Genomic DNA, 53460 nt, shown 5'->3' on the forward strand with positions numbered 1-53460 from the left:
GCCGGATCGCTCAGCCCATGCCATACGCCCAACAAAAGGCAGCGCATCAGCACTGGCGCCGGATAGCTGGCCGTGCCCGGCCCGGCTCCGCTGCGTGCGCCCAAAAGCGCGTCGATCGGACCCCAGTCGATCTCCTTTGCAACAAGATCGAAGATTGTCTCGTCCGACGAGGCCAGGCCGACCGCCAAGCTCAATTGACCAAGCACACGATCAACCATCCGCGAATCTCCCGTAGCGACCAACACTACAGAATCACCAATCAGATTCTGTGCAAAGGCCTCCAGCGGGGAGAAGGGAAGTGTCGCGCTACCGCCAAGGCCGCAAACTCTCGTCCCGTACGTAGGCGATGATGGTATCGCAGACGGCGTTCAGATCCCGCAGCACGTCGTCGTTCCAGAAGCGCAGCACACGAAAGCCCCTCGCCTTCAATTCGCTATCCCGCTCCCGGTCATAGTCAGAATCCGCATGCTGGCTGCCGTCGATTTCGACAATCAGCCTGCCCTCGGCGCAAACGAAATCGGCGATGAACCGGCCGACCGGGACCTGACGCCGGAATTTGATGCTGTCGAGCTTGCGTCCGCGCAGCTCATGCCACAGGCGGTCTTCCGCGGCGGTCGGCTCGCGTCGCATAGAGCGGGCGAAACGACGTTTGGTCGGCGCGACGGGCTGGTGCGGCATGGGACGACGGTATCCAATCTGGGCATGACGTCCAAGGAATTCGAAACCAAGTGTGGAAAACCGAGCGCTATCCCTTCTCCCCTTGTGGGAGAAGGTGGCCTCGCGAAGCGAGGTCGGATGAGGGGTGCTCCAGCTTGGCACGGCGGCACTCCGTCCAACACCCCTCAACCGTCTCGGCGCTGCGCGCCGATCAACCTTCTCCCACAAGGGAGAAGGCAAGAGCTGCCGCTACTCCGCCTCCGCTACCATCTGCCGGCCGTCAGCCCACGCCCGCCAAGCCTTCTCATCGCCGTGGAACACGTTGAGGTCGATGCGCCCCCTTACCCCGTGCGACAGGCCGGAGCCTGAATATTGCCAGAACAGCCATTTGCGGTCGGGATAGACTTTTGACGGGTGCGCGGCCACGGCGCGCAGCCAGAATGGATAATCCGGGAAGGCGCCCCTGAGATTGTCGCGGTAGAAGTCGGGCGCGGTGTAGATGATCGGCCGCTGGCCGTAGTGGCGCTCGAGCTTGTCCATGAACACCTGCATCTTCTCCAGCACCTTTTGCCGCGACGGGCGGCGCTTGCAGCTGGATTCGCCGTTCCACTCGACGTCGATCACCGGCGGCAGCGCGCCCTCGACCCTCGGCACGTTGCGGATGAACCAGTCGGCCTGCTCGCCGGCGGTGCGGCACCAGTAGAAGAAATGATAGGCGCCGCGCTTCAGGCCGGCGGCGTCGGCATTGCGCCAGTTCCTGGTAAACATCGGGTCGAGATGATCGCCGCCGTCGGTCGCCTTGATGTAGGCGAAATTGGCGCCCTGGGCGCGCAGCTTTTGCCAGTTCACATTGCCCTGCCAGCGCGAAACGTCGACGCCGTGGACGGCGAGGCGCCTTGGCGAGGAGGCCTTGCCGAAATTGATCGGCTTGGCATCGCGAAAACCATAGCGCGTGACCGGCTCGGCAAGCATCGCCGGTGCTGCGCGTGTCAGCCGCTTCGGCGGCGATATCAGCGCGATCACCTCGGCGGGCGGTTCGACGTCCTGATCGGGAACGTCCATCGCGACCGGCTGTTCGTCCTGCTCCTGGTCGGCGAAGGCTGGCGCGGCGTCGGCAATCGCCGGCGATGCAATCGGCGCTGGCGGCCGCACAACCGAGCTGGTGGTCTCGCTGGACGGCACTTGCAGCGCATCGACGCCGGAGGTCGACGTGCAGCCGGCAAGGCACAGCGCTGCGATCGAAAAGATGACGACGCCTGATATCCGCATCTGGACCTGTACGCAAAACACAACAGACCGAAGGCAGGACAACGCCGCCGGACAAACCAAGCTGGATTCCTAACAAGAAACTACCAACAAAGTTTGAATCGAATTGTTAGGGCTTTGCATCGGGACGCTGCCCCGGACGGAGGTGCGCTATCCCCAAACGTTCGGCCACGTCGCTGCCTCGCAATGCCGCTTGACAACTCACGGCATGAGATTAGTATTCACTAATCTTACAGTGTAAGGCCATACTTGGGAGGAAGTCATGCAGCCCGCCGCCCTGTCAGAATTGCAGTCCGTAGCCCCGCCGGAGCCACACTCGCCCGCCATCGGGATCGACGAGATATCTGGCGATCTCAGCCGCGTTATCGAACGCGCCGAGGTCGATGCCTGGCTCGATCTCTATCGCGCCGCCCCGGCAGACTTTGCCGCAAGGCAAGGCTTGGCCATCGCCGAAGATGGCGGTCTCGTCTGGACCACCTGCACGACGATCCCGTTCATCCACTTCAACTGTGTCAAGAATTTCGGCGTCGAGAGCGCGGCCAGCGAGAGCCGGCTCGACGCGCTTCTGACGCATTATCGCGACGCCGGCATTCTGAGGCCCTGGTTCTACACCAATCCACATACCGAGCCGGCGACGCTCCGTTGCTGGCTCGAGGCGCGCGGCCTGCAGCGTCAGGGCGGCTGGGAACGCATCTTTCGCGACGCCACGCCATTGCCAGCGGAGCCGCTTTTCCCGACGGAGACTGTCTCGGTCGAGCGGGTGACGCCGGCAACGGCAAGGGAATGGGCTGGGTTCATCGACAGCCAATATCGGTTGCCGACCTCACCGTGGTTGCTCGCGCTGGCCGGCCGGCGCGGCTGGCATCATTACGTGCTGCGGCGGGACGGCGCGGTGGCGGCGGTGCGCTCGATGTTCATCGGTGCCGACGGCATGGCCTGGAGCGGCATCGACGCGCCGGTTCCCGGCATCATGGCGCCGAGCTTCGACCTCGATGCAATGCTCGGCGAAGCGATGGTGCGCGACGGACTTGCGGCCGGTGCAAAACTGTTCGTGGCCGACATCGAGGCGCCGCACGCCGAACGAAACGGGCCGGCGTATCGCAACTATGCGCGCCTCGGCTTCAAGCTCGCTTATTTCCGCAGCCATTACAGCTATTTGCCGGCAAATTCCGGCTGACCGCTTCAAGACCCTAGCCGCACAGCCACAGCTTGTGGCAGGTCGTGGCCATCAGGTGGGCCGGCGGTACAAAACGATCGTTGACCGCCACATCATCGTCGGCCCGGCGGACCTTTTCCTCAAGCAGCGTGCGAAGTTCCGCCGGCTGCACGCGGTCGCGCTCCATCACCAGCTTGATCATCGGATCGCTCAAGAGTTCGTCCAGGGTGTTGATGCTGTCGTTCATTCCGTCGCCTCCTCGACTGCCGCCCGCACGCAATAGATAGGCAGCAATGATGGCCCGCCAATGACGCTTTGCCGGCTATCTCGTGTCGCTTCGGATTAAATTTTGTCCAGATTTCACCTCAAGCCGGAGGTGGCGCGCCTTCAAATTGCGGCAGGCCGTCGTCGATCTGCACCCAGGGCTGCTTCGAGGCGGTCCAGATATGCATCTCAGGCCTGAACACCGAGGGATCATCGAGCGAACCGGTGGTGACGCCGATGATGCCGGCGGAATCGCGCCGGGAAAACATCGTCGTGCCGCAGCGGGGACAAAAGCCGCGCTTGAGATCGGGCGAGGAATTCACCGTCGCCAGCGGTCCGTCGACCGTCACATCGTCGATGCGGAACAGCACGCGCGCGTTGAAGGCGGCACCCAGCGCTTTCTGGCAGAGCCGGCAATGGCAGACGCGCTCATTGATCGGTGCCGCCTCGGCGCGGTAGCGCACCGCACCGCACAAACATCCACCCTGATATATTGCCATCGCCCGTGTCCCTTCCCTGGAGGATAGGCGATACCTATCGATAGGTGGCACCGTCAATTGAAAAGCTTTGATGGCGCCATCTAAAGCTGTGATCCGGCCGATGGGCGAAATGCCGGCCATCTCGCGGGAGACGGCCGGCAGACAATTGACTGGGCGTCAGTTCGTTTCGTTGACGACCTCATCCCAGGTCTTGACCTTGGTCTCGCCATTGAGGAACGGCAGGGCGGCAGCTGTCAGTTCCGGCGCGAAGAACACATCGTAATGGGTGCGGTTCGGCAGGATCGCCAGGCGGTTTTGCGACAGGTTCTCGCGCATCCAGCCGGCGTCCTTCAACCCGCCGCCAAGCATCTGATAGAACTTGATCTCGTGCTCGGGCCGGTACATGTCGCTGTCGCCGAACACCAGCATCACCGGCATTGTCAGCTTCGGCACGTCGGCCGAATAGTCGTAGTCCTTGCGCATATAGGCGCCGAGCTGGTCGAGCAGTTTCGGAAAATCCTGCGGATGCGGCGCAACCGCGACGTAGGATTTATACATCGGCGTGTCCTTCATCATGTCGGCCATCGCCGCGCCGACCTGTGCCTGCTGGCCACGCATCTCGGCATAGAAGCCGTCCGCGGCGTAGCCGGTCGAGACCAGCACCAGCCGGCGCACCGTTTCGGGATGCTGCACGGCCATGCGGAACGCGACGCCGCCACCCAGCGAATAACCCATGACGTCGATCTTGTCGTAGCCGAGCGCCTTGACGATTGCCGCCATGTCGTCGCCCATCGCCTCTAGGCTGAGCGGCCGGTCGCCGAGCGCCGTGCGGCCATGGCCCTGCAGGTCGACCCCGATGACGGTGCGGTTTTCGGTAAGTTTTGGCAGGATCGGCGCGAACATGTCGGTCGTGCCGAGACCGCCATGCAGCAGAAGCAGCGGCTCGCCCTTGCCATAGACGGCGTAGTAATAGTTCAGGCCGTTGATCGGCAGCAGGCCGGATTTTGCCGGCGTCGGCAGTGTTGCGGTTGCGGTCGTCATGGCGGGCTTGGCCTCCTCAGCGTTGATGGTGCCCGGCGCGGCAAAGAGCGCGGCGGCCGAGGCGAAAATGGCGAAAAATATCGATCTGGACATATCAGTCTCCCTCTCCCGTTTGCATCAAAGTCGCTTTGCGACCTCCTCGAGCTGTTCTGCGCACTGGCCCCAGCCCTCGTGAAAACCCATTTTCTCGTGCTGTTCGCGGTCGGCGACCGACCAATGCGCAACCCGGGCGATGTAGCGGGTCTTGCCCTCGCCCTCGTCCTCGTCCTCGAGTGTCACAATGCCGGTCATGAACGGTTTGGCGGAAGGCTCCCACGCCTTTGTATAGGCATCGGTGAACACGAGCTTCCTGCCCGGCACGACTTCGAGGAAGACGCCGGGGTTCGCAAACTCGTTGCCATCGGGATCGGCCATGACGACAAGGGTGGAGCCACCGGTCCGCACATCCATTTCGGCGCGCGGCGTCGTCCACGGCTTCGGCGAGAACCATTGCGTCAACAGCTTTGGCTCGGTCCAGCAGCGATAGACGTTCTCGCGCGGCGCATCGATGATGCGGGCGAGAACCAACTCGCGGTCGGAGTTGGGGGCGATGTCGAGCTTGGTGGTCATAGTGTTTCCTCACATGTCGGTTTTGGCTTCCGTGCCTAGGACGAACCGACAAGACGCGAGCCGACACGGTCCGCGAAGAAATCCGCGGGACCGGAGATTCGAACAGAGAACTGAGTGGCTTCAGTGGCGCTTGGCTTGCACCAGATAGGCGTCGATCTCGGTCTCGCCGAGCCACTTGGCCGCTTCCAGCCGATGCAGGCCTTCGACCAGGATATGGCGCTTGCCGTCATGGCGCACCTGGATCGGCATCTTCATGCCGTTTTCCAGAATGTCCTCCGCCAGATGGCGGACGGTTTCGGGATGCAGCGTCTTCTTGCGCGCGGTCGGCACGTAGATGTCGTCGACCCTGACCTTTTGCACTCTCAGCATATCGGCTCCCGTGGCGGACAACGCCGCCCTCTGTGAGATAGTCTGTTTGTCAGGCAAGGCCAAGTGAGCAGCCCGGCAAGGGCTGGCCCGATCGTTTCCAATTGACGCTTGGCCGGCGGATAGCCGAAATGGCGGCCTTCGACCTTAGCGGTGTCCATGAATCATCTGCGGACCGAGTTTCCCGATTTCGGACTGACGCCGGAGCAGCGACGCCAGGCGGTGCGCAGCCATTACTGGGAATGGCCCGGTATGGATGGCGGGCGCGGCGAAATCTGGTGCTACAGCCACCGTTTTTCCTATCGCCCCGGCGAGATGGTGGCGCTGCATGTCAGTTCGACGGCCATCAGTTTCGGCATCGCGATCATCCGCGACTGCGGCGCGGAAACGACAATGTTCGAAAGGACCGGAATCGCGGCGCGCTGGCAGGATACGCCGGACCAATGTTCGGTCGAGGGCTGCGGCTGGCAAGCGTCGTTCGAATTTCGCATAGGCGACGACTGGCCGTCCGGCGCCTATCGCGTCACGCTTGACGCGGACGGTCGCGACGGCAAGCCAATTCGCTGCCATCATCTTTTCATCGTCGCGCCGCAGCCCGGCAAAAAGCCTGGCCGTGTGCTGCAGGTCGCGGCCACCGGCACCTGGCTCGCCTACAATACATGGGGCGGTTCCAACCACTACGAGGGCATTACCGGGCCAGGCCGCGACCAGTATGCACGAGCGGTGTCGACGCAGCGGCCGTGGTGTCGCGGCTTCGTCGTGCTGCCCAGGGACGCGCCGCGCGTGCCGCTCGAAGTCGCCATGCCGCCAAAATCCGTGCCGCGCTATCCGCATATGGAATGGGCCTTTGCCACCGGCCATTCCAAGAAATACGCCTCGTCCGGCTGGGCAAGCTACGACAGCCATTTCTTCCGCTTCGCCGAGCGTGCCGGCTACGCCGTCGATCTCGCCAGCCAGCACGATCTGCATTTTTCGCCCGACATCCTCGACGGCTATGACTGCGTCGTCTTCGTCGGCCACGACGAATACTGGACCTGGGAAATGCGCGATGCGGTCGACGCCTATGTCGAGCGCGGCGGCCATGCGGCGCGCTTTGCCGGCAATTTCATGTGGCAGACCAGGCTGGAGGACGAAGGCCGCCGGCAGGTCTGCTACAAATACCGCGCTCGCGCCGAGGACCCGGCCTATCGCGGCGGCGATATAAGGCGCGCCACCAATTCCTGGGAAGCGCCGGAAATCGGCCGGCCGGGCGCGGCGACCTTCGGCCTCAACGCAACACGAGGCGTCTATGCCGGCTGGGGCGGCTGCGCACCGCGCGGCGTGCGCGGCTTTCCGGTCTACCGGCCGGAGCATTGGGCCTTTGCCGGTACCGGCATCTACTATGGCGACCTGCTCGGCGCCGACAGCCATGTCTATGGCTACGAGGTCGATGGGCTCGATTTCGAGATCCGCGGCGGCCTGCCCTACCCCACGCCCGACAGCGGCGCACCGGACGGCCTGCAGGTGCTCGCGGTCGGCATGGCTGCCCAGGTCGAGGAAAGCGCCGACATTCCGTTCGAGGACCAGTTCCTTGGCGACGAGGACGGTCGCTTCACCGCCGAAACGCTGTTCGGCGAGGCAAGCGACGCCAATCTCGACAAGGTCAAACGCGGCAACGGCATGATCGTCAATTTCCCGCGCGGCAAGGGCGAGGTGTTTCACGCCGGAAGCTGCGAATGGGTCGCCGGCCTGCTAAGGCAGGACCCGATGGTCGAGCGTGTTACCAGAAATGTCCTCGACCGCTATCTCGGAAAGTCATGACATGCTGAAGTCCCCTGCCCCCGAAGACCGCGAAGCCTCGCAGCTGTTTTATCTGTCCAGCCTGCGTCGGCCGTTGATCGACCGCGCTGAAGGCATCTACATGTGGACGCAGGACGGCCGCCGCTTCATCGATGGATCGAGCGGCCCGATGGTCGCCAATATCGGCCATTCCAACCGCAACGTGCTCGACGCGATGAAACGGCAGATGGACCGCGCCACCTTCGCCTACCGCCTGCACTTCGAGAACGAGCCGGCAGAGGAGCTCGCGCGGCAACTGTCCGCCAAGCTCCCCGACGGTCTGGACCGCATCTTTTTCGTCTCCGGCGGCTCGGAAGCGACGGAATCCTGCATCAAGCTGGCGCGGCAATGGGCGGTTGCCACCGGCCAGGCCAGCCGCTGGAAGGTGATCACGCGTTTTCCCTCCTATCATGGCGGCACGCTGGGTGCGCTCGCCGTCACCGGCGACGATGCGCTGGCCGAAAATTTTATGCCGATGATGCAGGTCATGCCGACGGTGCCGGCGCCCATCGCCTGGCGCGACCGCGACAATCTTTCCATGGAACAGCGCGGCATCCGCTACGCCGACATGCTGGAGGAAAAGATCCTCGCCGAGGGACCGCAGAGCGTGCTCGCCTTCATCATGGAGCCGGTCGGCGGCGCTGCCACGGCAGCACTGGTGGCGCCGGACAGCTATTATCCGCGCATCCGCGAGATCTGCGATCGCTACGGCATCCTGCTCATCCATGACGAAGTGATGAGCGGTGCCGGCCGCACCGGAAAATTCCTTGGCGGCGATCACTGGAACTGCAAGCCCGACATCGTCGCGCTGTCGAAAGGGCTGGGCTCGGGCTACGCGCCGCTGGGCGCACTTGCTGCACCGATGCGGCTGGTGCAGCCTTTGCTCGCATCGGGCGGCTTTCAGCACGGCCATACCTATGCCGGCAACCCGCTCGCCTGCGCCGCCGGGCTCGCCGTACTCGGCGAAATGGACCGCCTTGGCCTGATCGCCAACGCGGCTGTCATGGGCGACCTTTTGATGGACGAACTGAAGGGATTGGCTAAACGGTTTCCATTCATCGCCGACGTCCGCGGCAAGGGCCTGCTCACTGGTGCCGAAATGGTCGCGGATCCCGACACTCTGAGGCCGATCGAGCCGGCAAAGAAGGCCACCCAGCGGCTGCTCGACCTCGCCTATGAGCGCGGCCTGATCATCTACGGACGCAAGGTCAAGGGCGGTGTCGACGGCGACAATTTCATGGTCGCGCCGCCGATGATCGTCACCGCCGCACAGATCGGCGAGATCGTATCCATCATCGGCGACTCTCTCGACGTGCTGGCCGGCGAGCTCGACCTGCCGGTCGAAGGCTGAGGGGCGAACCATGGCGCCGCGAAAAGTCATTATCACCTGCGCCGTCACCGGGTCGGTGCACACACCATCGATGTCGCCGCATCTGCCAGTGACGCCGGACCAGATCGCCGCAGACGCAATCGCCGCCGCAGAAGCCGGTGCTTCGATCCTGCATCTTCACGCCCGCGACCCTAAGGACGGGCGGCCGACCGCCGATCCCGAAGTGTTCATGCAGTTCCTGCCGCGCATCAAGCAGGCGACCGATGCGGTGATCAACATCACCACCGGCGGATCGTCGCTAATGACGCTCGACCAGCGGCTGGCCGCGCCGCTCAGGTCCGAGCCGGAAATGTGCTCGCTCAATATGGGCTCGATGAATTTCGCGCTGTTCCCGATGCTCGACCGCCCGCGCGAATGGCAGCACGAATGGGAACCGAAGCTGCTTGAGGCCACCCGCGATACGATCTTCAAGAACACCTTTGCCGACATGGAGACGGTGCTCGAGAAGCTTGGGCGTGGTTGCGGCACGCGCTTCGAATTCGAGTGCTACGATGTCGGCCATCTCTATTCGCTTGCGCATTTCCGCGATCGCGGGCTGGTGTCGGGACCGATGTTCATCCAGTTTGTTTTGGGCATCCTCGGCGGCATCGGCGCCGACCCCGAAAACCTGATCCACATGAAGCGCATCGCCGACAAATTGTTCGGCGACAGCTACCAGTTTTCGGTGTTGGCCGCCGGACGTCACCAGATGCCGATGATCTCGATTGCGGCGGCAATGGGCGGCAACGTCCGCGTCGGGCTGGAGGACAGCCTCTACGACGGGCGCCAGCTCGCCAAGTCCAATGCCGACCAGGTGCGCCGCATCCGCAGCGTGCTCGACGGATTGTCGCTGGACGTCGCAACGCCGGCCGAGGCACGGCAGATGTTGGCGCTCAAGGGCGGCGACCGCGTGGCGTTCTGAGGTGCGGCCGTGACCAATACAGCCACCAACGACATTGTCATCCGGCCCGGCACCGTCGAGGACGTCGAAACCATCCACGCCGCACTCCTACGGCTCGGCGCGCATATCGGCGCACATCAGGAGATCACCTCGACAGCTCAGGATCTCCGCACCTATGGCTTTGGCGAAAAGCCTGCCTTCTCGACCTTGATCGCCGAAGTCGGTGGCGAATTTGCCGGGCTTTGCCTGTATTTTCCGATCTTCTCGACATGGATGGGACGGCCCGGCGTCTATGTGCAGGACCTCTATGTCGAGGACCATTTTCGCGGCCGCAGGATCGGCGAGCGCCTGCTGCGCCGGGTGGCGGCGCAGTGCCGGAAGGCAGGCGGCGTCTATCTCAGGCTGTCCGTCGACACCGACAACGAGACCGCCAAGGCTTTTTACGAACGGTTGGGCATTGCCTGGTCGAGCTACGAGCAGGTGCAGAAGATCGTCGGCGAGGCCTTTTTCGCCTTTGCCGATGCACCGGAGGAGCCAACATGAAAGCCTTCTATGCCGAAGAACAGAAGCGCCATGACCCGAAGGCGTTCCTCTCAAGCGGCGCGCCGCAGCCCAATCCGGAAAAGCCGGAACGGGTCGAGCGATTGTTAGCCGGCGCAAAGGCTGCCGGCTGCACGATCGAACGGCCGCGGGATCACGGGCTCGGCCCGATTGCGGCGGTGCATACGCCGGAATATCTCGATTTCCTCCAGCATATCTTCGCGCGCTGGCAGCGCATCGAGGGCGCCTCGGCCGAGGTCATCCCCAACATCCATCCGATCGCGCGGAACGGCTCCTATCCGGCCTCGGCGGTCGGCCAGGCCGGCTACCACATGGCCGACACCGCCTGCCCGATCTCCGGCGAGACGTGGCAGAGCGCGCTTTGGAGCGCCTGGAGCGCGGTTGAAACCGCCGAGGCGGTGATGTCGGGAGCGCCGGCCGCCTATGCGCTGTGCCGGCCGCCTGGCCATCACGCCTTTGCCGATGTCGCCGGCGGCTTCTGCTTCATCAACAATTCGGCGGTCGCCGCACAGGTTCTGCGCAAGCAGGCGGCGCGGGTGGCGATCCTCGATGTCGACCTGCACCACGGCAACGGCACGCAAGGCATCTTCTATGCCCGGCCGGACGTGCTCACCGTGTCGCTGCATGCCGACCCGGTGCGGTTCTATCCGTTTTTCTGGGGCCATGCCGACGAGCGCGGCGAAGGCGCCGGTCTCGGCTACAATCTCAACCTGCCGCTGCCGCGCAAATCCGGCGATGCTGCGTTCCTCGAAGCACTGGCGGCAGCGTTCCAGCGCATCGACGCCTTCTCGCCCGATGCGCTTGTGGTGGCGCTGGGGGTAGATGCCTTCGAAGGCGATCCGTTCGGCGGACTGTCGGTGAGCACGCCTGGTTTTTCGCGCATTGGCGAGGCGATCGCCGGTCTCGGCCTGCCGACGGTCATAGTCCAGGAAGGCGGCTATCTCTGCGACGAGCTCGGCGACAATCTCACCGCCTTCCTCACCGGTTTTGGCGGCGCCCACAAGCGATGATCCGCACGAGGCCCGCTCAGGATCGTTCCTGCCTCAGCATGGCGACAACGCGGTGCACGCTTTCCAGCGTCTCGTCGATCTCGGCTGAAGTGTTGTAATGAGCGATGCCGATGCGCACCACGCCCTGCTCGGCCGGAATGCCGAGCTGGTGGACGATCTCCCAGGCGTAGTTGTGGCCGGACCACAGGAAGATGTTTTCGGCATTCATCTGCCGCACGATCGTCTCCGGCACGATGCCTTCGACGGTGAACGACACCGTCGGCACACGCTCATTGATCCGCTTCGGATCGGTGATGCCGTGGATGGTCAGGCCGGCAATATCCGACAGACCGTCGATCAGCTGTTGCGCCAGCGGGTTCTCGTAAGCGATTGAAACTTCGAAAGCCTTGGCGATTTTCCGCCGACGCGACCCTTGCACGCCAGCCGTCGCGCCCAACTCGGCAAAATAATCGACAGCCGCCGACAGGCCGGCCATCAGTTCGATTTGCGGCGTGCCGAGCTCGAAGCGCTCCGGCAAGGCATTGGACGAGCAACGGCATTTATACGGCTTCAGCGCATCGATGACGTCCAGTCTGCCCCACAAGATTCCCATATGCGGGCCGAAGAACTTGTAAGCCGAGCAGATCAGGAAATCGGAGCCGAGGTTTTGGACGTCGATCAGGCCATGCGGCGCGAACTGGACGGCATCGACGTAGACCAGCGCACCAGCCTGCCTGGCGATGCCGGTCAAAGCCTTCACCCGGTTGATCGACCCGGTGAGATTGCTGGCGTAGTTGAGCGCGACGAGCCGCGTCCTCTCGGAAAGCAGCGCGGCGAGTGCTGCCTCCTCGACCTGCCAGCTCTGCTGGTCGAAAGGCAGCCAGCGCACGACAAGGCCAAGGTCTTCAGCCAGTTGCAGCCAGGGCGAGATGTTGCCCTCATGGTCCATCCGGGTGAGGATGATCTCGTCGCCGGATTTCATCGTACGGCCGAGCGTTCGCGACATGTGGTAGGTCAACGTCGTCATGTTGGCACCGATGATGATTTCCCGCGGACTTGCCGCGCCAAGGAAATCCGCCATCGCCAGATGGGCCTCGTCCACGATGTCCTGTGCCGCAATGGTGGTCTCGAAGAAGCCGCCGAGGTTGGCATTGGTGGTCAGCAGGCAGCGTGACACCGCGTCCGCCACCGCCTGCGGCACCTGCGTGCCGGCAGGATTGTCGAGATAAATGCGCCTGCGGCCCTTGTCGGTCAGCGACAAGGCCGGAAATTTCGCCCGCACTGCGTCGATCCGGAAGTCCATGGCTGTTCCCCTCCCCTTATGATTATCGGACGATCACGTCTCGACGCCTCACGGGCACGGATTGCCGACGCGCTGGTGGATCGCATCGACGGCTTTCTGCATGCCCTCGGTCCAGACCACGTCGGCGGAAGAGAGCGCCATTTCGAGTTGCGAAATGGTGGTGGCACCGATGATGTTCGAGGTGACCAAGGGCCGGTTCGAGACATAGGCATTGGCAAACAGCGCCGGCTCCATGCCGAAGGTGCGCGCCAACCGGTTGTATTCGAGCTGCACTTCGGCAGCATTCGGCGTCTCGTAGCGCTGGCCGCGGTTGAACAATTGCGAGCGCGAGCCCTGCGGCCGCGCGCCATGATCGTATTTGCCGGTCAAATAGCCTTGCGCCAGCGGCGAATAGGCAAGCAGCGACACCTGCTCGCGCTCGCAGACTTCGGCAAGGTTCACCTCGAAGGTGCGGTTGACGAAATTATAGGCGTTCTGCAGCGAGGCGACGCGCGGGCCGAGGCCCTTGTCGGCTTCGGCAATGAAACGCATGACGCCCCAGGAATTCTCATTCGACAGGCCGAAATGGCGGATCTTGCCGGCCTTCACCAGTTCATCGAATACGGCAAGCGTCTCGGCGATCGGCGTCTCACCCTCCGGCACGCCGGCGGTATCGGAGCGTCGCGGCACGGCGCCGATGCGGTTCGGATTGGCGCCCCACGGCACGTCGCGTTCCGGCCAATGGATCTGATAGAGGTCGATGTAATCGGTGTTGAGCCTGGCGAGTGACTTATCAACAGCGTCGACGATATCGGCGCGCACCAGCTTAGACGGGCGGTCGCCGCGAAACCAGGTGTTGGCGGTGCGACCAACCACCTTCGAGGCGATGATCACCTGGCCGCGATTGCGCTTCTCCTTCATCCAATTGCCGATGATTGTCTCGGTACGGCCTTGTGTCTCCGCCTTGGGCGGGATCGGATAGAGTTCCGCGGTGTCGATGAAATTGACGCCGCGCGCAAACGCCAGATCCAGCTGGGCGTGACCGTCCGCCTCGGTGTTCTGCTGGCCCCAGGTCATCGATCCGAGGCAGATTTGCGACACGAAAAGATCGGTCTGGCCGAGACGGCGTTTGTGCATGGAGTTTCTCCGGCGGGATTTTTTTCGCGGCTGCGCGAGGAGGAAGCAATAGCATACAGGAAAGCGCCGCCCGCTTCCAAGCCCACGGACGGCAGGCCAGGCGACTTTCCCAGGATGCCAGCGGACGGGGTTTATCCCTGCGGCCAATAAAAAGCCGGACTGCATGTGAATGCAGTCCGGAAGTTCGCCAGGAATGGCGAGGAACAACCGGCCAAGTGCCGGCACTGAGGCCTACGGTCGAAGCACCGCAGAAGTTTCGCCGGAACAGCCGAATTAAGTCAAAAAAGATCAGGCAGCATGGCTGCCATGCGAATGCTGCACTGCACAATTGTCATGATCTGCCTATACTGATGGCCGTGGAGGTTCAATAAAGGGGCTTAAATCATGGGATTCTTCACTGAAATGTTCGCCCGCCCGCGTCCGGGGGAACAGCTGCGCTATCGTGCGGCACTGGCGCTGCTCCATTCGATGAGCAATGCCGATCGCGCCGACATCGGCGTCAAGCCGGCCGATTTCCCGCGCATCGCCCGGGAAATGTCCCTACGCTAACAGCGCGCCGTGAGATTTCCCGCCGCAGCGGGATATCTCACGAGCGGATCTCAACGCAATCCGAGGAAGATCGACTTGCCCAATGGCACGCCGTTGTGGCGCAGGATGTCGTAGGCGGTGGTCAGGTGGAAGTAGAAATTGGGCATGGCGGCATGCAGCAGATACTGCATTCCCGGCATCGAAACCTCGCGTCCCGCAAGCCTCAGTTCGATCATCCTGTCATCTGAACCATCGAGTTCGGCCGCCGAAAATGTCGCGAGATAAGCCAGTGTCTTGGTGAGGCGGGCCTGCAGATCAGCGAAGCTCGCCTCATTGTCCTCGTATTTTGGCACCTCACGCCCGGCAAGCCGCGACGGCGCGCCCTTGGCGTGATCGGTGGCAATCTGTACCTGCCTGGTCAGCGCAAACATATCCGGCGCCAGCCTCGCCGTCAGATACACCTGCGGATCGATCTTGCGATCAGCCGCATTTTGCTCGGCAATGTTCAGCACATTGGCCAGTGCCTTCAGCCTCGCCGAAAATACCGGCACGGATGCTTCATACATTGATATGGTCACAAGAAATCTCCACGCGGCCCGACTGCCGACGGCGAGAGGTAGCGCTTTCGCAGGCGATTGTTCAAGCGTCACCACGTCGCCGCAATCGATATGATAGAATTTTTCATCGAGTGGAGGTTCCCGATGAGACGCGCCCTTTTTGCAGCGACCGCTTTTATCTCGCTTGCCGTTGCCGGCCAATCGGCGCTCGCCGCAGACGCGCCTTATATCGACGACAGGTCGAATGCCGACGCGGTCATCCGGTCACTTTATAGTGCCATCAGCCGGCACGAATTCGCGCGCGCCTGGGACTATTTCGGCGACACCAAGCCGGCCAAGGATTTCAATTCCTTCGTCAAAGGCTATGACGGCACGGACACGGTCGAAGTCAAAACCGGTGGCGTATCCGAAGACGGGGCTGCCGGCAGCATCTACTACAGCGTTCCGGTCGCCATCCTGGCGACGGCCAAGGACGGCAGCGAAAATGTCTTTGCCGGCTGCTATACGCTGCGCCAGATCAACGCCTCGATCCAGGAACCGCCATTTCGCTCGATCTTCATCGACAAGGGTGCGCTGAAACCCTCAAAGGCCGATTTCGAGGATGCCGTGCCGGCAAGCTGCGGCGATGGACCGCCGCCGCCGAAGAAGGACGCGGCGCTTGAGCAGGCCAACAAGGCGTTTGCCGCGACTTATGGCGACCAGTGCGACAAGGATCTTTTGGCGCAGGAGCCGGAGATTTTCTCGATCCACTATAAGGGCAAGGATGCGGCTGCCAGCGATCCCGAAAGCGAAACGCGGCTTATCCATTTCGCCTGCTCGGCCGCGGCCTACAACGAAAACTCGATCTATTACATGAGCGACGACGTGCTTGGCGTGAGACAATTGCAGTTTGCCGAACCTGAAATGGACATCCGCTACGAGAACAATGACAGCGACGGCAAATTGCTGGGCATGACCATAGTTGGCTTCCAGACCTCCGGCTGGGCAACCAATTCCGATTACGACGAAGAGACCAAGACGATCACTACCTTCAACAAGTGGCGTGGCATCGGCGATGCCTCTTCATCGGGGACCTATCTGTTTCGCAACGGCGATTTTTCCCTGGTCCAGTACGATGTCGACGCGTCTTATGACGGCGAGGAAAATCCGCAGACGGTCGTCGACTACAATACCGCGCCTTAAGGAGCCTTCGACAACATCCAGTTGAGCGTGCCGCGCCAGTCGGTCATGCGGATCGGCGTGCCGTGCGTGCCGGTCTCGAAGCGGACGAAGCGGGTCGGATAGGTTTTCGACTTGGCCAGAATCGATCGGAAGAAGGCTTCCTGTTTCTCGATTGGAAACACCGGGTCCTTGCTGCCTTGGCCGAAGAAGACCGGGACACGACGCTTGAATGCGGGGCTTGAGAAGAAACTCTCATCCCATAGCGAGCCGAGCAGCAGCAGCCCGTCGATGCGCCCGCCGGTGTCATTGCGGGCGGCCAGCTTCCAGCATAATGAGCCGCCCATCGAGCCGCAGGCGACGAAGATTTTTGCGCTCGGCGATTGTTCGGCATAGTGGTCGATCAGCGCGGCGACCTGGGTGGCACCGGCGTCGCCGAAATCGGAAAAATCCGGCGACAGATAGAGGCCGCCATTGCCGGCCATCAGGTTCTTGATGCGGTTGAAATTGCCGCCGAAGGTGAAGTCGTCGGTGCCCTGCTTACGGCTGCCGCCCTGCCCGTGCAGATAAAGCACGATGATGCTGGCGCCCCCGGTCTTGCCGACGGCAATGTGGCGGACATCGCCGGCGTCGGTCTTCAGCAAGAGATCCTGCTGCACCTTGCGCACGCCGGTTTCGGTGTATTGCGCATGCACACGACGCTCAGGCACTTCGTCACGAGCGTTGATGTCGCGCAGCTCACGATAATCGACAACCGTGTAGGCGCCGTTGCTCTCGGACGAGAGTGTGACCGGATAGGCGAACAGATCGTCCTTGAAGGGTTTGAGTTCGAGAGCGTTGGCGTGGGCGGCACAAGAGAGCGACAAAAGAATCGCCATCAGCAGGGCCGGGAGGCCAGAGGGAGGCAAGCGGAACCGGAAGCAGAAACGAAAGGCCATCCCTCAGCCATGCGTTTTTCGGCTTCGGTTTGTCAATCCTGCAGCACGCCGCCGGCGCTTTCCAGCGCCTCGCGCGTGTCGACATCGACGGCTGCCCCTTCGCCGATCTCGACATCGATGACGTCGAGCCCTTCGGCCTCGACCAGATGGCGGGCCCCGGTATCGCCTTCGAGGTGAGCGATCGCGGCAAACAGCGGACGCGGCAGCAGCACGGGATTGCCGCGCCGCCCATCGTGCGAGGCCCGCACCACCGATCGGCCTTCGGACCTGCGGAACGCCTCGATCAGCCTGTCGAAGTCGGCCGAGGCGACGCCGGGCATATCGCCGAGGACAATCATGGCGCCGGCGGCGTCGCCGGAAATCTTGGCGATGCCGGCCTTCAGCGACGAAGACAGACCCTCGGCGAAATCCGGATTGTCGGCGAAGGTCACATCGAGGCCAGACAGTGCATCGCGCACGCGCTCGCGCTGGTGGCCAGTGACGACTATGGTGGCCGCGGCTTTCGAACCGACCGCGCGTTCGGCAGTGCGACGGACCAGCGGCTTGCCGTCGAAGAGCGCCAAGAGCTTGTTCGGCCCGCCCATGCGGCTGGAGCGGCCGGCGGCCAGAAGCACGATCTCGACCTTTGGTTCGGCTTTGGCCGGCAATGGCTCGCGCGGCTGCGGCCGCGTCGGAATTTCCATCAACAGCCCGCCGACGCCCATGCCGGCAATATCCCTGGCGGTCACGTCGAGGCCGGCAATCAGCCGGTCGAGCACCCAGTCGAAGCCGTTCTCCTTGGGACTGCGGGCGCAGCCCGGCGCACCGATGATGCGCTTGCCGCCTAGAGTGCCGAGCACCAACAGATTGCCGGGATCGACCGGCATGCCGGCGCGGATGACAGTGCCGCCCGCCTTTTCGATCGCAGCGGGAACGACGTCGCCGAAATCGGCCATCGCCGAGGCGCCGAAGATAACCACCATATCGTTGTCGCGTATCAGCGAGGCCGCAGCCTCGGCGACGGGGGTAATTTCATGCGGCGTTCGACGCTCCGCCGTCAGCCTGCCGCCCGAACGCGCCAGGCGTGCTTCGGTGACGCGCAGCGTCTTGTCGAGCATGCTGGGTTTGATGCCGGGCAGCACCGTCTGGATGACGCCGACGCGCACCGGCTGATAGGCGTTGACAGCAAATATCTCACCGCCGGCGCAGATCCTTGCCACGGCATCGACCAAAGCGGAGGCGACCGCAAATGGGATGATCTTCACCGTTGCTACCATCTGACCTTTTTCGACCGGCGCATGCTGCGCGAGCGTGGCGATGGTGATCGTCGGATCGACGGCATTGATAGCGTCGATCATCACCGCGTCGACGGTGAACATGCCAGCAGCCTGCGCGTGGAGGTTGACCCTGCCGGTCGCGGCGGGCTTCGCCTCGATGTTGCGATGGATCATGGATGCGGCGATCTTCTCGGCGGCGACGTCCTCGCTGAGATCATCGGGCGCCAACACCGCCGCGACGACCTCGGAAATGCCAGCGGCCTTCAACAGGGACACATCCCCGGCGCTTAGCCTGTGCGCCTTGCGGAAGCGGTGCCCTCCGGCCGTGGTGGCGTGCGCCAGCACTGCCTCTTCGGCCGTATCGATCGCAACGGGACCAAATTTCACGCGACCGCGCCTTTGGATTCGAGGCCGCGCGAGCGAAAGACGTGGATCGCTTGCGCCAACACCGCGACGGCGATCTCGGCCGGGCTGGCAGCCCCGATGTCGAGGCCGATCGGGGCATGAATGCGGGCGATCTGGTCGGCGGTTGCTCCCGAAGCCAGCAGGCGTTCCACACGTTTGGCGTGGGTCTTGCGGCTGCCGAGCGCCCCGACATAGAAGCAGCCGGCGTCGAGCGCCGCCTTCAGCGCGAAATCGTCGATCTTCGGATCGTGGGTGAGAGCAGCCAGCGCCGTATAGCTATCGAGCGGCTGACGCGTCAGCACATCCTCCGGCCATTCGGCATGCAGCGCGACATCGGGAAAACGATCGGGCGTGGCAAAGGCCGTGCGCGGATCGATGATCTCGACAGGATAGCCGGCGATCCTGGCCATCGGTGCCAGCGCCTGGCTGATGTGGACGGCGCCGATCACCACCAGGCGCGGCTGCGGCAGATGTACGTTGAGGAAGAACGTCCGCCCCTCAGCTTCGACCGAACCGGAACTGCCCGTGCGAAATGCCTTGGCGACGGCCGCCCCGAGTTCGCCGGCTACCCGGTCGCCCTCGCGCACGACACGGTCGCGGCCGTCGCCGAGATCGGTGACCAGGATTGCCGCGCGGCGTGCGCGGCGTTCGGCGTTGAGTGTCTTCAGCGCGTAAGGATCCATCTAGAATCAGCCCAACCTTTCGACATAGACCTTGATGCGGCCGCCGCAGGACAGGCCGACCTGCCAGGCGGTTTCGTCGGCGACCCCGAACTCCAGCATCTTCGCCTTGCCGCTATCGATAACATCGACCGCCTCGGTGACCACGGCGCCTTCGACGCAGCCGCCCGAGACGGAGCCGTGGAAATTGCCTTCGGCGTCGATGACCAGGTGGCTGCCGACGGGACGCGGTGCCGAACCCCAGGTTTCGACCACGGTGGCGATGGCAACGTTCTTGCCGTCCTTCATCCAGCCCTCCGCGATGATCAGCGGGTCGCGGGCTTCGTCGAGATAGATACTGTGTTCCATGATTTTCTCCCTGGGAGACATGTGGTTATGCGACGCGCTTCACGCCAGCCTCGATCCACCGGCGCGGGTCGACCGAACGCATAAAGACAGCACGGTCGCCAGCGACCGGTCCGCCACATAATCCGCACGTGTCAACAGATCGAGCGTCTCGTCGATCGTCCGCGGCGCCGGACGCGGTTTTCAACTCGGTCATTCTGTCTCCGCGGGCGCGGCCATCAAAGCCTCTACAGAGCGTGGTAGCCGCGGTTGTAATAGATCAGCGGCCGCAAATTATCGCCGATGCGCAAACCTGTAACTTTGCCAAAAAGCACACGGTGGGTGGCCAGATCCTTGGTATCGATCAGTTCGCAGTCGAAGACGGCGAGCGCGCCCTTCAGCGTCGGCGAACCGGTCGAGATCACATCCCATTCGGCCAACGCGAAACGCTCCTCGACCGGCAGGCCGGTAATGCCGGAAAAGCCGATCGACAGCGGCTCCTGATCCGAAGCCAGCGTGTTCAGGGCAAATTTGCCATTCTCCACGAACGGCTCGTTCTTGGGATTTTCACGATTGAGGCAGACCAGGATGGTCGGCGGCGTGTCCGACACCGAGCAGGCCGCGATCACCGTCGCGCCGCGCCTGCCGGCGGGGCCATCAGTGGTGACTACATGTACATGGCCGGCAAAATGGGCCATCGCGTCGCGGTAGGCCTGCGGCCCGATGTCATTCTTCTTCAGCACCGATGATTTTCCACTAGTCAGAACCAACCGTTATATATGGGGGGATATTGCATGCCACAAGCGAAGTGCTTGACGTATATCCAGAATTCGCGTGTTGCACCAAAGCTGGCTAGCCTTTAGGTCTTGACGGCATTGGCGCCAGCAAACACGCGACCGGTGCAGAGGAATTCTTCGCTCGCATGCGACCTTGGACGACCACGATAGCGGTGCTGGCCTGGCTCTCGGTCGCCGGTAGTGCAAGTGCCGAGACGCTGCTGGTCGGCGTCGCGGCACCTATGTCCGGGCCGTCGGCGATCCTCGGCAAACAGGTCGAGGCCGGCGCGACAATGGCGGCTGAAGCGAACGATACCGAGATCACGACGATCGATGACGCCTGCACGGCCGACGGTGGCGCCGCCGCCGCGCGGGAGTTCACCGCGGCCAAGGTCAACGTCGTCATCGGGTTTTTGTGCACCGACGCAATCGAGGCGGCTCTGCCGATCCTCAAGGATGCCGGCATCCCGGTGATCACCGTCGGCGTTCGCACGGAAAGCCTGACCGACCGGCGCGCCAAGACCGGATGGCCGATCTATCGTCTCGGGCCGCGCGGCGACGACGAGCGCAATGCCGTCGCTGCCATCCTTACCCGCTTATGGCAGAGCGAGCTGTTCGCCATAGTCGACGACGGCACGATCTATGGCCGCGAAATGGCCGAGACGTTTCGTGCGGCCGCCGAGCAGGCGGCGCTGAAGCCGGTGTTCGTCGACACGTTCCGGCCGCAGCTCGACAACCAGATCGGCCTGATCGGCCGTCTTAAGAAAGCCGGCGCAACGCATGTCTTTGCCGGCGGCGACGGCGATGATGTCGCCATTATGGGTCGGGATGCTGGCCAGCTAAATACCGGCATGGTGTTTGCCGGCGGCGAAGCGTTGCGCGCGCCGCTCGGCGACGTGCCTTATGCCGTCGGCACGCTGATGATCGCGCCGCCCGAATGGGCCGACGTCGCCGACCCCAAGGTGCTGCAGAGCTTTGCCGGACAAAACATCGTGCCGGAAGGTTACACGCTGCCCGCCTATGCCGCGGTCGAGATCGCCAAGGCCGCTTCAGCATTGACGCAAAGCTCCGGCGAGAGGCTGGCCAACGTGCTGACCGCGCATGACTTCACCACGGCGATCGGACCGATCCGCTTTGACGAAAAAGGTGACCTGACGCAAAATCCCTATCAAGCCTACCGTTTCGACGGCGGCCGTTTCGTGCCGGCGGAGAGCCAATGATGTCAAGCACGGGGATGTTCCATACGGGTCCGCGCAATCTCATCACCGACGTCGCCGGCCTGCGTGTCGGCAATGCGGCGAATGCCAAACTGAAATCCGGTGTGACCACCGTCATCTGCGACGAACCGGCCGTGGCCGGTGTGCAAATCCTGGGCGGTGCGCCGGGCACCCGCGAAACCGACCTGCTCGAGCCGCACAATTCGATCCACGCCATCCATGCTGTGGTGCTTTCGGGCGGCTCGGCTTTTGGCCTTGACGCCGCGTCGGGGGTGCAGGCGGCCTTGCGCGAAAGAGGCATCGGCGTCGAGGTCGGCGGCTTTCGGGTGCCGATCGTGCCGGCGGCGATCCTGTTCGACCTGCGCAATGGCGGCGACAAGGATTGGGGCCGGTATCCGCCTTACCGCGACCTTGGCTACGAAGCCGCGCAAGCCGCTGCGATCGACTTTGCCCTCGGCACTGCCGGCGCAGGTAGCGGGGCTTTGAGCTCCGGCCTGAAGGGCGGGCTCGGCTCGGCCTCGACAGTGCTGGACAGCGGCGTCACCATCGGCGCGCTCGCCGCCGTCAACCCGACGGGCTCGGTGACGGTCGCCGGGACCCGCCATTTCTGGGCGGCGCCGTTCGAGATCGGCGACGAGTTCGGCGGCTTAGGCTATCCCCACCCGATGCCTGACGATGCCAGAAAGATCCTGCTGAAGTTCCGTGACAAGCATGCCGCAGAGCAGGCGGAAATCGGCGCCAACACGACCATCGCCGTGATTGCCACCGATGCGGTACTCACGAAGGCCGCCGCCAAACGCCTGGCGATATCAGCGCATGACGGCTTTGTTCGTGCCATTTGGCCGACGCACACGCCCGCCGACGGCGATCTGGTCTTCGCGCTGGCAACCGGCAAGAGCGGCATCGAGCTCGCACCCAACGATGCAATCGATCTCTACGCCGCAGCCGGCGCCACGATGGCCCGCGCCATCAGTCGCGGCGTCTTTGCCGCGACGCCGGCCGAGGGCGATCTGTTGCCGGTCTGGTCGTCGCGCTGACCGCGCCACGCTCATTCGGGTTTGCCGTAATCAGACTGGACTTTTGATCAGGTGGGTTCGGATTTTTCTTCTTCGAACGTGACCGCAACATCCGAGTTTGCAGAGAGCCGCACCTTCTGGCCCTCGACCTCGGCGACAAGGCTGAGAGGAATGAAGTGGTGATGGCCCCTGTGAGCGCCCTCGCCGCTGTCACGCTTGGTCAGCTTGATACGATCTCCGTCAACCTTGTCGACGGTACCGACATGGACGCCGTCGGCGCCGATCACTTCCATACGTTCGCGAATCTTGGATGCATCCGTCATTGGGGTCTCCCTTAGAGCGCCGCGCGTCCTTTTGAACGCGCAAAGGACGCACTAAACATTTTGAATCAATGCATCGTGCCTTCCGACAATCGACCCTGATTTTCGGAAGGCACGATACCGTGAAGCTGCCGACAATAACAAACGACGGCCGGATTGGATGCATCGACCTTGTGTTTCAGTCAGCACGATCTTTTGACGACATCGTGATAGGAATTTAACGGCGTCGACCGCCTGAATGGAAAGCCCCATGCGAAATCTTGCCCTGTTTGCCGTCTGCCTGCTTGCCCCGCTTGCAACTTTGGCCGCCGCCCACGCAGGCGATGTCGCCGAGCTTGAGATCCTCGGCTTCAGCCGTGATGGCGGGGTCTTTGCCTTCGAGGAATACGGCGTCCAGGACGGATCGGGATTTCCCTATGCGAACCGCTATTATATCGACACGGCCGACGACAGTTTCCTGAAGGGTTCGCCGATCCGTGTCCGGCTCGACGACGAGAATGCCGCCGTGGACGCAGCGCGGCTGCAGGCCCGGCAAAAGGGCGAAGCGATCGTCAGTCAGGCGGAACTCACGGCAAATCGCGGCATCACCGCCGGCTTCAACCCGGTGACCGAGCTTTCTGCCGATCCCTTCCGCATGGTGGTCAATCCGCGCCCGATCTTCTCGCCGGTCGACGATCCGCTCGAGTTCCGGCTCGACCAGATCGGCATGAACGACACCGAACGCTGCCAGAGCCAGGGTGAGATCAATGGCTTTCGCCTGCTGCGCATCGAGGCGAAGGACGGCGGCCGGACTAGGATTATTCACGAGGACAGATCGATCCCGCAAAGCAGAGGCTGTCCGAATGGCTACCAGATCGGCGCGGTTCAGACATTTTCGCTGGATAGCCTCAGCGCCTATGCCGTGCTGATCGCGGTGCGCCAATACGGCTTCGAAGGGCCGGACTATCGCTGGATCGCGGTAACCGGACGGCTGTGACGCTCCTGGCCATGCGCACCCGCGCCTTGCATCGTCTCCGCCGCGCTTTACCGCCGCTGCGTGCTGCGTCCGTCGGCGCGCTGCTGTGGGCCATGGCGATGGGCGCCAGCGCGCTGCTCAATCTGCTGCATTACGATTGGGAGACCCCGGCAAAGATCCGCTTCGTCTCGCTGCTTTATGCTGCCGGAGGTGCGCTGGCTTTCCCGATCGGGCTGTTCCTGGCGCGGCTCGTCTCGCTCGGACGCCACTGGGAGATCGCACTCGCCGCCGCCTTCGTCTGCTTTCTCGCAGCGACGATCGCCGTCACCGGCGGCCTGTTTGGGCTGCAATACCGCTCCTACTACGTCCAATGGCATGCGCCCGCGCTCACCATCACCTGGGTTTTCCAGTTCGTGTTCACGATGTTGACGGCACTCTACCAGTTCGTCGTCCTCGGCGTCCGGCTGTATTTTCCGCTCGGTTTCATTGCGCTCGCTGTCGCCAGTGTCTGGTTTGCGCGCCAGCAACGTTGAGCATTTTGCCTGCCTCTGTTAGGACGCGGGCAAATGCTCTCGCAAGTCAGGACCGACTGATGATCCCTCGCTACTCCCGGCCGGACATGGTGGCCATCTGGTCGCCCGAAACCCGGTTTCGCATCTGGTTCGAGATCGAGGCCTATGCCTGCGACGCGTTGGCCGAGCTCGGCGTCATCCCGAAGGAGGCCGCCAAGACCATCTGGGAGAAAGGCGGGACGGCGAAATTCGATGTCGAAGCCATCGACGAGATCGAGCGCGTCACAAAGCATGACGTCATCGCCTTTCTCACCCATCTTGCCGAATTCGTCGGGCCGGATGCCCGCTTCATCCACCAGGGCATGACATCCTCCGACGTTCTCGACACCTGTTTTGCCGTGCAGCTCACCCGGGCCAGCGACATCCTGCTGGCCGACATTGACGGGCTGCTTGCGGCGCTCAAGCGCCGCGCTTTCGAGCACAAGGACACCATCACAATCGGCCGCAGCCATGGCATCCATGCCGAGCCGACCACCTTCGGCGTCAAGCTGGCGCAGGCCTATGCCGAATTCTCGCGTTGCCGCGAGAGGCTGGTGCACGCACGCGAGGACATCGCCACCTGCGCCATCTCGGGTGCGGTCGGCACCTTCGCCAATATCGATCCTTATGTCGAAGAATACGTGGCCAAGAAACTCGGACTGAAGCCCGAGCCGGTGTCGACGCAGGTGATTCCGCGCGACCGCCATGCGATGTTCTTCGCCACGCTCGGCGTGATCGCCTCGTCGATCGAGCGGCTGGCGATCGAGGTGCGCCATCTGCAGCGCACCGAGGTGCTCGAGGCAGAAGAGTACTTTTCACCCGGACAGAAGGGTTCGTCGGCGATGCCGCACAAGCGCAACCCGGTGCTGACCGAGAACCTCACCGGCCTTGCCCGCATGGTGCGCTCCTTCGCATTGCCGGCAATGGAGAATGTGGCGCTCTGGCACGAGCGCGACATCTCGCATTCCTCGGTCGAGCGCATGATCGGGCCCGACGCGACGGTAACGCTCGATTTCGCGCTCTCACGGCTGACCAGCGTTGTCGACAAACTGCTCGTCTACCCCGACAACATGCTGAAGAACATGAACAAATTCCGCGGCCTTGTGCATTCGCAGCGCGTGCTGCTGGCGCTGACGCAAGCCGGCGTTTCGCGCGAGGACGCCTATCGGCTGGTGCAGCGCAACACCATGAAGGTGTGGGAGCAAGGCGCTGATTTTCTTGAGGAACTTCTGGCCGACAAGGACGTTGTTGCAGCTTTGCCCGAGGCCGAGATCCGCGAGAAATTCGATCTTGGCTATCATACCAAGCACGTCGATACGATCTTCAGCCGAGTGTTTGGAGAAGCCTGATGATTTCGGCGGCCGGAGATTTCGATTTCCTTGCCCTGCCCGGGCGCGGCAATTCCGGGCCGGATCACTGGATGTCGCATTGGTGCCGGGTGTTCCCCAATTCGAGCCGCGTGCTGCAGGCCGAGTGGGACCGGCCGAAGCCTGAAGACTGGATCGGCCAGGTAGATGCGGCGGTGGCCGCCGCACCGCGCCGCGTCGTGCTGCTTGCGCATTCGCTGGCGGTGGCGACGGCGGTGAAGTGGGCTGGCGGCGCCAGTCAAAGCCAACTCGACAAGGTCGCGGCGGCATTCCTGGTTGCCGCAACCAATGTCGAGGATGCCGATCCTTCATTCGACGCGGTGCGCCCGTTCGCGCCGATGCCGCTGAAGCGCCTGCCCTTCCCGACATTGGTGGTGGCGAGCCGCAGCGACCCACGCGTCACCTTCGACAAGGCGACCGCTTTTGCCGCCGCCTGGGGCGCGGATATCGCCGATGCCGGCGATCTCGGCCATATGGGAAACGAGGCCCGCCTGGGCGTATGGCCAGCGGGCCTGCTGATGCTTGGACGCCTGCTTGAGAAGGCGAACCTCTAGCCTACGCCTTGCCGGGAACCGTCCTTATCACTGTGCCCCACGGGTCCTCGCGGGTGGTCTCGCTTGCGGCATTGTCCGAGCGCATCTCGACCCAGGCCAAGCCGGAGCGGGAGGGATCGCGGCGACCGGCGCCCGCGCTCTGCCACGCATTTGCGCCAATGTGGTGATGATAGCCACCGGACGATAGGAACACCGCCGCGCCACCGTACTTTGCCACTGTGTCGAAACCGAACTCCTGATGCCACCATGCTTCGGCTTCTTCCGGCCTGCCGACGCGCAAATGGACGTGGCCGATAATGCTGTTTTCCGGCGCGCCCTGCCAACCGGTGTCACCGGCCGGCACTTCGGCAACCACCGAAGGGATGTTCAGCCGCTCCGTCGCCATCGCTATCTTGTCGCCATTCCATTTCCAATCCTGCGGACGGCGGTCGGCATAGATCTCGATGCCGTTGCCTTCCGGATCGGTTAGATAAAGCGCCTCGCTGACCAGATGATCGGATGCGCCCTCGATGCCGATCTTGCCGGCGATGGCGTGATTGATCCAGCGGCCGAGATCGGCCCGACCGGGTAGCAGGAAGGCGGTGTGGAAAAGACCGGCGCTGCGCGGATCATCGGGTTTCGCCGCCGGATCCGCTTCGATGTCGAGCAAAGGACGATTGACTGCACCGAGCGTAATCGTGCCGCCGGAGCGGCTCAGTTCCTGCAAACCGACGACTTTGCGATAGTAGGCAGCGAGATTTTCTGCATCGCGCGCCCGCAAGCCGACGCGGGCAACGCTGACCGGGGTCGTCGCGGCAAAAGGCAGTTCGCTCATCAAAGTGCTCCGTTCAGGCGGCGCTCGACAAGCTTCCAATGGAGGAACCCGGCGCCATCAATCATTCTACGCCGTGTCCGTGCCAAAATCTCGGAACAGCCATTCTTTCCTGGGCACAGATCGTCGATCGCGGTCGTTCACACAAGAGCGCAAGAAGCGAACATGGTGTTCACAATAGCGAGCAGAACCGGGCTCGTGAGCGGCCGTTCGCGTGTCGCTGTCGAGTTCATACCCGGTTGCAGCCGACAACGCGTCTCGCTACATGCGCGCCATGAAAGTCAGGGAAGCAGATATTCTCATCGTGCCGGGCTACACCAATTCCGGCCCTGATCATTGGCAGAGCCGCTGGCAGTCGAAACTGTCGACAGCGCGCCGCGTCGAGCAGGCGGAATGGTCGAAGCCGGTGCGCGAGGATTGGACGGCCGGTGTCGCCAAGGCGGTTAACGAGGCCGAGCGGCCGGTCGTCATCGTCGCTCATTCGCTTGGCGTCGCCGCGGTCATCCAGGCCTTGCCTCGGTTCGAGCGGCCGGTCGCCGGCGCTTTTTTCGTGGCGCCGCCCGATGTCGCCAATCCAGAGATAAAGCCCAGGCACCTGATGACCTTCGGCCCCTATCCGCGCGACCCGCTGCCGTTTCCGTCGGTGGTGATCGCCAGCCGCAACGACCCGTTCTGCGCCTTCGGCGTCGCCGAGGACATTGCCGCGGCGTGGGGCTCGCTGTTCATCGATGCCGGCGATGCCGGCCATCTCAACGCAGATTCCGGCTTCGGCCCCTGGCCCGAAGGATCGATGACCTTCGCGAAATTCCTGACGGATCTCTAGGAAGCGATTGAGCCCCTGACGCTGTTCAGCAGGGTCTTTGCCCCAAGCGAAATCAGCGAATGCTCGGAACCCATCGCCAGCAGCCGGTAGCCCATCGACACCACGCGACCGGCAATGGCCGGTTCCATCACATAGATCGCCGCATGCTTCCCGGCTTTACGGGTGCGCTCGGCGATCGAGGCGACGGTCTCCATCATGCTCTCCAGCGTCGAACTGACGGTGGTCCCCTTCGACCAGGCGATCGAGAAATCCGAAGGGCCTAGGAAGATACCGTCGATGCCGGGCGTGTCGAGGATGCCGTCGAGTGCCTCAAGCGCGGCGCGCGTTTCGACCATGGCGAACGCCATGGTGCGCTGATTGCTGTCGCGCAGCCAGTCGGAATGATCGCCCTTGCCATGGCGCGGAAAGGCATAGGTGGGCCCCCAGGAGCGCTCGCCGAGCGGCGGGTATTTCATGGCGGCGGCAAACAGCCTTGCGTCCGCCACTGAATTCACCATCGGCGCGATCACCGCCTCGGCGCCGAAGTCGAGCGCGCGGCTGGCCATGTCGAAGCGGCCGACCGGAATGCGCACCAAAGCCGGCTTGTTGGCGGCCAGCACCGGCACAAGCCCGCGCAGTACGCTGTCCTCGTGATGGCCACCATGCTGCATGTCGAGCGTAACCGCGTCGAACCCTTGTCTGGCCAGTATTTCGACCGTCAAGGCATCCGGCACACCGGACCATGCGGTGAACAGCGTCTCGTCGGCCGCAAGGCGTGACTTCAGGGACATTGGCGATTTCCTCTTTGCTTGCAGCAATTCAGCCGGAAACGACCGCAAAGGCAAAGAAAAACCGCCCGGCTGGGCCGGGCGGTCGATTGGTCCAGCATTCTATCGATACCGGCGGAAAGATCAGGTGTTCTTGATCTGCTCGATCGCCTGCGCCATCAATTCATCCATGGTGCGGCGGATCTGATGGTCCGACTGGTCGATGCCGGCCGCATCGAAATCCTTGCGTATCTTGCGGAAAACGTCGTGATCGCCGGCTTCCTCGATGTCGCTGACGACCACTTCCCTGGCATAAGCGTCGGCATCGGCACCTGACTTGCCGAGCTTTTCGGCAGCCCACAGGCCGAGCGCTCTGTTGCGGCGTGCCGCGGCCTTGAACCGAAGTTCCTCGTCGAATGCGAATTTGCGCTCAAAGCCCTCTTCGCGGTCTTTCATGCTGCTCATGGCATCCCTCCGTGAAATCCGATTCGTTGCGCCAATATGTGTTGCCGGAGCACAAACCAAAAGGGCGCCGGCCGGTCAATATGCTACATTGGTTGCTGCGCTGCGGCATTTCGGTCCCCGAAAGCGGTTGATTGAAAGGATTTGCCGATTGAGCAAACAGTGCGATTGGGATAGACACCGGCATTGAACCCCACCGTCGCCATCTTATTTTAGGCAGACGGACAGGAACTGGTCGCTTGCCGCCTGCCCGCAAATCCAGAGAAAAATCAGATGAAAAATCGCCGCCGCATTTATGAAGGCAAGGCCAAGATCCTTTATGAGGGACCGGAGCCTGGCACGCTGATCCAGTTCTTCAAGGACGACGCCACCGCTTTCAACAAGAAGAAGCATGAAATCGTCGATGGCAAAGGCGTGCTCAACAACCGCATTTCCGAGCACATCTTCAATCATCTCAACCGGATGGGCATTCCGACCCACTTCATCCGCCGGCTCAACATGCGCGAGCAGCTGATCAAGGAAGTCGAGATCATCCCGCTCGAAGTGGTGGTGCGCAACGTCGCCGCCGGCTCGCTGGCCAAGCGCCTGGGCATCGAGGAAGGCACCGTGCTGCCGCGCTCGATCATCGAATTCTACTACAAGGCCGATGCGCTCGACGATCCGATGGTATCGGAAGAGCACATCACCGCCTTCGGCTGGGCGAGCCCGCAGGAGATCGACGACGTCATGGCGCTGGCCATCCGCGTCAATGACTTCCTTTCCGGCCTGTTCATGGGCGTCGGCATCCAGCTCGTCGATTTCAAGATCGAATGCGGCCGCCTGTTCGAAGGCGACATGATGCGCATCGTCGTCGCCGACGAGATCTCGCCGGATTCCTGCCGGCTGTGGGACGTGGCGACCCAGGACAAGCTCGACAAGGACCGCTTCCGCCGCGACATGGGCGGGTTGGTCGAAGCTTATCAGGAAGTTGCCCGCCGACTCGGCATCATGAACGAGAACGAACCGCCGCGTCCGGCCGGGCCGGTGCTGGTCGCATCGACCGACGGCGTCAAAGGCAAGCCGCACTGACGGCTTGCCCGCTCAACAGATGAACAGGAGCATGTCCAGCGTGATCAAGGCCCGCATTACCGTGACCCTCAAGAACGGCGTGCTCGACCCACAAGGCAAGGCAATCGAGCATGCGCTGTCCGCAATGGGTTTCGGCGGCGTTGGCCAGGTGCGGCAAGGCAAGGTTTTCGATGTCGAGCTTGCCGAGGGCGACAGGGCCAAGGCCGAGGCCGATCTGAAAGCCATGTGCGACAAGCTTCTAGCGAATACGGTGATTGAGAACTATAGTGTAGCCATTACCTGAGGTTGTGCCGGAGGGTAGATGACGGAAGCCACGAATGAGTTGATGTATGAGCTTCTCAAGCGTGTGCATCACGAAGTCGCTGAACTTCGCCAGGACGTTTCCGAAGTGAAGCGGGAGTTGAATGTCGTTCGGGGTCACATGGTCGCAACACAAAGCGACATTCACAACATCTATGGCATTCTCGGCCGTCAAGACGATCGCCTTGAGCGCATAGAACGCCGTCTAGAATTGCGCGAACTCGCCGAAGCCCAGAGGCCCTACGAACCAAAATGAAATCAGCCGTCGTCCTGCTCCCCGGCCTCAATCGCGACCGCGACATGATTGCGGCGCTGACCAAGATTTCCGGCACGCCGCCGGTCACCGTCTGGCAGACCGACACCGAAATTCCTGATGTCGACCTGATCGCCATTCCCGGCGGCTTTTCCTTTGGCGATTATCTGCGCTGCGGTGCCATTGCCGCGCGCATGCCTGTGATGCGGGCTGTGGCCGAAAAGGCGGCCAAGGGCGTCACGGTGATCGGCGTCTGCAACGGTTTCCAGATCCTGGTCGAGGCAGGCCTGCTGCCGGGCGCCTTGATGCGCAACACTTCACTGAAATTCGTCTGCCGCGAGGTGAAGCTGCAGATCGCCAACGCCAACACGATGTTCACCCGCCGCTACCAGCCGGGTCAGGTCATCCGCGCGCCGGTGGCGCACCATGACGGCAATTATTTTGCCGATGCCGAAACGCTGACCCGCCTCGAAGGCGAAGGCCAGGTAGTGTTCCGCTATGCCGAAGGCACCAATCCCAACGGCTCGATCAACGACATTGCCGGCATCGTCAACGGCCGCGGCAACGTGCTCGGCCTGATGCCGCATCCGGAAAACCTGATCGAAGCGGCGCATGGCGGCAGCGACGGCCGGGCGCTGTTCGAAAGCGCGCTGGGCATCGCCGCTTGATGCCTTCAATTTTCCTCCTGGAGCGACGGTCATGAAACTCTATTCGCGGCCGTTGTCGCCCTATTCGTCGATCGTGCGGGCCCTGGCCTACATCAAGAACGTGCCGCTCAAGCTCATTGCACCACCGCCGGGGTTTCCCATCCCCGAAGCCTTTCGTGCTATCTCGCCGCTCAACCGGATTCCGGTGCTGATCACCGGTTCGGGCGAAACGATCGTCGAATCGGTGGTCATTGCCGAATACCTGGAGGAGCGCTTTCCCGAGCCTGCATTGCTGCCCAAGGATTCGAAAGACCGGGCGTTGGTGCGCATGTTCGCCCGCATCACCGACCTTGACGTGCTCGCCCCGATGATGAAGCTGTTCGAGCTCTATTTCGTGCCGCAGCGCAATGAGGCAGAGATCAAGGCACAGTTCGCCCGATTGCATCATGGGCTTGCGGCAATCGAGGCCCGCATGGCGCATGGCCCGTTCGCGCTCGGCGACGATATCTCTTTTGCCGATGCATGGCTGACGCCGACCCGCTTCGTCTTCAACAATTTCAGGGCGACGATCGGCCGCCCCGACTTGCTTGATGCCTATCCGAAATTCGATGCCTATGAGCAAATCGCCTTGCAGCATCCGGCGCTGTCGCGCGTCTGGGGTGAGATGACAGACGGTCTGAAGATCTTCCTGTCCGAGCTCGAGATGGGCGCCGCTTGAACATGAGACCGACGATCACGCGCCTCGCCTTCGCTACTGTCGCCGGGCTTGTACTCGCCTCCTGCCAGTCAGGCCCGAAGAGCACGCCGGCGCCGGCCGGCAAGAGCGCGTCACTGCTTGCCATGGAGCAGGTGGCAATCGCTGCCCACAAATGCTGGATCGCCAGCAAGGACCCTGCCTTCAAATCGTACCAGATGGCCAACGAACTGAATTCGTTCAGCGGCACGCCGCGCTTCCTGCTGGTGCCGGCCAAGCATTATGGCGGAAAGCCGCTGCTGGTCGTGCAGGCGCAAGGCAATTCGAGCCGCGTCGACGTGTTCGGCCCGCTGATGGCGGAACCGCTCGGCGCGCGCATCGGCTCGGACATTGCCCGCTGGCAGGCGGGCAATCCGGCCTGCGGCGCTGCTGCCTAGCCCGATGGGTCGCTTGCTGCAGATCACTGGTCTGGTCGTCGGCCTGGCCGGGCTGGTCCTGCAGCTCTGCATCACCGTCCCGGCGTCAATGGAAGCCGGCCGCAGCTTTGTCGGCTCGCTGGTCTTCTATTTCAGCTTCTTCACCATCCTGACCAACATCGGCGCGGTGCTCGTCCATGCCTCGTTGCTGTCATCGACGGGTTACACCTGGTTTCCGGCCTTTGCCGGGCCACGGATGCGAGCGGGCGTAGCCGTCGCCATAACGCTGGTCCTCATCGTTTATGCAACGGTCCTGGCGCAGCTTTGGCAGCCGCAAGGGCTGTTCCTGCTCTGCGACGTTCTCATGCACTATGTGACGCCGGTGTTGTTCGTGCTGTGGTGGCTTGTGGCAGGCGCCGACGGCTCGACGCGGTGGCGCGACATCTCCTGGTGGATGATCTATCCGGTCGCCTACCTGGCCTATGCGCTGCTGCGGGCGCCGATTGCCGGCGAAGTGCCCTACCCGTTCCTCGACGTCTCCAAACACGGTGCGGCCAGTGTCGCCGTCTCGGCTCTAGCCATCACCGGACTTTTTCTGTTGCTGTGCATTGTGGCGGTGCTTGTGGACCATGGCCTTTCGCGGGTCAGGACGGCACGCGTCCGTTCGCGATGACGCTCTCCCGCCTTAGCGTCTTGGCACGGTTCGCGCGGCGCCTGCACGATCGCCGCAGCAGCTTCACCGGCAATCCGTGACATGAACTTGCGCGTGAATTGGCCAAGCGGCTTGGCATCCTCGAGCGCCCAGCTCGTCGCGAGATCATCGGTGTTGAATTCATCGACGATAACCCAGGCTGGCGTATAGAGCGTGGCGCGACGGGCCTACGTCTCAGGAATCTCGACGTAGTACGCGTCAGGGCGTGGCGGCTGACTCGTGATCGGAAAGAGCAGAGCCTGCTTGCGGCCATTCTTACCGGCAACGATCAGCATGACGCAAGTCGGCCGCGCCTTGCGTCCGCTCTCCTCGCCACGGTCATATTCCCTTGCCCACAGATAGGAGTAGAGAATGATCTGTCCGTGACCAAGCTCAGTCATCCCGGACATCATCTCGCGCGATTGCGTCGAGGCCGGCTAGAAGCTCGTCGCGTTCCTCGGTCGACAGATCCTCGACGCGGTGCGCCCGCTGGGCGCTGCGACCGGTGATGCGGTCGAACTGCTCTGCCGTCAGGAGCACGAACTTTCGCTTGCCGCGCTTGGTGATGTCGACGGGACCACGGAACGCGGCCTCGACGACCTCGCCGGATTTGTTACCGAGATCTGTGAGGGTGAAACTCGCCATGACCATCTCCTTCACACCGGAAAATAGGTGGAATAGCTGTTTTCAGCAATACCCCTATTCATCAGAAGCGTCGCAGGCGGGAATCCGGTGAACGCAAGAAGGAGGGCGCATCTCCTCAATGACCAGCGTGGCGGCTCAGTCCCAGAACGGCCTCAGACCCTCACGATGGGCATCGCAGCGCGAAATGCCGATATCCTTGAGTTGGGCGTCGGTCATCTCGAGCAGGACCAGCCGACTTCGCCGGCGATCCAGCAGGCTGTCGATCCATCGGACCAATGACGTGACCACTTGCACGAGCCGGCGAACATAGGATCTCCGGCCCGACGAGCGGCTTCCGGTCAATTCAACTGCCGCGTATCGGATTGTCTCTATTGTACCCATTTCTCTTCTGCCAATATTGCAATTGTGCCCTTTTATACGGCCCGCTTCATATGTATTGACTCTCATTTCGGTGCAATGTAGAAAATTGTCACCATGACAACTTGGCTTCCAGATCTTACCGCCGGTACCGGCCCACTCTATCAGCGGCTTGCCGATTCCATCGAGACAGACATCGACCGCGGCCTGATCGGTGCAGGAGCAAAGCTGCCGCCGCAGCGCGATCTGGCATACGACATCGGCACGACCGTCGGCACCGTCGGCAGGGCCTATCAATTGCTGCGCGAGCGCGGTCTGGTGAGCGGCGAGGTCGGCCGCGGAACCTATGTTCTCGCTCAGCAGTCGGAGAGCGCAAAGCCGGAGTTCCTGGGGACGGTCGAACAAGGCACGCGCTATATGGATGCGCCCGGCGACAAGCTGCGCTTCGATAGCACCGCCGCACCGGATGTCGGCCAGGGCGCCATCGTCGCCGACGTGTTGACACGCACGGCCCAAGACCATCCGCATGAGATTTCAAGCTACACGCGTGACTTCCCGGACCGCTGGTTCGAGGCCGGCAGGCGCTGGCTGTCGCGCAATTCCTTTCGCCCGGCCGCAGATGCAATCGTTCCTACGCTCGGCACCCACGCCGCGGTGATGGCAACCATTGCGGGGCTCACCGCCCCAGGCGACTATGTCGTCTTCGAGCACCTCACCTATTCGCAGATTTCCCGCAGCGCCGGCCTTATTGGTCGCCGGACAGCATTGGTGGCGGCTGACGACGAGGGCATCGATCCCGAGGATTTCGAACGCGTCTGTGCACAAAAGCATCCGAAGATGATGTTTTTGATGCCGACGGCCAAAAATCCGACGCTGACAACGCTGTCGGCCTCGCGCCGCGAGGCAATCGCGCATATCGCCCGTCAATACAACGTCGTCCTGATCGAGGACGATCTCTATGGCGGACTGACCGATGATCCGACACCTTTATTGGCCGAATATGCTCCCGAACGGACCATCGTTGCCGGCGGCCTGTCGAAATCGGTCGCGGCGGGTGTTCGCGGCGGTTGGCTCGCCTGCCCGCCGGCCTATCGTCACCGCATCCGGGTCGCCCACAAGATGATGACGGGCGGCCTGCCCTTCCTGCTGGCGGAGGTGGGCAGCCGGCTGGTGCTGTCCGGTCAGGCCGCCGAGATGCGCAAGCGCAGCATTGGCGAGATCGGTGCGCGCATTGCGATCGTGCGCCAGACACTCGACGGCTTCGACTTCAAGGCGCTGGATAATGTGCCCTTCGTCTGGCTCACTTTGCCGGACCCATGGCTTTCCGGCACTTTCAAACAAGCTTGCCTCGAACACGGCGTGCTCATCGACGACGAGGACGAGTTCAAGGCGGGACGTTCCGAACAGGCCTTTCACGGCGTGCGGTTTGGCATCTCGCAGCCGCGACAGCGGGACGATATCGCGCACGGCGTCGCGGTGATCCGGCGGCTTCTGGACGAAGGCCGAGCAGGCTATGACAGCTTTTCCTGAACCGGCTTGAAACCGGCGGGTTGAGTGGCGATCTTTCGCTACTTGCGGCCAGCTGTTGCTTTCCGTCGTTTTAGTCATCCGGCGGGGTGTATCGGCTGCAAAGCTTGCGATAAGACGGGACTCGATCCCAAGGACACAAATTGCCGATCATGACCATTTCCAATTCCGTGCCGATCACTCCGGAACTCATTGCCGCGCACGGGCTGAAGCCCGACGAGTACCAGCGCATCCTCGACCTGGTCGGGCGCGAGCCGAGCTTTACCGAACTCGGTATTTTTTCGGCGATGTGGAACGAGCATTGTTCCTACAAATCGTCGAAGAAGTGGCTGCGCACGCTGCCGACCACCGGGCCGCAAGTCATCCAGGGCCCGGGCGAGAATGCCGGCGTGGTCGACATCGGCGATGGCGACTGCGTCGTCTTCAAGATGGAGAGCCATAACCATCCCTCCTACATCGAGCCTTATCAGGGAGCGGCGACCGGAGTCGGCGGCATCCTGCGCGATGTCTTCACCATGGGCGCGCGGCCGATCGCGGCGATGAACGCGCTGCGCTTCGGTGCGCCGGACCATCCCAAAACCAGGCACCTCGTTGCCGGCGTCGTTTCCGGCGTCGGTGGCTATGGCAATTCCTTCGGCGTGCCGACGGTCGGCGGCGAGGTCAATTTCGACGCTCGCTACAATGGCAATATCCTGGTCAATGCGTTTGCCGCGGGCCTCGCGAAGACAGACGCAATCTTTCTGTCCGAGGCGAAGGGCGTCGGCCTGCCGGTCGTCTATCTCGGCGCCAAGACCGGGCGCGACGGTGTCGGCGGCGCCACCATGGCCTCGGCCGAATTCGACGACAAGATAGACGAGAAGCGCCCCACCGTGCAGGTTGGCGATCCGTTCACCGAAAAATGCCTGCTCGAAGCCTGCCTCGAACTGATGGCGTCCGGCGCCGTTATCGCCATCCAGGACATGGGTGCCGCCGGCCTCACCTGCTCTGCCGTAGAAATGGGCGCCAAGGGCGACCTCGGCATCGAGCTCGATCTCGACAAGGTGCCGGTGCGTGAAGAGCGTATGAGCGCCTACGAGATGATGCTTTCGGAGAGCCAGGAGCGCATGCTGATGGTGCTGCGCCCCGAAAAGGAAAAACAGGCCGAGGCGATCTTCCACAAATGGGGCCTTGATTTTGCCATCGTCGGCAAGACCACCGACGATCTGCGCTTCCGCGTGCTGCACCAGGGCGACGAGGTCGCCAACCTGCCGATCAAGGATCTCGGCGACCAGGCGCCGGAGTATGACCGTCCCTGGGTCGAGCCGAAGAAGCCGGTGCCATTGGCTGGCGATGCACCGCAAGCCGATGTGGCCGACGCACTGCTCAAGCTGCTGGGCGGACCGGACCTTTCCTCGCGCCGCTGGGTGTGGGAGCAGTACGACACGCTGATCCAGGGCAATTCATTGCAGCTTCCCGGCGGCGACGCCGGCGTCGTGCGCGTCGACGGCCACCCGACCAAGGCGCTCGCCTTCTCCTCCGACGTGACGCCGCGCTATTGCGAAGCCGACCCTTACGAGGGCGGCAAGCAGGCGGTGGCCGAATGCTGGCGCAATCTGACAGCCACTGGCGCTCTGCCGCTCGCTGCCACCGACAACCTCAATTTCGGCAATCCCGAACGGCCGGAGATCATGGGCCAGCTGGTTGGCGCTGTGAAAGGCATCGGCGATGCCTGCCGGGCGCTCGGCTTTCCGATCGTCTCCGGCAACGTCTCGCTCTACAATGAGACCAACGGACAGGGCATCCTGCCCACGCCAACCATCGGCGGCGTCGGTCTGATTGCCGACTGGTCGAAAATGGTGCGCATCGGCTTTGCCGCCGAAGGCCAGATGATCGTGCTGGTCGGCGCGCCGACCATGTGGGGCACGCATCTTGGCCAGTCCGCCTATATGCGCGACATCCATGGCCGCGCCGACGGCCCGCCGCCGCCGGTCGATCTCGACCACGAGAAGCGGGTCGGCGACCATGTGCGGGCGCTGATCGGCTCCGGCGTCGTTACCGCGGCGCATGACGTTTCCGATGGCGGCATCGCGGTGGCGCTGGCCGAGATGGCGATGGCCTCGGGCATCGGCGCGACCATTCCCGGCCTGATCGGTACAGATCCGGTCCCGGTCTGGTTCGGCGAGGATCAGGGCCGCTATCTCCTGACGCTGTCGATCGACCCGCAGAGCGAGGCGTGGGACGCCATTCGCGAACAGCAAAGCAAGCTCGGCATCTTCGCACCATGGATCGGCTCGACCGGCGGCAGCGAATTGAAGCTGGGCGAGGCACGTGCGATACCGGTCAGCGAATTGACCGCCGCCCACGAATCCTGGTTCCCTCGCTTCATGGCAAATGAGGTCGTGGATCCGTGATGTGATCGAGTGGCGCCCCTTCGGTGTGGTTCATACGCTATTTCGACCATATCTATGAGATCACGACCTGAACAAGGAATCCTCGCATGGCAATGGACGCCCACGACATCGAACGGCTGATCAAGGAAGGCATTCCGGACGCCAAGGTGACGATTCGCGACCTGGCCGGCGATGGCGACCATTATGCGGCCGAGGTTGTGGCCGAAAGCTTTCGCGGCAAAAGCCGCGTCCAGCAGCACCAGATGGTCTATGACGCGCTGAAGGGCAACATGGGCGGCGTGCTGCACGCCCTTGCCCTGCAGACCAGCGTGCCGGACTGAATTCCCTTCCAGTTATCGCCTCGCAAGCGTCTTCCCGGTCACGGCAATGATCGGCCCGGCCGTATAGTTTCCACCAACAATCATCCGCTCGCCGTTCGACAGCGCCGAAACGACGCCGTCGAAGAAAAGCGCGTTGGCGCAGTCGAGCCCATCGCGAAATAGCCGTGCGCAGCTGCCGAGGCTGACTTCAGAGCGCGAGATCGCCAGCACGACGGTGTTTTCGTCACGCACGCCTACGCCGTTGCGGATATAGCGCGATGTGCCGTTCTGCTCGAAGCGAGGATGAAGCCGGCCGTCGATCACCAGCATCGGGCCGGATTGCGTGGCAAACATCACGTCCGGCCTGGCGGCAGCATAGGCGCTTGTCTCCATGACCGCCGCCTTGCCGTCCTTGCGGACCAGGAACACGCCGTTCGGTTTCAGGAAGAAATTGCCTTCGCTGTCGGCGACGTTGATCGGCGCCTTCTCCTGGCCGTCTTCGACGAGAAGGCCGACTGGGGTCAGGTCTTGGTGATACATGCCGGCGTTCATGGCGAGCAGCACCGTCCGGCCCTGATCCGCCATCGCCTTGTCGAATTTGTCCAGTGAACCGAAAGCCTTGCCGTCGAGGCCTGTGTGGAACACACCGACGTCATAGCGGCGCAGATCGATCTCGCAGACGACATAGGCGACCGCCTCGAAGCTCGCATCGCGGCACGGCGCCGGCAATTCACCGCCGACGACCAGCGGTGGCTCTCTCGGCGACTTGGCCCACCAGATCAAGATCAATGCGGCGACCAGAACGGCGAGGAGGAACCCGGCGGGATATCGTCTTTTCATCGCGCCTCGGCGAAGATGGTGGCCAACGGCTTGGCCCAAGGTCGGACGTTCCTTTGCGCCATTTGCATGGCAAGGCGGCAAACATCTTGTTTCGCGCAACCCATGGGTTTATTTGAAGGGTAATGTTCGAGCCTGACTCCCACAGGCATGAAAGGGTTTTCCATGAGCGGCATCAACGACTACATCGACAATGAAGTGAAGGGCAACGACGTCGTTCTCTTCATGAAGGGCACGCCCGGCTTCCCGCAATGCGGATTTTCCGGCCAGGTCGTGCAGATCCTCGACTATATCGGCGCTGACTATAAAGGCGTCGACGTGCTGACGTCGGCCGAACTGCGGCAAGGCATCAAGGACTACTCCAACTGGCCGACCATCCCGCAGCTCTACGTCAAGGGCGAGTTCGTCGGCGGCTGCGACATCATCCGCGAGATGTTCCAGGCAGGCGAATTGCAGAGCTTCCTCGTCGAAAAGGGTGTCAGCGTCAAAGGCGCCGCCTGACTTCTGTTTCTGCGTATGACCTTCCGACTGCGATTTTCGGGGGTCACGCACCAAGCGCCGGGGCAGCCCCCACCTTGGCAAAAAGTTCTGCCCGATATCGGGGCAATCAACGAATGGATGCGTCGGCCAGCCGGCGCATTTTCGTTTGAGGATCGGACTGGCCGTGGATCTGCAAGCAAAAGCGCAGCAAAAGGCAAGCACCTTGCCCATTCCGCGCTGGGAATTCATTGCGCTGTGCGCGGCGCTGATGGCGCTCAATTCGCTGGCCATCGACATTATTTTGCCGGCGCTGCAGCAGATCGGCGCCTCGCTTGGCGTCGAAAATGAAAACCACCGGCAATATGTGGTCACCGCCTACATCCTTGGCTTTGGCGGCGGACAGCTGTTCTTCGGGCCGATCTCCGACCGTTTCGGGCGCCGCGCGCCGCTTGTCGCAGGGCTGGTGATCTACGTCGTGGCGGCCGGCGCTGCGGCAATCGCCCCGTCATTCGCCACGCTTCTGCTATGCCGGGCCGTGCAAGGCATCGGCGCAGCGGCGACGCGCGTCATTGCCGTCTCGATCGTGCGCGATACGTTCGACGGAAGGCGTATGGCCGAAGTCATGTCCTTGATCTTCATGGTGTTCATGGCCATCCCGGTGGTGGCGCCCGGTATCGGCCAGTTCATCATGCTGTTTGCGACCTGGCATGTGATCTTCGTCACCATGGCGGCCGGCGCGCTGATCGTGTCCGCCTGGTCGCTGCTGCGCCTGCCCGAGACACTACATCCCGAATATCGCCGGCCGCTGACGCTGTCCTCCATCATCGACGGCTTCCGCATCGTTCTCACCAACCGCATCGCGCTCTGCTACGTCTTCGCCAGCACCTTCATCTTCGGCGCCATGTTTGGCTTCATCGCCTCGGCCCAACAGATCTATGTCAGCGTGTTCAATGTCGGCGAGATGTTCCCGGTCATCTTCGCGGGGGTTGCCGGCGTGCTTGCTTTTTCGAACTACCTCAACGCGCGCCTCGTCGGCCGTATCGGCATGCGCCGCCTGTCGCAAAGTGCGCTGCTGCTGTTTCTGGCAATCAGCCTTGCCTGGCTGGTCGTTTCCATCGAAATGAAGATGCCGCTCTGGCTCTTCATTGCCTTCTTTGCCTGCGCCATGGTCCCGTTCGGCGCGCTCGGCGCGAACTTCAACGCGCTCGCCATGGAGCCGCTGGGGCACCTGGCCGGCACTGCGTCATCGATCCTCGGGTTCATGCAGACATTTCTTGGCGGCATTCTCGGCACGCTGATCGGCCAAGCCTTCAACGGCACGGTGACGCCGCTGGCCGCCGGCTTCTGCAGCGTGTCGGTGGCGGCGCTGCTGATGATCCTCCTGGCCGAGCGTGGCAGACTGTTCCAGCCGCATAACCCGCCGGTTTAATGCACATTGCCGGGCGCGCCTAGGATGCACCCTCACTGACCGCGGTGAAGCGAGGGAACAGCGTACGTCCTGCGATTGCTCCGCCCATGCTGTCCGAAACGGGCAGCGGAAGAGCCTTGTCGAGCGCCTCGAGGACGGAAGCCACGAAGGCCCGGTTGAGCGGGCCATCGTCCCCTAGATGGGAGTAAGTGGCGCGCGGTTTGCCAATAAGCGTGCCGTTTCGGCGAATTGAGAACTGCAGCGTCAGGGTCATGCCCGCGGTTCCGGGCGGCGGCTCCCAACAGGCGAAGATCGCGGAGAACATCTGGTCTATGGTGTCGACGGAGTCGGGGCTGCGACATGCGCGTTCCCCAGATCTTGCTTCATTGACACCGGCAACCAAGGCAAGGGCAAAGGCCGTTGCAATAATTGCGGACCGAGGTTTCATTCGAGGTCTCCGGTTTCGCACAAGATTGGACAAGTTTGGCAGCGAAGAGTTATTCCGCCCAGAGCTCGCGGCGCAGCTCCCGCCAGCTTTCCCGGTCCGGCGCGACCAGCAGGCCACCTCCGACATGCGACGGCAGATAGGCGCTGCCGTCGAAGCGCGCGGCATGGCCGCCGGCCTCCGCATGGATCAGCACGCCGGCCAAGTGATCCCAGGGCATCAGCTTGTTGTAGACGACGAAATGGCCGTGGCCGCTGGCCAGCAGGCGGTATTCGTGAGCGGCGCAGCGATAATTGAACTGCGATAGCGACTTGGTCTGGTTGCGCGCCAGACGTGAGCGGTCCGGCTCGGGCACATAGTGCCATGAGACCGCACCGGTCATTTCCGACATCGGCGCCGGTTTGGCGACATGAACCTTTTCCAGATTGCCATGGGCATGGCGGATATGGCTGCCGGCGCCACTAACGCCGATCAGCCAGTCCTTGCCGACGGGATCGTGAATGATGCCGGCGACCGTCTCGCCCTTGATCACGACGCCAAGCATGACGCCGAATAGCGGCACGCCGGAGGCGAAGTTGAAAGTGCCGTCGACCGGGTCGATGACGAAGGCGAGTTCGGCATCGCCGAGACCGTCGAGCAGCGTCGGGTCGTCGGAGCAGGCCTCCTCGCCGACGATCATTGCGTGGGGATAACGCTGGCGCAGCCTGGCGGTGATGAGCCGTTCGGCATTGACGTCGGCCTCGGTGACGAGATCGGCGGCCGAAGTCTTGCGACGGGCGTCGCCCTCGCTCAACCGGCGAAAGCGCGGCATGATCTCGGCGACGGCGGCTTCCGACAGAAGGTCGGCAAGCCAGTCGATCGCGCTATCGTCAAATGTCATCGGAACGCCTGGTGGTGAGGGTTTCGTTGAGGGCGGCGAAATCGAACAGTTTCCTGTCGAGCAGATGCGACGTGCGCACATTGGCCATGGCGCGGATCATCGTGTCCTTGCGGCCGGGCATGCGCTTCTCGATGTCGTCGAGCATCGCCTTCATGGCGTTGCGCTGCAGGCCTTCCTGGCTACCGCACAGATCGCACGGAATGATCGGGAATTTCATGGCGCCGGCAAATTTCTCGAGATCGGCTTCCGCGCAATAGGCGAGCGGCCGCAGCACCATGACATCGCCCTCGTCGTTGAGCAGCTTCGGCGGCATGGCGGCCAGGCGCCCGCCATGGAACAGGTTCATGAAGAAGGTTTCCAGTATGTCCTCGCGGTGATGGCCGAGCACCAGCGCCGAGCAGCCCTCCTCGCGGGCAATCCGATAGAGATGACCGCGCCGCAGCCGCGAGCACAGCGAGCAATAGGTGCTGCCCTCTGCCAGCTTGTCGGTGACCACCGAATAGGTGTCCTGATATTCGATGCGATGCGGAATGGCATGGCTGTCGAGATAGTCGGGCAATATGTGCTTGGGAAAGTTCGGCTGGCCCTGGTCGAGATTGCAGGCCAACAGCTCGACCGGCAGCAGCCCGCGCCATTTGAGATCGAGCAGCACGGCAAGCAGGCCGTAGGAATCCTTGCCGCCCGACAGAGCGACTAGCCAACGGTCGCCAGGCCTCACCATGGAGAAATCGTCGATCGCCTGGCGGGCAAGCCGCAACAGCCGTTTGCGCAGCTTGTTGAACTCGACGGAGGACGGCACATCGGCAAACAGCGGATGAAAGCCGCCTTCGGCGTCGGCGACCGGCTCAAGCGTTTCGGCGTCTGGCTGCATGTTCACGGCGCGTCGGCCCTAAAGTCCTGTTGCCGCCCGCAGTAGCGCATCGGACCGAAAATCGAAATCGATTTCCGAATCACGTCGCGAAAAAGGAAGGAAAAAGAAAAGGCCGCCTCGACGGGCGGCCTGTCCTTGTATCGCGACGAACGCGCCGATCAGCGCGAATAGAATTCGACGACCAGGTTCGGTTCCATCTGCACGGCAAACGGAACGTCCGCCAGGCCGGGGATGCGCGTGAAGGCCGCGGTCATCTTGTTGTGATCGGCCTCGATGTAATCGGGCACATCGCGCTCGGCCAGGCCCACCGATTCCAGCACGATGACCAGCTGCTTCGACTTCTCGCGCACTTCGATGACGTCGCCCGGCTTGCAGCGGTACGAGCCGATGTTGACGCGCTTGCCGTTGACGTTGACGTGGCCGTGATTGACGAACTGGCGCGCCGCAAAGATTGTCGGCACGAACTTGGCGCGATAGACGACGGCGTCGAGGCGCGATTCGAGCAGGCCGATCAGGTTCTCCGAGGTGTCGCCCTTGCGGCGGTCCGCCTCTTCATAGACCTTGCGGAACTGCTTCTCCGAAACGTCGCCATAGTGGCCCTTCAGCTTCTGCTTGGCGCGCAGCTGCAGGCCGAAATCGGAAAGCTTGCCCTTGCGGCGCTGGCCGTGCTGGCCGGGGCCGTATTCACGCTTGTTGACCGGGGACTTCGGGCGGCCCCAGATGTTTTCGCCAAGACGGCGGTCGATCTTGTACTTCGCGGATTCGCGCTTGCTCATCGCATTCCCTTTCAAAACAACACACCCGGAACCTCATGGTCCGAGTGAAGGAAACGCGCCCTCCTCTGGCCTCCGTTTTCGAGACCTGACAGGGTTTTCCACGCAACGCGACGGAAAACCCACGGGACACGTCATTTCAAACAAGACATAGGGAAAGTAAAACCGGCTTCCCAAACGTCTTGCACACATAAAGAAAACCACCGGGCATTGCGGCCCGGTGTTGGTGGGCTGGTTAAACGGAGATTTAACCGCTGTCAAGCTTCTGGCTGGCGCGAATCGCCGAACTGGGTAGTGTCATGGTTGTAGAACGTGCCGGATGTGGCGGGAGGTTGCGCCAGCGGCATCAGGAAGGGACTGAAATCAGAGGAGCTGGAATTCGCATGAAGAAGTTCTTCCTTACGTTGGTAGGTGCCGCGGTGATGGCCGGCACGATGGCGGTCGCGCCCGAACCGGCGCAGGCCCGGCATTGGCACGGCCACAGGCATCACCAGGTCTGCCGCATCGTGGTCAAGAAGAAGGTGGTATGGCGCCACGGTCATCGCAAGGTCATCCGCTACAAACTGCGGCGCTGCGGTTGGGGCTGGAACTGGTAATTTTCGCCCTCGCCCGTTGAGACTTCAGGGCCCGCGGCTCAGCCGCGGGCCTTTTGTTGACCGGCATCCGTGGCCAGAATGGTCAGTCAATCAGTGTTTCGACTTCTTTTCCGGCAGGCCCTTGCGCTTGGTCTCGGCGAATTCCTCGAGCTGTTTTTCGCTCATGGATTTATACATTCCCTTCGACGCGCCTTTGAGCGCGCCCTTCTTGGTCTCGCCGCGCTTGGCTGACAATGCCGCGCCGGCCGCTTTCTGCTGGGCTTTTGAGGTGGCTGGCATGATGGTTTCTCCCGTTTCCAATGAGAGGAAAACGCATTGTCTGGTGCGATGTTCCCAAAGAGACAATTGCCTGCGGTCAGGATATCGCCAGGCCAAATCCCTGCATCAGCCGGCGCGTCGGAAAATCGGCGCTGTTCGAGGTGAAGAACGCAAGGTCGGCGCCCTCCGGCAGTGCCTCTCTGCGATAACCGGCCTCGGTATCGGCAAGCAGCGAGAGCGCGCGGCGGGCGATCGCCTCGGCCGGGTCCAGCCAGTCGACCGGCCAAGGTGCTGTCTTGCGCATGCGGTTGGCCAAAAAAGGATAATGGGTGCAGGCAAGCACGACGATGTCGGTGCGCAACCCGTCATGCTCGACGAAGCACGGCGCGATCTCGGCGCGCACGGCCTCCTCGTCAACAAAACCGTCGCGCATATAGGCTTCGGCCAATCCCGCCAGCCTGTCGCTGCCGACCAGGCGGACGTGGCATTTCTGCGCCCATTTGCTGATCAGGTCGCGCGTGTACTGGCGCTTGACGGTGCCGGGCGTCGCCAGCACCGAAACCAGGCCTGAGCGCGTGCGTTCCGCCGCCGGCTTGATGGCCGGCACGGTGCCGACGAAAGGGTGGCCGGGAAACCTCTCGCGCAAGGCATCGATGACCAGTGTCGAGGCGGTGTTGCATGCGATGACCGAAATGGCCGGCGAAAACCGGTCGAGCAGCCTGGCGAACAACTCCAGGATATGTGTTCTCAGCGCCGGTTCCTCCCAGGCGCCGAAGGGGAACGCCGCGTCGTCGGCGACATAGATGAAGCGGCGGTCAGGCATTAGGACGCGCGCTTCACGCAGCACGGTGAGGCCGCCAATGCCGGAATCGAACATCAGGATCGGACGGGCGCTCGATGGATCGGTCATTGTCATTGAGTCACTAAGGGCTGGGAATCACTGAAGGCTGGGGAATCACAAACGAGATCACGAGAGAAGGCCGGCCCATGCATTTTGCTTCGGCCGATGATGCATTATCCCGGACGCTTCTATGTGGAGCCATCGTGGCCTTGATGCGGCGAGCCGGTCACACAAGGCCGCGCTTGCCGAAGCCACCGGCCCGCGGCCGGCCGTTCGCCGGAGATGCAGGTTGAGATGCAGGGTGGCTCGACGGCATCGGTGCGGCCCGCATGGCGTAGGCTGGAGCCAGAGCCGTCACGCCGGCGGCCGACGCTGAATGGAGCGCCGCGGTGCCGCGCAGCGGCCCGGGCCGGTCGAAATCGTCGAAACTCAGGGATGACGCCATATCGGAAGAGCCACCGCCCGCTGGCCTGGCCGCCAAGATGACGGCCCACAGCCCGACAAGAGCTAATCCCAGCAGGTTAAGACCGGAATGCGAATCTTCGCCGTCGAATTTTACGACAAGAACAGTGCCGGCCTGCAGGATCGCGAACAGGGTCGAGAACACGATATAGGACCAAAGGATCCAACCCGACCCTTGCGCGTCGCGGCTTCGACGCCAGGCGAAATTCGCGCGGAATAGAACGATCACCAGCGAGGCGACGAGAACGGCCGCGGCCAGTCCTTCCCTGGAAGGACCAGGTTGCGAATTGGCCAAGCCCTCGATGCCGATGGTCCACAAGACGCACAGCACAAAGGTCACGATTTCCGCAACCAGCAGAGCCACGGAATAGAAGAAAAAGCGAAGACGACCGATATTTGAGCTAAACATCCCAGAATCCATCGTTTTGAAAACCATGGATCAAACCAAATAAAATTCGGTTACTGGTGAGGTATGGGAAGTTCCGAGGCTAGTCTTTGTCTTTCGCCCTCGCAGCGCGTGCTGCGGCCGCCGGGAGCCGCCTTGGATCGTCGCCGGGCGATCCGTCGCCGCGCGGCATGGCCGGCGAGAACCTGTCCAGCGATGATATGATACCGCGCAGCACCTTGAGCTCCGGCTCGGCAAAACCGGGGCGGGTCAGCACGGCGCGCAAATTGTCGACCATCTTCGGCTTCTTCGCTGCCGGGCGGAAATAGCCGCGCGCCTCGAGTGCACCTTCCAGATACGCAAACAGGCCATGCAATTCTTCCTTGGCAGCCGGCGGCATTTCGGGGCCGGAGAAGTTGGTCCTGGTCTCGTCTTCCAGGCCGGACTTCATCCATTCATAGGACATCAGCAGGGCCGCCTGGGCGATGTTGAGCGAGGAGAAGGCTGGATCGACGGGGAAGGTGACGATCTCGTCGGCGAGGCCGACCTCGTCATTATAGAGGCCGAAGCGCTCGCGGCCGAACAGGATGCCGGTGCGCTGGCCGGCCCGCTGCCGCGCCCGCAGCGCCCTGCCCGCCTCGACCGGACCGCGCACCGGCTTGAAATTGTCGCGCGCGCGCGCCGTGGTGGCGAAGACGAAGTTCAAATCGCCGACTGCCGAGGCGAGGTCATCGAACACCTTGACGGCATCGATGACGTGGTCGGCGCGGCTTGCGGCGGCACGCGCCTTCTCGCTCGGCCAGCCGTCGCGCGGATTGACGAGCCGCAGCTCGGCAAGGCCGAAATTGGCCATGGCGCGCGCAACCATGCCGATATTCTCGCCGAGCTGCGGCTCGACCAGGATGATCGCCGGTCCGGACGCAGGCGTTCCGGAGGCAAGAGGGGTGTCGGGATCCTGGGTGGCGGTCATGGTTGTCAATGAGCGGCTGTTTGCGGCATTTCGCAGTCCCCTGCCACATTTGGCGGCGAAAATGAAGCTTTCGCAGAGAATGCCGTCACTGCGGCGCGGTTCGCCGTTTGCGCGGCCAAAAAGCCTTTGATATACGGGCCGCATCCCAGGGCCGGCAGCCGTGCGGGCAAGGCCGTTCCGTTCCCCAAAAGCGAGGCATTCTTTCATGGCGAAGATCAAGGTGGCGAACCCGGTCGTCGAACTCGACGGCGACGAGATGACCCGCATCATCTGGCAGTTCATCAAGGACAAGCTGATCCACCCTTATCTCGACCTCAAGCTCGAATATTACGACCTCGGCATCGAGCACCGCGACGCCACCAACGACCAGGTGACCATCGATTCGGCCAACGCCATCAAGAAATACGGCGTCGGCGTGAAATGCGCGACGATCACGCCCGACGAGCAGCGCGTCGAGGAATTCAAGCTGAAGAAAATGTGGAAGTCGCCGAACGGCACCATCCGCAACATCCTCGGCGGCACCATCTTCCGCGAGCCGATCATCATGAAGAACGTGCCGCGGCTGGTGCCCGGCTGGACCAAGCCGATCATCGTCGGCCGCCACGCCTTCGGCGACCAGTACCGCGCCACCGACTTCCGCTTTCCCGGCAAGGGCAAGCTGACGATCAAGTTCGTCGGCGAGGACGGCCAGGTGATCGAGCACGACGTGTTCGACGCACCCGGCGCCGGCGTCGCCATGGCCATGTACAATCTCGACGAATCGATCCGCGAATTCGCCCGCGCCTCTCTGAACTATGGCCTGCTGCGTAATTACCCCGTCTACCTCTCGACCAAGAACACCATCCTCAAGGCCTATGACGGCCGCTTCAAGGACATCTTCCAGGAGGTCTACGAGGCGGAGTTCGAAGCCGAATTCAAGGCGAAGAAGCTCTGGTACGAGCACCGGCTGATCGACGACATGGTGGCCTCCAGCCTGAAATGGTCGGGCGGCTATGTCTGGGCCTGCAAGAATTATGACGGCGACGTGCAGTCCGACACAGTGGCGCAAGGCTTCGGCTCGCTCGGCCTGATGACCTCGGTGCTGATGACGCCGGACGGCAAGACCGTCGAGGCGGAAGCCGCGCATGGCACCGTCACCCGCCACTATCGCCAGCACCAGAAGGGCGAAGAGACCTCGACCAATTCGATCGCCTCGATCTTCGCCTGGACGCGCGGCCTCGCGCATCGCGCCAAGCTCGACGACAATGCCGAACTGATGCGCTTTGCCGAGACCCTTGAAAAGGTCTGCATCCAGACGGTCGAGTCCGGCTTCATGACCAAGGACCTGTCGCTGCTGATCGGCCCCGACCAGCCATGGCTTTCGACCACCGGCTTCCTCGACAAGATCGATGAGAATTTGCAGAAAGCGATGGCCTGAGCCCAACCCACATGGGCAAGCCCGTCGTCTACGGTGCGGATTACAGCGTCTATGTGCGCATCGTCCGGCTGGTGTTGGAGGAAAAGGGCGTCGGCTACGAACTCGTTCCCGTCGACATCTTTACCGCGGACGGCATTCCCGGCTGGTACTTCGAGCACCAGCCGTTCGGCCGCATCCCGGCCTTCGAGCATGACGGCTTTCGCCTTTACGAGACCGGCGCGATCGCCCGTTACGTCGACGAAGCCTTTGACGGCCCGGCGCTGCAACCGGTCGAAGCCCGGCCTCGGGCGCGCATGAACCAGATCACTGGGCTGCTCGATGCCTACGCCTACAGGGCCATGGTCTGGGATGTGGCGGTCGAGCGGCTGGAAAAAACGCCGCCCGACGAAGCCGTGATCGCCAACGGATTGCGGCAGGCGAGAACGGCATTGCAGGCGCTGTCTTCGCTGAAAGCCGAAGGGCCTTGGCTGTTGGGGACGGACCTGACGCTGGCCGACCTGCACGCCGCGCCAATCATCGGCTATTTCGTCAAGGTCGCCGAGGGGCAAGCCCTGCTGGCGGAGTTTGCCGAGATTCGGGATTGGTATGCGCGCATCACTCAACGCGCGAGTTTTGCGAAAACCGAAAAGGCTGGGTGAAACCGCCGCGAGGCGCGGCAACTTCGCACGACTTGGGTTCCTCGCCCCGCTTGCGGGGAGAGGTGGCTCGGCGAAGCCGAGACGGAGAGGGGAAATCGGCGCATTCCTAAAGCGACTTTTGATTGCGGAGGCCCCCTCTCCCGGGGGGGGGGGGGCCCCCCCCCCCCCCCCCGGGGGGGGGGGGAGCCGCGCCCCCCCCCCCCCCAGGTGTGGGCAATGCGGCGCATCCCAAAAGCTATTTTTGATTGCGGCGCCCCCCTCGCGGGCCGCTGCGCGGCCACCTCTCCCCCACTTTGTGGGGCGAGGAACCGGAGCCAAGCCGCTCAATCGGGAAGGTAAATTTCCGCCTTCATGAAGGTCTTCGCACGGCCTGTGATCAGCACGCGATCTCCGGCCAGTTCGCATTGCAAATGCCCGCCGCGCTGCGAGCATTGGAATGCCGACAGACGCGTCTTGCCGAGCTTTTCAGCCCAGTACGGCACCAGCGTCGCATGAATGGAGCCGGTTACCGGATCCTCGGGAATGCCCGCCCGGGCACGAAATAACGCGAGACGAAATCGTGGGCTCGCCCAGCCGCGGTAATAACCAGGCCGAGAGGATGAAAGGTTCCGATCCTGAGCAGATCGGGAACGAAAGATCGCACGGTTGTCTCGTCGGCAAGCTCGACAAACAGGTTCTCGAAATTGCGGAAGCTCGCAACCGGCCGCTGAGGCAATATCGCTTGCAACGCCGAGTTCAGCTCTTCCTCGATGGGCTGCGGCGGAAAACACGGCAGATCGAGCTGATAGGTCTCATCCCGCCGGGAAACCCGCAGCTCGCCCACCCGGGTGGCGAAGGCCATTTCGCCCTGACCATTGTATTCCGTAGCCAGCACATGGGCGGCCGCAAGCGTGGCATGGCCGCAGAAGTCGACTTCATGGACCGGCGTGAACCAGCGCAAATCCCAACCTCTGCCATTCGGCCGCACGAACGCCGTCTCAGCAAGATTGTTTTCGTTGGCGATGGCCTGCATTACCTGCTCCGACAGCCATTCCTCCAGAAGGAGAACGGCGGCAGGGTTGCCCTGGAAGGCCCGTTCGGCAAAGGCATCGACCTGATACATCGTCAGCGTCGGCATATCGGCCCTCAAAGATATCCGCTGGGCGGCGCGCCACTTCGGCCGTGCCGCCCCCGGTGCAGATTCACGCCGCTTCGAGAGCCGCTTTCACCGCAGCGATCGCGTCTTCGGCCTTCGAGGCGTCCGGGCCGCCGGCCTGAGCCATATCGGGTCGCCCGCCGCCGCCCTGCCCGCCCAATGCCGCAGACGCGACGCGCACCAGATCGATGGCGCTGAAGCGGCCGGTCAGATCATCGGTGACGGCGACGACGACGCTCGCCTTGTTGTCCTCGCCGGCGCCAACAAAGACGACGATGCCGGAGCCGAGCGACTTCTTGCCGGCATCGGCCAGCGGCTTCAGATCCTTTGGCGAGACGCCGGATACCGCCTTGCCGAGAAAACCGACACCGGCAATGGTTTCGTTTTCCGCAGGCACACCAGCTGGCGAGCGATCGCCGAGCGCCAGCTTCTTGCGCGCCTCGGTCAGCTCCTTTTCGAGCTTCTTGCGCTCGTCGAGCAGCGCCTCGACGCGGGCCGGCACATCGGCCGGCGAAATCTTCAGCGCGGCGGCGGCTGCCTTCAGCCGCTTGTCCTGATCGTCGAGATGCTTTCTGGCGGCTTCGCCGGTCAACGCCTCGATGCGGCGCACGCCGGCAGCGACCGCGCTGTCGGACACAATGCGCACCAGACCGATATCGCCGGTCGCCCTAACATGCGTGCCGCCGCATAGCTCGACCGAATAGGGCCGGTTGGCCCTGGCGCCATGCAAGCCCGTGCCCATCGAAACGACGCGCACTTCATCGCCATATTTCTCCCCAAACAGCGCCATGGCGCCTTCGGCGATGGCGTCGTCGACAGACATCAGACGTGTGGTTACAGGGCCGTTCTGAACGACGATCTCGTTTGCCATGCGCTCGACCTCTTCGAGCTCGTCAGGCGAGATCGGCTTGTTGTGGGAGATGTCGAAGCGCAGGCGCTCGGGCGCGACCAGCGAGCCCTTTTGCGCCACATGGGTACCCAGCACCTCGCGCAGCGCCTCATGGATCAGATGCGTGGCGGAATGGTTAGCGCGCAGCCTGGAGCGGCGCGCGTGGTCCACCTTCAGCTCGACGGTCGCGCCCGTCTTGACCGTGCCGTTGGCCACCTTGCCGAGATGGACGAAAAGCCCATCGGCCTTCTTCTGCGTATCGGATATCTCGATCGAGAATCCGTCGCCCGAAATGACGCCGGTATCGCCCATCTGGCCACCGGACTCGCCATAGAACGGCGTCTGGTTGACAACCACGGCAACGGCGTCGCCCTTGCCGGCACTATCGACGGTCTTGCCGTCCTTGACTAGCGCCTGGATGAGGCCTTCCGCCTGCTCGGTCTCGTAACCCAGGAATTCGGTGGCGCCGTTCTCCTCACGCACCGCGAACCATACCGTCTCGGTTGCGGCCTCACCGGAACCAGCCCAGCTTTTGCGCGCCTCCGCCTTCTGCCGCTCCATTGCCTCGGTGAAGCCGGCAAGGTTGACCGAGATGTTGCGCTGGCGCAGCGCATCCTGCGTCAGATCGAGCGGAAAGCCATAGGTGTCGTAGAGCTTGAACGCTGTCTCGCCATCCAGCATGTCGCCGGAGGCCAGCTTTTCCGTCGCCTCCGAAAGCAAGCCCAAGCCGCGCACCAGCGTCTTGCGGAAACGGGTTTCCTCAAGCTTCAGCGTCTCGGTGATCATCTGTTCGCCGCGAACCAGTTCCGGGTAGGCTTGGCCCATCTCGCGCACCAGCGCCGGCACCAGGCGCCACATCAGCGGATCGCGGGCGCCGAGCAACTGTGCATGGCGCATGGCACGGCGCATGATGCGACGAAGCACATAGCCGCGCCCTTCGTTGGACGGCAGCACGCCGTCGGCCACCAGGAAGCAGGACGAGCGCAAATGATCGGCGATGACGCGAAACGATCCGACGGTGTCCGCATCCGGACCCTTGCCAAGCGCCGACGACGCGGCGTCGATCAGGTGGCGGAACAGGTCGGTTTCAAAGACGCTTTCCACTCCTTGCAGGATGGAGGCCATGCGCTCCAGGCCCATGCCGGTGTCGATCGACGGGCGCGGCAGGTCGATGCGCTCGTCCTTCGTCACCTGTTCATACTGCATGAACACCAGGTTCCAGAATTCGAGGAAACGGTCGCCATCCTCCTCAGGGCTGCCGGGAGGGCCGCCCCAGATGTGCTCGCCACGGTCGATGAATATCTCCGAACACGGCCCACAAGGTCCAGTGTCGCCCATTGCCCAGAAATTGTCAGAAGTCGCGATGCGGATGATGCGATCGTCCGAAAGGCCGGCGATCCTCTTCCAGTAGGAGGCCGCCTCGTCGTCGGTGTGGTAGACGGTGACCAGCAGCTTGTCCTTCTTCAGGCCGAACTCCCTGGTGATCAGGTTCCAGGCAAGCTCTATGGCGCGCTCCTTGAAATAATCGCCGAAGGAGAAATTGCCGAGC

At 62.8% G+C, this 53460-nt stretch carries 63 protein-coding genes and 2 pseudogenes (1 of these 65 only partly in view); 30 read left to right on the top strand and 35 right to left on the bottom strand.

Features of this window, described 5'->3' with window-relative positions; genetic code table 11:
- The 3 genes from NKI19_RS19855 to NKI19_RS19865 form a co-directional block, all read right to left on the bottom strand.
- A partial coding sequence (locus tag NKI19_RS19855; protein WP_502899315.1) for a transposase occupies positions 1-218 on the bottom strand: 218 nt, incomplete at its 3' end.
- Positions 219-306: 88 nt separating this feature from the next.
- Positions 307-678, bottom strand: coding sequence for an endonuclease domain-containing protein (locus tag NKI19_RS19860; RefSeq protein WP_352492486.1), 372 nt, complete (start codon positions 676-678; stop codon positions 307-309).
- A gap of 228 nt (positions 679-906) precedes the next feature.
- Positions 907-1926, bottom strand: coding sequence for a glycoside hydrolase family 25 protein (locus NKI19_RS19865; RefSeq protein ID WP_352492423.1), 1020 nt, complete (start codon positions 1924-1926; stop codon positions 907-909).
- A 259-nt stretch (positions 1927-2185) separates the two neighbouring features.
- Here NKI19_RS19865 and NKI19_RS19870 point away from each other — a divergent pair, with 259 nt between their 5' ends.
- The gene (locus NKI19_RS19870) at positions 2186-3100 is read left to right on the top strand and encodes a hypothetical protein (RefSeq protein WP_352492424.1); all 915 of its coding nucleotides are present in this window, start codon (positions 2186-2188) and stop codon (positions 3098-3100) included.
- Positions 3101-3113: 13 nt separating this feature from the next.
- Here the strand turns inward: NKI19_RS19870 and NKI19_RS19875 are convergent, their stop codons facing one another.
- The 5 genes from NKI19_RS19875 to NKI19_RS19895 all read right to left on the bottom strand — a co-directional run bounded on the left by NKI19_RS19875 (position 3114) and on the right by NKI19_RS19895 (position 5841).
- A complete protein-coding gene (locus NKI19_RS19875; protein WP_023717422.1) occupies positions 3114-3326 on the bottom strand; it encodes a hypothetical protein in 213 nt (70 codons plus the stop codon).
- Positions 3327-3444: 118 nt separating this feature from the next.
- A complete protein-coding gene (locus tag NKI19_RS19880; RefSeq protein ID WP_352492425.1) occupies positions 3445-3843 on the bottom strand; it encodes a GFA family protein in 399 nt (132 codons plus the stop codon).
- Between the two features lie 156 nt (positions 3844-3999).
- Positions 4000-4956, bottom strand: a complete 957-nt coding sequence (locus tag NKI19_RS19885) for an alpha/beta fold hydrolase (protein WP_352492426.1) — start codon at positions 4954-4956, stop codon at positions 4000-4002.
- A gap of 24 nt (positions 4957-4980) precedes the next feature.
- Positions 4981-5472: an SRPBCC family protein gene (locus NKI19_RS19890; protein ID WP_352492427.1), complete on the bottom strand. Its 492-nt coding sequence runs from the start codon at positions 5470-5472 to the stop codon at positions 4981-4983.
- Positions 5473-5592: 120 nt separating this feature from the next.
- A complete protein-coding gene (locus tag NKI19_RS19895) occupies positions 5593-5841 on the bottom strand; it encodes a ParB N-terminal domain-containing protein (protein ID WP_352492428.1) in 249 nt (82 codons plus the stop codon).
- A 156-nt stretch (positions 5842-5997) separates the two neighbouring features.
- On the opposite strand from NKI19_RS19895, the gene NKI19_RS19900 reads away from it, so the two are divergent.
- Genes NKI19_RS19900 through NKI19_RS19920 form a run of 5 tightly spaced genes read left to right on the top strand, consistent with a single transcriptional unit; the run spans position 5998 to position 11497 of the window.
- Complete coding sequence (locus NKI19_RS19900; RefSeq protein WP_352492429.1) at positions 5998-7638, top strand: N,N-dimethylformamidase beta subunit family domain-containing protein; 1641 nt, start codon at positions 5998-6000, stop codon at positions 7636-7638.
- A gap of 1 nt (position 7639) precedes the next feature.
- Positions 7640-9007, top strand: coding sequence for an aminotransferase family protein (locus NKI19_RS19905; RefSeq protein ID WP_352492430.1), 1368 nt, complete (start codon positions 7640-7642; stop codon positions 9005-9007).
- A 10-nt stretch (positions 9008-9017) separates the two neighbouring features.
- Positions 9018-9947: a 3,5-dioxohexanoate:acetyl-CoA acetone transferase gene (gene kce, locus NKI19_RS19910; RefSeq protein WP_352566991.1), complete on the top strand. Its 930-nt coding sequence runs from the start codon at positions 9018-9020 to the stop codon at positions 9945-9947.
- Between the two features lie 9 nt (positions 9948-9956).
- Positions 9957-10469 (top strand): GNAT family N-acetyltransferase, encoded by a 513-nt coding sequence (locus tag NKI19_RS19915; RefSeq protein WP_352492432.1) that lies wholly within the window; start codon positions 9957-9959, stop codon positions 10467-10469.
- Positions 10466-11497, top strand: coding sequence for a histone deacetylase family protein (locus NKI19_RS19920; RefSeq protein ID WP_352492433.1), 1032 nt, complete (start codon positions 10466-10468; stop codon positions 11495-11497). The genes NKI19_RS19915 and NKI19_RS19920 overlap by 4 nt, the downstream gene beginning before the upstream one ends.
- A gap of 16 nt (positions 11498-11513) precedes the next feature.
- Here NKI19_RS19920 and NKI19_RS19925 read toward each other — a convergent pair whose 3' ends face one another.
- On the bottom strand, positions 11514-12779 hold the full coding sequence (locus NKI19_RS19925; protein WP_352566989.1) for a cysteine desulfurase-like protein: 1266 nt from the start codon (positions 12777-12779) through the stop codon (positions 11514-11516).
- Between the two features lie 48 nt (positions 12780-12827).
- Positions 12828-13895: an aldo/keto reductase gene (locus tag NKI19_RS19930; RefSeq protein WP_352492435.1), complete on the bottom strand. Its 1068-nt coding sequence runs from the start codon at positions 13893-13895 to the stop codon at positions 12828-12830.
- 384 nt (positions 13896-14279) lie between these two features.
- Between NKI19_RS19930 and NKI19_RS19935 the strand changes: the two genes are divergently transcribed.
- A complete protein-coding gene (locus tag NKI19_RS19935; RefSeq protein WP_352492436.1) occupies positions 14280-14444 on the top strand; it encodes a hypothetical protein in 165 nt (54 codons plus the stop codon).
- A gap of 50 nt (positions 14445-14494) precedes the next feature.
- Here the strand turns inward: NKI19_RS19935 and NKI19_RS19940 are convergent, their stop codons facing one another.
- Positions 14495-15001 carry a DUF1993 domain-containing protein gene (locus tag NKI19_RS19940; RefSeq protein ID WP_352492487.1) on the bottom strand — a complete coding sequence of 169 codons (507 nt, stop codon included), beginning with the start codon at positions 14999-15001 and terminating at the stop codon, positions 14495-14497.
- Positions 15002-15124: 123 nt separating this feature from the next.
- On the opposite strand from NKI19_RS19940, the gene NKI19_RS19945 reads away from it, so the two are divergent.
- Positions 15125-16162: a DUF1176 domain-containing protein gene (locus NKI19_RS19945; RefSeq protein WP_352492437.1), complete on the top strand. Its 1038-nt coding sequence runs from the start codon at positions 15125-15127 to the stop codon at positions 16160-16162.
- On the opposite strand, the gene NKI19_RS19950 is transcribed toward NKI19_RS19945, so the two are convergent.
- From NKI19_RS19950 to NKI19_RS19970, 6 genes and pseudogenes are all read right to left on the bottom strand, one after another.
- Positions 16159-17016: an alpha/beta hydrolase gene (locus NKI19_RS19950; protein WP_352492438.1), complete on the bottom strand. Its 858-nt coding sequence runs from the start codon at positions 17014-17016 to the stop codon at positions 16159-16161. The genes NKI19_RS19945 and NKI19_RS19950 overlap by 4 nt on opposite strands.
- A 92-nt stretch (positions 17017-17108) precedes the next feature.
- Entirely contained in the window at positions 17109-18719 is a 1611-nt protein-coding gene (locus NKI19_RS19955; protein WP_352566987.1) for an NTP transferase domain-containing protein, read from the bottom strand.
- Positions 18716-19420 carry an XdhC family protein gene (locus NKI19_RS19960; protein ID WP_352492440.1) on the bottom strand — a complete coding sequence of 235 codons (705 nt, stop codon included), beginning with the start codon at positions 19418-19420 and terminating at the stop codon, positions 18716-18718. The genes NKI19_RS19955 and NKI19_RS19960 overlap by 4 nt, the downstream gene beginning before the upstream one ends.
- A gap of 6 nt (positions 19421-19426) precedes the next feature.
- The gene (locus NKI19_RS19965) at positions 19427-19765 is read right to left on the bottom strand and encodes an XdhC family protein (protein WP_352492441.1); all 339 of its coding nucleotides are present in this window, start codon (positions 19763-19765) and stop codon (positions 19427-19429) included.
- A 63-nt stretch (positions 19766-19828) separates the two neighbouring features.
- A pseudogene (locus tag NKI19_RS32880) lies at positions 19829-19958 on the bottom strand (AAA family ATPase); the annotation flags it as partial.
- 31 nt (positions 19959-19989) lie between these two features.
- Entirely contained in the window at positions 19990-20484 is a 495-nt protein-coding gene (locus tag NKI19_RS19970; RefSeq protein WP_352492442.1) for a flavin reductase, read from the bottom strand.
- Between the two features lie 179 nt (positions 20485-20663).
- Between NKI19_RS19970 and NKI19_RS19975 the strand changes: the two genes are divergently transcribed.
- Entirely contained in the window at positions 20664-21737 is a 1074-nt protein-coding gene (locus NKI19_RS19975; protein ID WP_352566985.1) for a branched-chain amino acid ABC transporter substrate-binding protein, read from the top strand.
- A 14-nt stretch (positions 21738-21751) separates the two neighbouring features.
- Positions 21752-22771, top strand: coding sequence for a P1 family peptidase (locus tag NKI19_RS19980; RefSeq protein ID WP_352492488.1), 1020 nt, complete (start codon positions 21752-21754; stop codon positions 22769-22771).
- Between the two features lie 47 nt (positions 22772-22818).
- Here the strand turns inward: NKI19_RS19980 and NKI19_RS19985 are convergent, their stop codons facing one another.
- Positions 22819-23073: a DUF2171 domain-containing protein gene (locus NKI19_RS19985; protein WP_352492444.1), complete on the bottom strand. Its 255-nt coding sequence runs from the start codon at positions 23071-23073 to the stop codon at positions 22819-22821.
- Between the two features lie 247 nt (positions 23074-23320).
- Between NKI19_RS19985 and NKI19_RS19990 the strand changes: the two genes are divergently transcribed.
- The 4 genes from NKI19_RS19990 to NKI19_RS20005 are packed head-to-tail and all read left to right on the top strand — an operon-like array spanning position 23321 to position 26497.
- Positions 23321-24046 carry a DUF2259 domain-containing protein gene (locus NKI19_RS19990; RefSeq protein ID WP_352492445.1) on the top strand — a complete coding sequence of 242 codons (726 nt, stop codon included), beginning with the start codon at positions 23321-23323 and terminating at the stop codon, positions 24044-24046.
- 11 nt (positions 24047-24057) lie between these two features.
- Positions 24058-24558 carry a hypothetical protein gene (locus NKI19_RS19995; protein ID WP_352492489.1) on the top strand — a complete coding sequence of 167 codons (501 nt, stop codon included), beginning with the start codon at positions 24058-24060 and terminating at the stop codon, positions 24556-24558.
- Between the two features lie 59 nt (positions 24559-24617).
- A complete protein-coding gene (gene purB / locus NKI19_RS20000) occupies positions 24618-25925 on the top strand; it encodes an adenylosuccinate lyase (RefSeq protein WP_352492446.1) in 1308 nt (435 codons plus the stop codon).
- Positions 25925-26497, top strand: a complete 573-nt coding sequence (locus NKI19_RS20005; RefSeq protein ID WP_352492447.1) for an alpha/beta hydrolase — start codon at positions 25925-25927, stop codon at positions 26495-26497. Before purB ends, NKI19_RS20005 begins: the two co-directional genes overlap by 1 nt.
- Before the next feature lies 1 nt (position 26498).
- Here the strand turns inward: NKI19_RS20005 and NKI19_RS20010 are convergent, their stop codons facing one another.
- Positions 26499-27311: a VOC family protein gene (locus NKI19_RS20010; RefSeq protein ID WP_352492448.1), complete on the bottom strand. Its 813-nt coding sequence runs from the start codon at positions 27309-27311 to the stop codon at positions 26499-26501.
- A 271-nt stretch (positions 27312-27582) separates the two neighbouring features.
- Between NKI19_RS20010 and NKI19_RS20015 the strand changes: the two genes are divergently transcribed.
- On the top strand, positions 27583-28131 hold the full coding sequence (locus tag NKI19_RS20015) for an RBBP9/YdeN family alpha/beta hydrolase (RefSeq protein WP_352467348.1): 549 nt from the start codon (positions 27583-27585) through the stop codon (positions 28129-28131).
- On the opposite strand, the gene NKI19_RS20020 is transcribed toward NKI19_RS20015, so the two are convergent.
- Positions 28128-28901, bottom strand: coding sequence for an HpcH/HpaI aldolase family protein (locus NKI19_RS20020; protein WP_352492449.1), 774 nt, complete (start codon positions 28899-28901; stop codon positions 28128-28130). The two genes, NKI19_RS20015 and NKI19_RS20020, sit on opposite strands and share 4 nt — an antisense overlap.
- A gap of 120 nt (positions 28902-29021) precedes the next feature.
- Positions 29022-29342: a DUF1476 domain-containing protein gene (locus NKI19_RS20025; protein WP_023674726.1), complete on the bottom strand. Its 321-nt coding sequence runs from the start codon at positions 29340-29342 to the stop codon at positions 29022-29024.
- Between the two features lie 270 nt (positions 29343-29612).
- On the opposite strand from NKI19_RS20025, the gene purC reads away from it, so the two are divergent.
- From purC to NKI19_RS20060, 7 genes are read left to right on the top strand one after another with little or no spacing between them, the layout of a single operon-like run.
- Positions 29613-30407 carry a phosphoribosylaminoimidazolesuccinocarboxamide synthase gene (gene purC, locus NKI19_RS20030; RefSeq protein ID WP_023674725.1) on the top strand — a complete coding sequence of 265 codons (795 nt, stop codon included), beginning with the start codon at positions 29613-29615 and terminating at the stop codon, positions 30405-30407.
- Positions 30408-30447: 40 nt separating this feature from the next.
- Entirely contained in the window at positions 30448-30690 is a 243-nt protein-coding gene (purS, locus tag NKI19_RS20035) for a phosphoribosylformylglycinamidine synthase subunit PurS (RefSeq protein WP_352492490.1), read from the top strand.
- 18 nt (positions 30691-30708) lie between these two features.
- The gene (locus NKI19_RS20040) at positions 30709-30963 is read left to right on the top strand and encodes a hypothetical protein (RefSeq protein ID WP_352492450.1); all 255 of its coding nucleotides are present in this window, start codon (positions 30709-30711) and stop codon (positions 30961-30963) included.
- Positions 30960-31628 carry a phosphoribosylformylglycinamidine synthase subunit PurQ gene (purQ, locus tag NKI19_RS20045; RefSeq protein ID WP_352492451.1) on the top strand — a complete coding sequence of 223 codons (669 nt, stop codon included), beginning with the start codon at positions 30960-30962 and terminating at the stop codon, positions 31626-31628. The genes NKI19_RS20040 and purQ overlap by 4 nt, the downstream gene beginning before the upstream one ends.
- Positions 31629-31659: 31 nt before the next feature.
- Positions 31660-32325 carry a glutathione S-transferase family protein gene (locus NKI19_RS20050; protein WP_352492452.1) on the top strand — a complete coding sequence of 222 codons (666 nt, stop codon included), beginning with the start codon at positions 31660-31662 and terminating at the stop codon, positions 32323-32325.
- Between the two features lie 2 nt (positions 32326-32327).
- Positions 32328-32738, top strand: coding sequence for a hypothetical protein (locus tag NKI19_RS20055; RefSeq protein ID WP_352492453.1), 411 nt, complete (start codon positions 32328-32330; stop codon positions 32736-32738).
- A gap of 4 nt (positions 32739-32742) precedes the next feature.
- Positions 32743-33390 (top strand): Pr6Pr family membrane protein, encoded by a 648-nt coding sequence (locus tag NKI19_RS20060; protein WP_352492454.1) that lies wholly within the window; start codon positions 32743-32745, stop codon positions 33388-33390.
- Positions 33391-33596: 206 nt separating this feature from the next.
- On the opposite strand, the gene NKI19_RS20065 is transcribed toward NKI19_RS20060, so the two are convergent.
- The 3 genes from NKI19_RS20065 to NKI19_RS32885 form a co-directional block, all read right to left on the bottom strand.
- Positions 33597-33809 carry a hypothetical protein gene (locus tag NKI19_RS20065; protein WP_352492455.1) on the bottom strand — a complete coding sequence of 71 codons (213 nt, stop codon included), beginning with the start codon at positions 33807-33809 and terminating at the stop codon, positions 33597-33599.
- Complete coding sequence (locus NKI19_RS20070) at positions 33802-34053, bottom strand: type II toxin-antitoxin system prevent-host-death family antitoxin (protein WP_352492456.1); 252 nt, start codon at positions 34051-34053, stop codon at positions 33802-33804. The genes NKI19_RS20065 and NKI19_RS20070 overlap by 8 nt, the downstream gene beginning before the upstream one ends.
- A gap of 135 nt (positions 34054-34188) precedes the next feature.
- Complete coding sequence (locus tag NKI19_RS32885; RefSeq protein ID WP_473555852.1) at positions 34189-34341, bottom strand: DUF1127 domain-containing protein; 153 nt, start codon at positions 34339-34341, stop codon at positions 34189-34191.
- A 186-nt stretch (positions 34342-34527) separates the two neighbouring features.
- Here NKI19_RS32885 and NKI19_RS20080 point away from each other — a divergent pair, with 186 nt between their 5' ends.
- The 3 genes from NKI19_RS20080 (at position 34528) to NKI19_RS20090 (ending at position 38647) form a co-directional block, all read left to right on the top strand.
- Complete coding sequence (locus NKI19_RS20080; RefSeq protein ID WP_352492458.1) at positions 34528-35940, top strand: aminotransferase-like domain-containing protein; 1413 nt, start codon at positions 34528-34530, stop codon at positions 35938-35940.
- A 149-nt stretch (positions 35941-36089) separates the two neighbouring features.
- Positions 36090-38327 (top strand): phosphoribosylformylglycinamidine synthase subunit PurL, encoded by a 2238-nt coding sequence (purL, locus tag NKI19_RS20085; RefSeq protein ID WP_352492491.1) that lies wholly within the window; start codon positions 36090-36092, stop codon positions 38325-38327.
- A gap of 86 nt (positions 38328-38413) precedes the next feature.
- Complete coding sequence (locus NKI19_RS20090; protein ID WP_023674714.1) at positions 38414-38647, top strand: BolA/IbaG family iron-sulfur metabolism protein; 234 nt, start codon at positions 38414-38416, stop codon at positions 38645-38647.
- Positions 38648-38659: 12 nt separating this feature from the next.
- Here NKI19_RS20090 and NKI19_RS20095 read toward each other — a convergent pair whose 3' ends face one another.
- Positions 38660-39466: a phosphodiester glycosidase family protein gene (locus tag NKI19_RS20095; RefSeq protein WP_352492459.1), complete on the bottom strand. Its 807-nt coding sequence runs from the start codon at positions 39464-39466 to the stop codon at positions 38660-38662.
- A 162-nt stretch (positions 39467-39628) separates the two neighbouring features.
- On the opposite strand from NKI19_RS20095, the gene grxD reads away from it, so the two are divergent.
- Together grxD and NKI19_RS20105 are read left to right on the top strand one after the other, a co-directional pair.
- Positions 39629-39964, top strand: coding sequence for a Grx4 family monothiol glutaredoxin (grxD, locus tag NKI19_RS20100; RefSeq protein WP_352492460.1), 336 nt, complete (start codon positions 39629-39631; stop codon positions 39962-39964).
- 208 nt (positions 39965-40172) lie between these two features.
- Complete coding sequence (locus tag NKI19_RS20105) at positions 40173-41372, top strand: multidrug effflux MFS transporter (RefSeq protein ID WP_352566992.1); 1200 nt, start codon at positions 40173-40175, stop codon at positions 41370-41372.
- Between the two features lie 19 nt (positions 41373-41391).
- Here the strand turns inward: NKI19_RS20105 and NKI19_RS20110 are convergent, their stop codons facing one another.
- The 4 genes from NKI19_RS20110 to rpsD form a co-directional block, all read right to left on the bottom strand.
- Positions 41392-41799 (bottom strand): UCP034077 family protein, encoded by a 408-nt coding sequence (locus NKI19_RS20110; protein WP_352566983.1) that lies wholly within the window; start codon positions 41797-41799, stop codon positions 41392-41394.
- 49 nt (positions 41800-41848) lie between these two features.
- On the bottom strand, positions 41849-42676 hold the full coding sequence (locus tag NKI19_RS20115; protein WP_352566981.1) for an inositol monophosphatase family protein: 828 nt from the start codon (positions 42674-42676) through the stop codon (positions 41849-41851).
- Positions 42666-43553, bottom strand: a complete 888-nt coding sequence (ttcA, locus tag NKI19_RS20120; RefSeq protein WP_352492463.1) for a tRNA 2-thiocytidine(32) synthetase TtcA — start codon at positions 43551-43553, stop codon at positions 42666-42668. The genes NKI19_RS20115 and ttcA overlap by 11 nt, the downstream gene beginning before the upstream one ends.
- Positions 43554-43705: 152 nt before the next feature.
- A complete protein-coding gene (gene rpsD, locus NKI19_RS20125) occupies positions 43706-44323 on the bottom strand; it encodes a 30S ribosomal protein S4 (RefSeq protein ID WP_023717376.1) in 618 nt (205 codons plus the stop codon).
- 380 nt (positions 44324-44703) lie between these two features.
- Between rpsD and NKI19_RS20130 the strand changes: the two genes are divergently transcribed.
- Positions 44704-44916, top strand: coding sequence for a hypothetical protein (locus NKI19_RS20130; protein WP_352492464.1), 213 nt, complete (start codon positions 44704-44706; stop codon positions 44914-44916).
- A gap of 90 nt (positions 44917-45006) precedes the next feature.
- On the opposite strand, the gene NKI19_RS20135 is transcribed toward NKI19_RS20130, so the two are convergent.
- The 4 genes from NKI19_RS20135 to NKI19_RS20150 form a co-directional block, all read right to left on the bottom strand.
- A complete protein-coding gene (locus tag NKI19_RS20135; protein ID WP_023674705.1) occupies positions 45007-45195 on the bottom strand; it encodes a DUF3008 family protein in 189 nt (62 codons plus the stop codon).
- Between the two features lie 76 nt (positions 45196-45271).
- Positions 45272-46084, bottom strand: coding sequence for a glutamate racemase (gene murI / locus NKI19_RS20140; protein WP_292659837.1), 813 nt, complete (start codon positions 46082-46084; stop codon positions 45272-45274).
- A gap of 157 nt (positions 46085-46241) precedes the next feature.
- Positions 46242-46913 carry a DUF805 domain-containing protein gene (locus NKI19_RS20145; protein WP_352566979.1) on the bottom strand — a complete coding sequence of 224 codons (672 nt, stop codon included), beginning with the start codon at positions 46911-46913 and terminating at the stop codon, positions 46242-46244.
- 52 nt (positions 46914-46965) lie between these two features.
- A complete protein-coding gene (locus NKI19_RS20150) occupies positions 46966-47832 on the bottom strand; it encodes an RNA methyltransferase (RefSeq protein ID WP_352492466.1) in 867 nt (288 codons plus the stop codon).
- Between the two features lie 205 nt (positions 47833-48037).
- Between NKI19_RS20150 and NKI19_RS20155 the strand changes: the two genes are divergently transcribed.
- Complete coding sequence (locus tag NKI19_RS20155) at positions 48038-49249, top strand: NADP-dependent isocitrate dehydrogenase (protein WP_352492467.1); 1212 nt, start codon at positions 48038-48040, stop codon at positions 49247-49249.
- 11 nt (positions 49250-49260) lie between these two features.
- The gene (locus NKI19_RS20160; protein WP_352492468.1) at positions 49261-49887 is read left to right on the top strand and encodes a glutathione S-transferase family protein; all 627 of its coding nucleotides are present in this window, start codon (positions 49261-49263) and stop codon (positions 49885-49887) included.
- A gap of 323 nt (positions 49888-50210) precedes the next feature.
- Here the strand turns inward: NKI19_RS20160 and NKI19_RS20165 are convergent.
- Positions 50211-51004 (bottom strand): annotated as a pseudogene (locus NKI19_RS20165) (PhzF family phenazine biosynthesis protein).
- Between the two features lie 64 nt (positions 51005-51068).
- Positions 51069-53460, bottom strand: partial view of an alanine--tRNA ligase gene (gene alaS / locus NKI19_RS20170; RefSeq protein ID WP_352492469.1) — the 3' portion only. Its footprint extends 275 nt past the window's final position; 2392 of the gene's 2667 nt are visible here — the last part of the coding sequence; its start codon lies beyond the right edge, outside the window; it ends in the stop codon at positions 51069-51071.

This window comes from Mesorhizobium sp. M0751 (assembly GCF_040320265.1).
Taxonomy (GTDB): Bacteria; Pseudomonadota; Alphaproteobacteria; order Rhizobiales; family Rhizobiaceae; genus Mesorhizobium.

Excerpts from the sequence above, each read along its gene's own strand:
- NKI19_RS19905 (WP_352492430.1), top strand. The coding sequence starts at position 7,640 with ATGCTGAAGTCCCCTGCCCCCGAAGACCGCGAAGCCTCGCAGCTGTTT.
- purQ (WP_352492451.1), top strand. The coding sequence starts at position 30,960 with ATGAAATCAGCCGTCGTCCTGCTCCCCGGCCTCAATCGCGACCGCGAC.
- NKI19_RS19930 (WP_352492435.1), bottom strand. The coding sequence starts at position 13,895 with ATGCACAAACGCCGTCTCGGCCAGACCGATCTTTTCGTGTCGCAAATC.
- NKI19_RS20020 (WP_352492449.1), bottom strand. The coding sequence starts at position 28,901 with ATGTCCCTGAAGTCACGCCTTGCGGCCGACGAGACGCTGTTCACCGCA.
- NKI19_RS19935 (WP_352492436.1), top strand. The coding sequence starts at position 14,280 with ATGGGATTCTTCACTGAAATGTTCGCCCGCCCGCGTCCGGGGGAACAG.
- NKI19_RS19995 (WP_352492489.1), top strand. The coding sequence starts at position 24,058 with ATGCGCACCCGCGCCTTGCATCGTCTCCGCCGCGCTTTACCGCCGCTG.
- NKI19_RS19895 (WP_352492428.1), bottom strand. The coding sequence starts at position 5,841 with ATGCTGAGAGTGCAAAAGGTCAGGGTCGACGACATCTACGTGCCGACC.
- NKI19_RS19990 (WP_352492445.1), top strand. The coding sequence starts at position 23,321 with ATGCGAAATCTTGCCCTGTTTGCCGTCTGCCTGCTTGCCCCGCTTGCA.
- NKI19_RS20010 (WP_352492448.1), bottom strand. The coding sequence starts at position 27,311 with ATGAGCGAACTGCCTTTTGCCGCGACGACCCCGGTCAGCGTTGCCCGC.
- grxD (WP_352492460.1), top strand. The coding sequence starts at position 39,629 with ATGAGCGGCATCAACGACTACATCGACAATGAAGTGAAGGGCAACGAC.
- NKI19_RS19950 (WP_352492438.1), bottom strand. The coding sequence starts at position 17,016 with ATGGCGATTCTTTTGTCGCTCTCTTGTGCCGCCCACGCCAACGCTCTC.
- purL (WP_352492491.1), top strand. The coding sequence starts at position 36,090 with ATGACCATTTCCAATTCCGTGCCGATCACTCCGGAACTCATTGCCGCG.
- NKI19_RS20025 (WP_023674726.1), bottom strand. The coding sequence starts at position 29,342 with ATGAGCAGCATGAAAGACCGCGAAGAGGGCTTTGAGCGCAAATTCGCA.
- NKI19_RS20055 (WP_352492453.1), top strand. The coding sequence starts at position 32,328 with ATGAGACCGACGATCACGCGCCTCGCCTTCGCTACTGTCGCCGGGCTT.
- NKI19_RS20095 (WP_352492459.1), bottom strand. The coding sequence starts at position 39,466 with ATGAAAAGACGATATCCCGCCGGGTTCCTCCTCGCCGTTCTGGTCGCC.
- NKI19_RS20150 (WP_352492466.1), bottom strand. The coding sequence starts at position 47,832 with ATGACCGCCACCCAGGATCCCGACACCCCTCTTGCCTCCGGAACGCCT.
- NKI19_RS20060 (WP_352492454.1), top strand. The coding sequence starts at position 32,743 with ATGGGTCGCTTGCTGCAGATCACTGGTCTGGTCGTCGGCCTGGCCGGG.
- NKI19_RS20070 (WP_352492456.1), bottom strand. The coding sequence starts at position 34,053 with ATGGCGAGTTTCACCCTCACAGATCTCGGTAACAAATCCGGCGAGGTC.
- NKI19_RS20135 (WP_023674705.1), bottom strand. The coding sequence starts at position 45,195 with ATGCCAGCCACCTCAAAAGCCCAGCAGAAAGCGGCCGGCGCGGCATTG.
- NKI19_RS20090 (WP_023674714.1), top strand. The coding sequence starts at position 38,414 with ATGGCAATGGACGCCCACGACATCGAACGGCTGATCAAGGAAGGCATT.
- NKI19_RS20040 (WP_352492450.1), top strand. The coding sequence starts at position 30,709 with ATGACGGAAGCCACGAATGAGTTGATGTATGAGCTTCTCAAGCGTGTG.
- NKI19_RS20145 (WP_352566979.1), bottom strand. The coding sequence starts at position 46,913 with ATGGTTTTCAAAACGATGGATTCTGGGATGTTTAGCTCAAATATCGGT.
- kce (WP_352566991.1), top strand. The coding sequence starts at position 9,018 with ATGGCGCCGCGAAAAGTCATTATCACCTGCGCCGTCACCGGGTCGGTG.
- NKI19_RS20015 (WP_352467348.1), top strand. The coding sequence starts at position 27,583 with ATGAAAGTCAGGGAAGCAGATATTCTCATCGTGCCGGGCTACACCAAT.
- NKI19_RS20080 (WP_352492458.1), top strand. The coding sequence starts at position 34,528 with ATGACAACTTGGCTTCCAGATCTTACCGCCGGTACCGGCCCACTCTAT.
- purC (WP_023674725.1), top strand. The coding sequence starts at position 29,613 with ATGAAAAATCGCCGCCGCATTTATGAAGGCAAGGCCAAGATCCTTTAT.
- NKI19_RS19920 (WP_352492433.1), top strand. The coding sequence starts at position 10,466 with ATGAAAGCCTTCTATGCCGAAGAACAGAAGCGCCATGACCCGAAGGCG.
- NKI19_RS19870 (WP_352492424.1), top strand. The coding sequence starts at position 2,186 with ATGCAGCCCGCCGCCCTGTCAGAATTGCAGTCCGTAGCCCCGCCGGAG.
- NKI19_RS19960 (WP_352492440.1), bottom strand. The coding sequence starts at position 19,420 with ATGGATCCTTACGCGCTGAAGACACTCAACGCCGAACGCCGCGCACGC.
- rpsD (WP_023717376.1), bottom strand. The coding sequence starts at position 44,323 with ATGAGCAAGCGCGAATCCGCGAAGTACAAGATCGACCGCCGTCTTGGC.
- NKI19_RS19985 (WP_352492444.1), bottom strand. The coding sequence starts at position 23,073 with ATGACGGATGCATCCAAGATTCGCGAACGTATGGAAGTGATCGGCGCC.
- NKI19_RS20130 (WP_352492464.1), top strand. The coding sequence starts at position 44,704 with ATGAAGAAGTTCTTCCTTACGTTGGTAGGTGCCGCGGTGATGGCCGGC.
- NKI19_RS20050 (WP_352492452.1), top strand. The coding sequence starts at position 31,660 with ATGAAACTCTATTCGCGGCCGTTGTCGCCCTATTCGTCGATCGTGCGG.
- NKI19_RS20110 (WP_352566983.1), bottom strand. The coding sequence starts at position 41,799 with ATGAAACCTCGGTCCGCAATTATTGCAACGGCCTTTGCCCTTGCCTTG.
- NKI19_RS19885 (WP_352492426.1), bottom strand. The coding sequence starts at position 4,956 with ATGTCCAGATCGATATTTTTCGCCATTTTCGCCTCGGCCGCCGCGCTC.
- NKI19_RS19860 (WP_352492486.1), bottom strand. The coding sequence starts at position 678 with ATGCCGCACCAGCCCGTCGCGCCGACCAAACGTCGTTTCGCCCGCTCT.
- NKI19_RS20115 (WP_352566981.1), bottom strand. The coding sequence starts at position 42,676 with ATGACATTTGACGATAGCGCGATCGACTGGCTTGCCGACCTTCTGTCG.
- NKI19_RS19875 (WP_023717422.1), bottom strand. The coding sequence starts at position 3,326 with ATGAACGACAGCATCAACACCCTGGACGAACTCTTGAGCGATCCGATG.
- NKI19_RS19980 (WP_352492488.1), top strand. The coding sequence starts at position 21,752 with ATGTTCCATACGGGTCCGCGCAATCTCATCACCGACGTCGCCGGCCTG.
- NKI19_RS19945 (WP_352492437.1), top strand. The coding sequence starts at position 15,125 with ATGAGACGCGCCCTTTTTGCAGCGACCGCTTTTATCTCGCTTGCCGTT.
- NKI19_RS20005 (WP_352492447.1), top strand. The coding sequence starts at position 25,925 with ATGATTTCGGCGGCCGGAGATTTCGATTTCCTTGCCCTGCCCGGGCGC.
- murI (WP_292659837.1), bottom strand. The coding sequence starts at position 46,084 with ATGACCGATCCATCGAGCGCCCGTCCGATCCTGATGTTCGATTCCGGC.
- NKI19_RS20065 (WP_352492455.1), bottom strand. The coding sequence starts at position 33,809 with ATGACTGAGCTTGGTCACGGACAGATCATTCTCTACTCCTATCTGTGG.
- NKI19_RS19890 (WP_352492427.1), bottom strand. The coding sequence starts at position 5,472 with ATGACCACCAAGCTCGACATCGCCCCCAACTCCGACCGCGAGTTGGTT.
- NKI19_RS19975 (WP_352566985.1), top strand. The coding sequence starts at position 20,664 with ATGCGACCTTGGACGACCACGATAGCGGTGCTGGCCTGGCTCTCGGTC.
- purB (WP_352492446.1), top strand. The coding sequence starts at position 24,618 with ATGATCCCTCGCTACTCCCGGCCGGACATGGTGGCCATCTGGTCGCCC.
- NKI19_RS20155 (WP_352492467.1), top strand. The coding sequence starts at position 48,038 with ATGGCGAAGATCAAGGTGGCGAACCCGGTCGTCGAACTCGACGGCGAC.
- NKI19_RS19900 (WP_352492429.1), top strand. The coding sequence starts at position 5,998 with ATGAATCATCTGCGGACCGAGTTTCCCGATTTCGGACTGACGCCGGAG.
- NKI19_RS19965 (WP_352492441.1), bottom strand. The coding sequence starts at position 19,765 with ATGGAACACAGTATCTATCTCGACGAAGCCCGCGACCCGCTGATCATC.
- NKI19_RS19880 (WP_352492425.1), bottom strand. The coding sequence starts at position 3,843 with ATGGCAATATATCAGGGTGGATGTTTGTGCGGTGCGGTGCGCTACCGC.
- NKI19_RS19925 (WP_352566989.1), bottom strand. The coding sequence starts at position 12,779 with ATGGACTTCCGGATCGACGCAGTGCGGGCGAAATTTCCGGCCTTGTCG.
- NKI19_RS20160 (WP_352492468.1), top strand. The coding sequence starts at position 49,261 with ATGGGCAAGCCCGTCGTCTACGGTGCGGATTACAGCGTCTATGTGCGC.
- NKI19_RS19865 (WP_352492423.1), bottom strand. The coding sequence starts at position 1,926 with ATGCGGATATCAGGCGTCGTCATCTTTTCGATCGCAGCGCTGTGCCTT.